Genomic DNA, 57,671 nt, shown 5'->3' on the forward strand with positions numbered 1-57,671 from the left:
GGCCATCGCTGGGCCATCGAGGACAGCTTCGAAACCGCCAAGAACGAGCTCGGCCTTGATCACAACGAAACCCGCTCCTGGCACGGCTGGCATCGCCATGTCTCACTCGTCATGCTTGCCTTTGCCATGATGGCCGTCATCCGTCATNGGGCCAATGCTGAGCCAGCACTCAAAAAAACGCGACGCCGGCGCACCAAACATCGTTCCTGATCCGCTGGTCGATCCAGGAAATNCGGCGCATCGCTATCAAGCTCGCTCAACGGCGCATCTCGATCGACCGTGTTCTCTCATGGTCGCTCTGGCGGCGAGCTCACCAGGCCGACGCTCGCCGCGCTCACCTCAGGCGAAAGCTAGTAGGGGCCCTCGCCGGATGAGTACGCACCTCGCCGCCCGAGCGCAGTAAACTCGCGAACATCGTCGTCAGGCGACGGAAATCCGCCAGCTTGCCCTGAAACTCGGTGAAATCCTGCAAACGCAGCAGCTAAACTACACTCGGCCAAACCACCGCTCTTGTGCGGACGAGCCGCGGAGAGGAGGGCAGCTTTAGAATAGCGGCCAGCTATCCGAGGAACCAGGCTGAATGGCGTTAGCTCGCGAAGAAGGGGCGCCACTCGGTCGGACCCAAGCTCGCCGTAGCACATCAAAAGAAGGGTAGTACGAAAAGAAGGGTAGTACGGGGAGGCTTCGGTATGGTCAAATGGAGTTAAAACTGCCACGACTATGTGTCCGACGTGCCAGAACGGCGTGCGCTAGAGAGGCGCGTCAATCGGGGTTCTATCGCTCCGATCAGACGCACCAATAGCGATTTTCCGTACGCACTAAGTGGAGGCCTACGAACTGTGACAGGTCAATCGTGAAGCAGTCAGTGCTCAACCGCCGAAACGTAAGTGTAGCTGTCTTGTTGGCTCCAATGGTCTTGCTTCTAACTTGTTTTCTGGTCGTTCCGGTGCTCGGCTTGCTGAGATCGAGTTTTCTTCCCGGTAGCGAGTTTCTCGCGGGTAATGGATTCAGCCTGACCCAATACGTGCGCTTTTTTTCTGATTCGTATTACTCATCGGTCTTGATGGAAACTTTTGTAGATGGACTTATTGTTAGCGTTGTCTGTCTTGTAATCGGATTTCCAACTGGATATTCGCTCGCCCGCCTCTCGCCTTCAGCGCGTCGGTGGCGAACGATGATTGTCATTTTGCCGCTGACGCTCAGCCTTGTCGTTGTGGTGTTTGGATGGCTGATCATTCTTGGCCGCAATGGACTCATTAATTCGCTGTTCGTAAGAATCGGTGTTTTCTCCTCGCCGAAAACCCTGCTCTTTAACCGTGTCGCAGTAACAGTTGTCCTTGTTCAGCAGTTCCTTCCATTCATGATCCTGTCTGTCATGAGCGTCGTCACGCAGATCCACCCAGTGCTCGAGCAGGCGGCTGCAAACCTGCGAGCCAACCGCTTCGCTACATTTAGACGGGTTATCGTTCCGCTAGCAATGCCCGGTGTCCTGGTTGGCTTTAATCTTGTGTTCGTTCTGTCTATCTCTGCTTTCATCACGCCCCGTCTCATCGGGGGGGCTCGGGTCGCGATGCTCGGAAGCCTTATCTATGAGCGTATCATGTCAGAACTAAACTGGCCCTCCGGCGCCGCCATGGCCTTTGTTCTATTCGTGAGCGGGCTTGGATTCACTGCTGCGCTCAACGCTTTGGCGGGGTCGCACTTGATCACGAAAGGACGAGGCAATGCGCTCTGATCTCGTTGATCATGTAATGACCGTATTTGGCGCGGTCGTTCGCGGGCTAGTTTACTCGATGCTCGCGCTCCCGGCAATTCTCGTCGTTGCGTCTTCGTTCACCAGCAGCGACACCATGAGTTTTCCTCCGACTGGATTGTCGCTCCGCTGGTACAAAAAGGCATTTGACAGCGAAGTATTCATGAGCGCGCTTTGGACCAGCACGTACGTCGCCGTACTGGTCTCCATTATCGCGCTCGCGATCGGCTTTGCGGCCGCATTCGCGATCAATCGATTTTCCTTCCGGGGAAAGATGTTTTTGCAGGGCCTTGCCTTTTCGCCGCTGATTGTCCCGGCTGTCGTACTCGGGATCGGACTGTTGCAGCTCTTCGCGTGGCTCGACCTGACACAGACGATTTACCCCTTGCTCCTGGGGCATCTCGTTCTTGCGATTCCGTACGTTGTGCGCACGGTGCTGGCGAGCCTTAGCCTGCATGATCAGATGCTCGAGCAGGCGGCCATGAACTTGCGCGCGACCCCCGTGCAAGTCATCAGACGTATTACTCTGCCGCTCATTCTGCCAGGCTTGCTGTCCGCCGCAATCTTCGCTTTTGTGACTTCGTTCGGAAACGTGACCGTTTCCGCATTCCTGACTTACGGTGGGAACGTGACGCTGCCGGTTCAGATCTTCACGTATGTCAATACCAGCTATGATCCAGTTGCTGCCGCTGTATCGACTCTCATGATCATAGTGACATTGGCAGTCATCCTGACAGTTGAGCGGCTCATCGGCGCAGAAAGATTGGCGTAGGAGAGGAGTGGGATGTTGGCATTGTTGCCGGAGTGCGAAAACGTACGAGAAGCTGGCGATTTCGTCGTCGAATTGAAGTCGGTATCAAAACGCTACGGCGAGGTACTCGCAGTCGCAAAAGTGTCTCTCGGTGTGCGCCGCGGCGAATTGCTGTGCCTGCTCGGGCCGTCTGGCTGCGGCAAGACAACAACCCTTCGTATGGTTGCCGGATTTGTAGAGCCAACCTCAGGTACGGTAAGCATCAACGGCGCCGACATGACGCATCAACCGCCCTATCGCCGGGATACGGGCATGGTGTTTCAAAGCTACGCTTTGTTTCCGCATATGACCGTCGCCGAAAACATTGCGTTTGGCCTGGAAAACCTGAAATGGCCACGTGATAAGCGCGAGGCGCGTGTTGAGGAAATGCTCAAGCTAGTCGAGTTGCCTCATTTGGCTCACCGTTTCCCAAGTCAATTATCTGGCGGACAACAACAGCGCATTGCGCTTGCTCGGGCGTTGGCAATGCGACCGGCGGTGCTCCTTCTCGATGAACCATTCTCAAATCTCGACGCGCTGTTACGAGTGCGCATGCGCGAGGAACTGAGAGAAGTCGTGCGTACCGTGAACGTTACGACTCTGTTTGTCACTCATGACCAGGAGGAGGCGCTCACGATGTCGGATCGCATTGTCGTAATGAACGCTGGTCATGTCGAACAGGTCGGCACGCCGGGCGATATTTACGAAGCTCCGTCGACGCCCTTTGTCGCAAGGTTTATCGGCTGGTGTTCTCTGCTCAAAGGAATGGTAGGCCCTGACGGCGCATTTACGTCATCTGCTGAGCTGCGACTCACAGGCAATTGGAGCGCCGGACCGAGCACCGCCGTGATCCGACCGGAGCACATCAAATTGTCTGCTGATAGCGCTGCTGGAAGCTCCCACCAAGCACGCGTTCTTCATGCCCACTACTACGGAGGGGCAACGCGGCTTTTGCTTGACCTCAATGGGGAACACCTGACGATGCAGGAGCGATTTTCGTTTGGCAGCCAGCCGAAGCCGGGCGACGTTGTTGACATTACGATCAATACGCACGAGATCCGGGTCATTCCGGCAGATGAACGCCCCTGATGGTCCAAGCTTGCCTAGAAACTTACCGGTTTAACTTCTACAGCTTCCAATTTGCTAGCCACCGTAACGGAGCAAACACAAGTGCGCTCGCCAGAAGCAGGCGGAGCACCGTCGAGCTCCCCTGACGCGCAGGGCCGAACTGTTATCGCCGGATCCAGGCTCATCTTTTGGACCTCCAAGTGGTATGAGTACCCAGTGAAATCCGCGAAGGGGTCAGTCTGAGTCTGATAGACGTTAAGCAGACGTCTCTTTACGGGTGCTCGCGTTTCCCATTCCAGAAGCGGGTCAATATGCTCAAGGGGCCGCTCCTGCAACCACTCGATGACGCTGGCAAACGCGTACTGAACGGGCTTTCGAATTATTGGTATATCGGAGCCGCGCAACAGCCGACCGCTTCGGAACTCGTGAACGTTCTGTTGTAGCGACCCACGACGATCGAGCAGATCTGCTTTTGGACGCATTATTGGAAACGTGGAGACGCTTTTCGTCGAGGAAGCGCGTCGACGCTGCCACGGGTGGAAGACCTCGTTCGCTGCCCACCCCAAGGGGTTGGACGGCATAAGAACATTTCATCTCTCGTTCGAACGAGCAGCTCATCAATAACATTTGACTGCCTGGATGGCGAGCAGGACCTTGGCGAGGGGCTCAAGACAAGAGTCGGGTTGCCACCAGGGCGCCCGGCTATCGTGGAGGCGATACGAGGTATCCCAAGCGGCCGAACGAAGCCATGCGCAGCCTCGGCAAGTTTATTCATGGACGCTAATGACTGCGCTCAAATTGCAAAACGTGAACTCGAGGTTGTGATCGCTCGTCATTCGTGGCTGACCCGAAGGAAAAGCCCTGCCGAACGGCCGCGCCTGAATCTCCGGGATGGCTTACCGGCTGCAGTATGAACATCGGCTGCCTATGCCCCAGTATCAAAGCGTCGGCGAGTAAAGATATCTTTCCATTGCGGAAGAGATCAACCGACTTCCGTACAGTGACCGCGGAAGTCCGCGCCAAGGTATCGGTGTGCTGCGCTCCGCCCCGAAATGCGACAGGGTCCTTCTGCAAAAGCGACGAGATGGGCTTGATTTCTGCAGGTTGAATACGGTTCAACGCGCCGCACGGAACTTCGCGGGAGCGTTCAACTTGATCAACGCCGCATCGACATACGTCTCAACCAGGTTCGCAGCGTCGCCGAGGTTGTACATTGATTGATGACTAGGCTCGCGAAGGCAAGCGAAATTGCGACCCAAGCCGCAGCTTCCAGATCCGAAGAGGTCGCTTCACCGCAACTTTAGAATCAGGGTTGACAACGTGGCCACATGTCAGGGCAAACACATGTCCATGATTGGCGTAGAAAAACCCGCAGAGTGGTCCCTGCACGCTTGGCGTTCGTGTAGCCGCTTGAATTTTCGCGCCAGACTTGAGGGGCCCGGTTGCTGGTCCGGATTTCCGATAGAGAACGGGCGTATCATTATATAAGCTGCGGTTCAGGTACTTTTCCGACGAGTGGCGAGGATCAATATCAACAATAATTTCAAGGCGCTCGTAACTCGACATAAAGCCGCGTTGGAGGTCGTTCACACAATCGGAAATGGTCCCTTGTGAGCCCATCGGCGACGCTCACGACGCCTCCTTTCTTTTAATTCCTCGAACGGCGTGTGGATCCCAGTGTAGATCTCTAACGATAGTCTGACCGCGCCAACCTGGGCGCTCTTCGATGTACTCGGGGGCAAAGCGCAAATGTTGCTCGGTGGTCGCCTCTCGATCAATATGGTCGAAGAGAGTTCGATCCAAGAAGTCGCGAAACCGGCCAGAAAAAGCAACATATCTGAGGTAATCAACGGTCATGGTATATTGGCCGCTGACAATTCATAACGCGGGCTTGGGATCTTCCCGCACTTCACTTCGTCGCCAACGGGGCCTTGGGCTTTATGAAAAGAAGCCTGCATGACGTCGTTCGGCTGCACGGGATTCGCTTATCCAGCGAAGAACGTAGCTGGGCGAGTCCGATAGATCTCTTCAAATACGTTTATGACCCGTTCGATCGAAGAGGCATCGACATGACGGTGTGTCACAAATCGCAATGCGTGTTTTGAGACGGGCGCCGTCAGCACACCATGATCAGAGAGCACCCTGGTCCATTGCTGGGCGTCAGTGCCACTCGTCTCGACGTGGACCATGACAATGTTGGTCACAACGTCAGCGGGACTAACCAGGTGCGGATCAATTCGGTGCAGGCCATCGGCCAATCTCCGAGCGTTAAGGTGATCGTCAGCCAGGCGGTCGATGGATTGCTCGAGCGCGACGAGACCGCAGGCTGCCAGCAAACCCGCTTGGCGCAAATTGCCGCCGAACATCTTGCGGAAGCCGCGAGCGCGTTCGATGAACGGGCGAGGTCCTGTCAATACCGCTCCAACGGGCGCGCTCAGCCCTTTGGACAGGCAGAACGTGACCGAATCCGCAAAGGCGGCAATGGCGGAAGCGGTGACGCCGAGTGCAATGGCGGCGTTGAAAATGCGCGCGCCGTCCAGGTGTACGGGAACGTCAAGCTGCAAGCTTTTTGAGGAGACAGCTCGCATATGATCGAGCGAAAGAACCGCTCCTCCCATACTGTGCGTCGTTTCCATGCATACGACCGTGGTCCCAAGCGCGTGCGTCGTCACACCTGGTGTCCGCAGGCAGCCGTCGAGCGCATCGAGATCCATTGCTCCCGCTTGTCCCGGCAGCGGCCTTGCGTAGAGCCCGGCGAGCAGCGACAGGCCGCCCATTTCCGAACGAAAGATGTGCGACGACGCTTCGCCGACCACCTCTCCCTTAAAAATGGCGTGCGACAGGATCGCTACGTGATTGCTCATCGTGCCGGATGGCAGAAACAAACCGGCTTCCTTGCCAAGCCGCGCCGCCGCGACTCGTTCGAGCTCCTCCACTGTGGGGTCGTCGCCACGACCATCGTCGCCAAGCTCGGCAGTAACCATGCGGTCAAGCATGGCCCGCGTCGGCTTAGTCACGGTGTCGCTGCGCAGGTCAATCGCCGACTGAGCGTTCGTCAGTGGTTGCATTGGCATTCCAGCGGCCCAGGCATCTCTATCCATGGTTGCGCGCGACCAGTTGTCTCGCATTTGACGGCGGCGCGCCCCGCCTAGAGCGTTGGCCATCTCCGAGAATGACCACGACGCGTTTTTTTGCTTCGTCTCAGCGTACGTTTTGCGGTGCGCTCGGCCTCTCAGGCGGCGGACGTAAACGCCATCCGGCAGAGCGTGTTAACGTCGTAGATCGGCAGCCCCGTGAGACTGCGCATCTCCGCGGCAACCGCTGGAAATCCCGTGCATTCGAACAGGATGGCAGTGATGTCCGGATGTGCAGCGCGAAGTCGCAAGATGCACGCCCTGACATCTTCCTCGATTTCGGCGCTCGTGGTCGGGACCGGCGGACGGCGCATCTCGTTTCGCCATAGAGCGCCGCCTTCAATACCGCCGATCACAATTCTCGCTCGGTCGTCCGGCTTCTCGATCTCGAGCAGATCTTCGCCCAGGTTGGTCGAATCGGCAGTGAGGATCGCGAGTTTGGAAGACCTCGGAAACTGGCGAAGCAATGTCGGCAGGAGCAGCAGGCTCGAAAGCACCACGGGAACAGTTACTGCCGCAGCGACTGCCGCTTGATGCCGAATAAAGAAGCCGCAGTTAGCGCTTATTGCGACAGCGCCTCGTTCAACCAATCGCTTGGCGGCAGCGACACAGGCCGGCTCGAGGGCTGCATCGCCGCGAACGACAGCATCCGCCCAGCCCCCTTCGACTGTTTCCTCGATCACCGGAAAATCGAAGGTCGCCGGGTTCAGCATGTTGCCGAGCCGCGGTTTCGGAGGAGTGGGCCCTCGTTCGAGGTTCATGATTCCGAGTGAGCGCGGCAATTGTGCTTTCATTTGAGGCTCCGACAATCGGTGGAATGTGGTGCTGTGTGGAACGCCGCACGCCGCACCAGGATTATTGGCTCAGGGCTTGCGTTGCTTCAAGCGATGCCCAGCGCCGGAATGCGTTCTATGGTCAGCGTCAAGATGCGCCGCATTCGTTCGATGATCTCGTGGACCTGATCTTCCGTCACGATCAAAGGCGGGCAGAGAGCGAGTGTATCGCCAATGGCGCGCAGTACGAGACCTTGATCATGGGCAATTTGCATCGCTAGAGCACCAACTCGTCCCGGTTCCGAGAACGGACGCTTCGACGACTTGTCAGCAACCAGCTCCAGCGCAGCAAGCAGACCCAACCCGCGCACGTCTCCCACGAACGGCAGTTCGAGGAGCTGCCTAAGTCCATTCTGAAATGGCGCTTCCAGTTTCGCAGCATTGCCGATCAGATCGCGCTCTTCGATAATCTTCAAATTCTCCAATGCAACGGCCGTAACGACAGGATGGGCCGATGCAGTGTATCCATGGCCGAACGTGCCAATCTTGTGGCTATTGTCTGCGACCGCAGTGTAGATCGCTTCGCTGAACAAGACTGCGCCAAGAGGCATATAACTCGACGTGATCTGCTTTGAGACAGTTACGATGTCCGGAGAGAAGCCGTATTTCTTAAACGCGAACGTCGTGCCGAGACGGCCGAAACCGGTGATTACTTCATCGGCGGCCAATAGGATATCGTACTTGCGACAAAGAGCTTCGATGCCGCGCCAATAGCCCTGCGGAGGCGGAAACACGCCGCCGCCACCCATCACAGGTTCGCCTATGAACGCCGCAATCGTTTCCGGCCCCTCCTGTAATATCGTATCTTCAGCTTCGACGAGCAGGCGATCAGTGAACTCGGATTCAGTTTCCCCGTCTTTTGCAAAGCGGTAGTAGTGCGGACAGGTCAGATGAATCACTGGGATGGCGGGCAGGTCGAAGTCCCTATGGTTGGCCGGCAGGCCGGTGAGGCTGCCGGCACCAATGGTTATGCCGTGATAAGCCTTCTGACGAGCCAAAAACTTCTTCTTTCGGGGGCGCCCCAAGGCATTGTTCATGTACCAGACGAGCTTGATCACCGTGTCATTCGCTTCTGATCCGGAATTCGTGTAGAATACTCTTGAAAGGCGGGGGTCGGCCGCCATCTCAATCAGCTTGTCGGATAGGCGGATCGACGGTTCGTGCGATTTGCTGAAGAAGATATGATAGAAAGGCAACTTCTCCATTTGTTTCATTGCCGCTTCAGCTAATCGCTTTTCGCTGAACCCGACTGCAACCGACCACAGTCCGGCCAAGCCCTCAATGTACTGCTTGCCATTAGTGTCGTAGACATAGATTCCCTCGCCCCGCTCCATGATAAGTGGTCCCGTCTTTTCCAGTGCACGAGCGTCCGTAGATGGGTGAAGCGAAGTTGCTAGATCGATTTCGACCAGCGAATTTGATTTCGTCATCTCAAACCTCTGAGGGGTCAATTGAACTGACGGGCGCGGCGATCTTTCGCATTGCAGCGGCTCATGTTGTCGGAACGGGAATCCGGCATGCATCGAAGCGCCCCGGTAGTCCTAGTGGTTAGCTGTTTTTCGAAGCCGGGATGTTAGACTGCGCGAGCGCTTTTATTGTGCTGTTTGAAGGTATTTCCCGCGGATTTCATGCATGATCTCGGGGAAGGGGGCGAAAAGCCCTGATGAGCTGCGGATTTATACAGTTTCTAGGACCCGCTTTCCTTAGAGCGTGAGTCGCAATTCAAGGTCGGGATGATATCCGACGCAAGAGAAGTCCACCTTTCGAGGAACGATCGCAAGGTACTTGAGGCGTGCTGTCGCTCGCCGGTGACGTTGCCGCGCGCTTTGAAGCGGGCGTGGATAGTTCTTTTGGCGGCGGCGGGGCGCCGCACGCGGTCGAAGGAAGTGGGGGTCCAGCCACGGATCGTGAGCCTTTGGCGGCATCGTTATGCCGACCATGGCCTCGAAGGTCTGAAGGACAAGTCGCGGCCTGGCAAGCAGCCGATCTATACGAAGGCGACCGACAAGCGAATTCTGAAGCTGCTGGACAAGCCGCCCCCGGAAGGGTTTGCGCGCTGGACCGGCCCTCTGCTGGCACCGCCGTATCACTCAGCTCTGATTCCGGGTACAAGATCAAAGCAGTGTGAGTCACCATAACCCTAGCCTATTCGGGCTTTAGGCCAAAGATTCTTCATATTCCAGTGTTTCGGTCAACGATTGCTCAAATATTTGAAGCCCTTTATTTAGCGCCTCGACATCGATCGTCAGGGCAGGCAAAAATTTTACGACCTCATCGCCGGATCCGCACTGTTCGATAATAAGTCCCTTATCAAAGGCCTTGAGTCTCGTAGCTTCCGCGATTCCGGCAACTTGGCAGTCAAACCCCAACGCCATGCCCCGTCCTCGAACTGAGAATCCGTTTCCATGCTCGGATGCAATAGTCTCAAGTCGGCTCCGCATAAGTTTTGCCATGCGCTGAACTCTCTGCGAGAACGTCCGGCTCCGCCAATGAATGTTTACAGCTGCGGTTGCAGATACAAGGGCAAGGTTATTTCCTCCAAACGTACTGATGTGTTCTCCCGGCCGCCATGCATCGAGCTCCTCTTTGATCAGCAACATTGATAGCGGCAGACCGTACCCACTTAAGGATTTCGACATTATGACAATATCTGGCGACAACGCTGCGAACTCGAAGCTAAAGAATTCGCCCGTGCGACCGCAGCCCATCTGGACGTCGTCTACTATAAGAAGGGCGCCCGCATCTCTTGCTATAGCCTGAATTGATTGCAACCACTCTTTCCGAGCTACGTTTATACCCCCTTCTACCTGCACAGTTTCAACGAGAACAGCAGCTGGAGGATCAATACCACTGCCCTTGTCCAGGATTGCCTTCCGCAAATAGTTAGCCGTATCAACAGCCGGCCCAAGATAACCATCATAGGGCACGACAGTTGCGCCCGATAAAGAGACGCCGCTGGCTGCGCGATAAAAACTATTACCCCTCGCAGCGGTCGCTCCTAAACTCATGCCGTGATGTCCTTGCGTGAATGAAATGATGTTCTGACGTCCTGTGACTTTGCGTGAGAGCTTTAAAGCTGCCTCAACTGCATCAGCACCGGTTGGCCCCGTGAATTGGAACCGGTATTGTAGCCCTCGCTCCTGAAGTATCACCGAGCTGAAAGTCTCCATAAATTCGATCTTTGCAGGAGTGGTCATGTCAAGACCGTGGACTACGGCATCCGAGGCTAGATACTGAGTAATCGCTGCTTTAATCCGGTGATTGTTGTGGCCGTAGTTTAGAGCTCCAGCGCCGGAGAGGAAGTCAATGAACTCTCTCCCACCTTCCGTTACCATGATGGAGCCCCTCGCTCGACTGAAAATAGCCGGGAGGGAACGTGAGTACGAGCAGACGTTTGATTCTAGATCTTTGACAGCATGCATGTTACCTAGCTCGCTCCTCCTCCCCCTTATAGGCGTCTCTTCCGCGGGTAAGTGGCGCAACAAAGAACCGCGCTTCTCTCCTTCCGTAAGCTGTAAACAACAGGCCGCAATGCGCGCGCATTGTTTGTCGTGCCTTCCAGAATGGCACCACTCGCTTACCTGACAATCCGGAACAATTTAACCTACTACCATTGGCAGGCTGTTGAAAAAGGCGCTCGCTGTCGACCAGCGATCGTGCTTCATTGGCTCGTACGGGATTCGGAGATGGTGCGTGCGCGCCAGCGACAATCGAACGGGCGAGCTGTACACCGTCGCTGACCGGTAGCTTCGGGCCGATTGAGATCGCGGTCCCGCGTGCCCCGGGATTGCCGCACCCGCGGGTTCAGCCCGAAATAGCTCTCACCACGGATAAGATGGACAAGCGATTTCTTAAGTCCGTATCGTCGATGATCCAAGCTTCAATCGGCCCGTGGCCCTCGATGTCCGGCAGTACCATCTCCCGGACCTGGGCCAAAACTTGTTGGTCCGAGCAGTCGCCTTGGCCGACAAAATGCAACAACGATTGATGTTGTGCTGCCGTGCGATCAGGAGCCGTCATCGCCGCCATCGGCTCAACGCTCTTGCGGTCGCAAAACATCATCAGACCGGTGCAGTAATCGCGAAGCGGTTTGGTTCGAGCCGCGTGTCCGGTCACGCTCATTCAAACTATCAATAAACGTCGAAAACCGCGACCCACGGTTCCCCGATTTTGGCAGACCCATCTCAGCCCCTCCGCATGCTGAAAAGTGAGCCTTCCGCGATACTCCGACTCCGTAAAATTGGCGGCCTGTTGAAAAACTCAGCCGCGTTCGCAAACGAAGCCTGAATCGTCGCCGTTGTGTATGTAGAAGTGGCCGATGAGCCTGCCCGCAGATGAGGCCAGCCGTGCCACTCGAGAACAGCGGCAGTGACATGGTACTGATAGCGACTTGGCCGCATTGGAGGTTTCACCTGGCCGATCCCCGACGGTCTGATGCATTTTAGTGCGACCGAGCTTGCGATGTTGGTCGATCGGCTTATCGGCGCGTTTTTCAGCCATGCCATCGGAGCAGCCGACTGCTGTGATGGCAGAAGTGAGTCTTTCGGTGGGTCCTGAGGCGCCCCATCTATCTTTGATCATAGCGACTGGACCGAGGCTCCCGGCCGCAGTCGCTTGCACGACTTAAGGGATAAACGCGAGATCTAAGATCTCGCGTAGCCCCTTGAAGTCACTCGTGAGTCTCATTCGTCCTGTCCACGCCCCCGTCACGATCTTCAGCATCTCGAACACTTGCCCTATTGGACAACCTGCGGGACCATGGCAGCCTTAGTGGCCGCCCTTTGTGCTCTTGGCTGTTGATGAAGGGCATGCTCATAACGGTTACCATCTCATCCAACTAAACACACCCATCATCTGATGCAAACCTGCTACCTAACATCGAATCTGATGTAGCTCAAGAAATCGCCCCAGCAAGTCATAACACGAGCCACGACCGCCTTAAAATATATTTCTCACCAAAGTAGGTAGTGTCTCGCTCCATTTTTGGTGATGTACAGTCAGCTCTCAAGCCGATGTGGTTCTGACGCATGAAAAGGTACCGCAATGACAAGTATAGTGAATCCGTTGCAGGTCTCGCGATTTCTTCGAGCATACGATGATGCAGCTGCTCAGAAAAAAATCAAGATCTCGATAGGATTCGACTTTCATGAGTATGTCTCGGTCACACGGATAACACCAACAAAGGGGCGCACATATCCGAATTTCCGACCGGATCGCTCGGCAATCAAATCAGGCGAAGGATTTTGGGTGCAAGGTGTCGACAAAAATAATGAGGTTGTGCTCTTGTTGGCCGCTCGACTCTATGACCTTTCGCAGAGCAACTTTGCAGAACATCTTGAATCCCTCAGGGCGTTTTACGCTGATCCGACCGTATATGCACATCCTCAGGATTGCTGTACCTGCCTAGCACCAAGCGCGGAGAAGATAACTGGGAAAGTAGCGTACCTCGGGGATCGTTGGCTGCGCAGAGACTTTAGAGGACAGGGCGTGTCCAGGATCCTGGCAGGGATAGCGCGTGGCGTCACCTTTGCCATGTGGGCTCCTGACTTTGTATGTGGACTTGCAGCGCGTCAGCTAATTGAAAAGGGAGGTGTTCATGGATATCCGCATTATGATCAAGCCGGGTGGAAATTGCGGCTGGTGGAAGAAAATATTGTCGACGATGATTGGCTTGTTTGGCAAACTGGCGATGAGTTGAGGAGCCTTTTTGATAGTCACGACAGAAGCGCGCTGAGCTGAGTCTCGTCGTTTTACAGTAACCGGTATGAGCTCCCACGTCTGCAGTGATCAGCGCGCGCGAGCGTAGCGAGTCGGCATCCAGTACTGGCGCATGGCCTCGACGACGTCCGGAATGTCGGCATGAGCGTTGCGCAGGAACTTCTCAGTCTCGCCGCCTGTTCTTGGTGGTCCAAGCAGTGGACGCCCTTGACCGTCGACACAATGCAGCAGGATGGGCAGGAGCAAGCCGTGCTGTATGCTGCTGATGTCGAGCAGCGGGGCCCAGGCCGATAGTCGCAACCGCATGGCGGCATGGAATCCCTGGCACCATGGCCGCGCATCAACGTCGCCATTCGGCTTGCGGCCATGGGCCGGCGCGAACTGATGTGGTGCGGTGGAAAGAACGTTACTGATGTCGTTGTGGCGCAGCGCGACGGCCGAAATCGCGGCGAACTCAGACGTACCGCCATGGTTGAACGCATCGACGTCGACGGCGAGTAGTGGACAGATCCAGTCAGGCGGACTTATCGACACCGGCCCGGCCACGATCGCGGCGACATACCCGTCGAGCACAGGAAGACTGGTGGCGACGGGATGCTGCTTGGCGCGAGCCTTCAGCCAGGCCTCAAGTTCGTCGAGCGGCATCGCGGCTGCCGCCATTGATGACGAAGATGATGATGAACGGCGGCGGCGGCTCATGCGGCCACCCGTGCGCCGAACCTGCGGGCCGCCTTCCAGTTCCAGGCGAGAAGTTCGTGGAGCTGGTGGCTCTTGGTCTGACCGGAGACGATGCGCTCCAGCACATCGGCCAGATACGCCTGCGGATCGAGTTCGTGGAGCTTTGCCGTATTGACCAACGATGCAAGGATTGCCCAGCTCTCGGCGCCACCCTCGCTGCCGCTAAACAATGAGTTGCGCCTCCCATCGCCATCGCGAGGTTATTCTACCCGTGTCGACCAGGAGGTGACCGTCCACTATCGGTGGCACGCTCTCTATGGTCGTCCCGTCAGGCTATTCTATTCGGAGAGGCGCCGTGGGGCTGATGTCGTCCTCGTTGAGGGCGAGCATGGCGCCGGCATAGTCGTCGCGGTGTGGATGCTGGATCCCGCCGCGTGCGCGGCGCTGAGTGTCGGTGAGCCCCGGGTCTCTGTCGCCGCTCTCTGTGATCTCGGCCGGCTTTTGTTGGAACATGGACTGAGGCGACGCTCCACCGATGACCAAGACGTCATCGCGGAGGCAAGCAATGAAGAACGCATTACTGCCGGTCAGCGAGGTAAGATTGCCACGCCATGGCGCTGGACGCTGTGCAGATCAACGGGCTCAGCGTTCCGGAGCGCAACGCCGTGCTCTTGCGGTTGGCTCGCCTGCTGATGGAAGCGGCCGGCGTCGAGGTCGAGGAGGGAGCCGATGATGGACGGTGAGATCCTTCCCCCGGCGCTTCTGAAGAGGAAGGCCGTCGTCTACATCCGCCAGTCCACCCAGGTCCAAGTGCAGGTCAACCTCGAGAGCCAGCGGCGCCAGTACGAGCTTGTCGATGAGGCCCGACGACGTGGATTTCGGGATGTCGAGGTCATCGATGACGACCTTGGCCGCTCGGCGAGCGGCGCAGTGGCCAGACCAGGGTTTGAGAAGCTTGTCGCATGGCTGCGCGCCGGCGACGTGGGAGCCGTCTTCTGTTTCGACGCCTCCCGCCTGGCCAGGAACGGTCGGGATTGGCATCACCTGCTCGAGCTCTGCGGGCTCGTAGAGGCCCGGGTCATCGATCTCGACGGCGTCTATAATCCCTGTCGGCCCAATGATAGACTTCTTCTCGGCATGAAGGGCAGCATCAGCGAGTTCGAGCTCGGCGTCCTGCGCGCGCGCATGCTCGATGCCGCCCGTTCGAAGGCCCGGCGGGGCGAACTGCGGATTTCAGTGCCCATCGGCTACATCTGGCATCGGGAGATCGGCTTGGGTCTCGATCCAGACGCCAGGGTCCAGATAGCGACACGGCTGATCTTCAGCCGATTTCGCCAGCTCGGAAGCGCTCGGCAGGTGCATCTCTCACTCAAGGCCGAGGGCGTCCATTTTCCGCGTCCGTCGGACGGCAAGAAGATGACGTCCTTTGAGTGGGTGCCGATCCGCTATCGCAACGTCATCTCGATCTTGAAGAACCCGTTCTACGCAGGCGCGTACGCCTACGGTAAGAGCGAGCATCGCACTGAGATCGTCGATGGCCGCGCCCGCAAGACCTATGGCCACTATCGCCGGCTGGAGGACTGCGAGATTCTCCTGAGAGGACACCACGAGGGGTACATTGACTGGGCGGAGTTCGAGCGCAACCAGAAGCAACTCGCCGCCAACGCCTATCGCTGCCGAGACGGCGCCAAGTCCGGTCGTGGCGGCCGAGCCCTGCTCGTCGGGCTTCTCGTCTGTGGCCGATGCGGTCGTCGGCTTACGGTGAACTACACGTCGCACGCATCCCGCCACACCTCCCAGCCTGTCTATCGCTGCGACCGCGGCAGCGATATGCTGGGTCAGCGCCGGTGTATGATGTTCGGAGGACTTCGCGTCGATAAAGCCGTCGTTCGAGAGCTCATTCGCGCTGTTGAACCGATGGCGGTCGAGGCGTCCATGGCGGCGGAACGGAAGCTGATGGAACGTCAAGCCGAACAGCGGCGGATTATCGAGCTCGAGCTGCAACAGGCCCGGTACGACGCTTCGTTCGCCGAACGCCGCTACGCCGCCTGCGACCCTGATAATCGCCTCATCGCAGCGACCCTGGAGAAGAATTGGGAGGCGACCCTACGCCGCGTTCGGGACTGCGAGGCGAGGTTGGCCGCAACGGCGGAGGCCATCGCCGCGACGCAAACCCCGGATTTTGCGGGCTTGGCTGAGGACCTCGATGCCGCGTGGAAGGCGCCCGACGTCACGATGCGCGCTCGCCAGCAGCTGCTGCGAACGCTGGTCAACGAGATCACCGCTGACATCGATGATGAGGCGCGCGAGATTATTCTCGTCATCCACTGGAAGGGCGGCCAACATTCCGAACTCCGGCTCCGCAAGCCTCAGTCTGGCGGTCACGACTGTAAAACCCCTGATGACGCCTTGGCCGTCATCCGCAGCATGGCGGCCCGTTGGTCCGATGAGACATCGCCGCCACCCTCAACCGCATGAGATTGCCCAACGGCCAGGGCAAGACCTGGATCGCGCACCGTGTCGGATCGATCCGGCGCGTGAGAGGTATCCACGCGTATCTTTCGGCCCAGAAGGATGGTGTCTAGCTGACCCTGCGAGAGGCCGCGCAGCAGTGCCGCGTCACGAGCCATCGAATCCGCAAGCTGATCGAGGCCGGTGTTCTGCCAGCAGAGCAAGTCGTCCGGGGCGCGCCCTACCAGATCCGAGCCGTCGACCTTCAAAGCGAGCGCGTTGTTCGGGCGATGGGGCGGAAAGGTGGTCCGTGTCACCTTGAATTGGAACATCAAATTCCAATGTTTACAGATACTTGAAGAAAGGGCGCATAATGACTCTTTCGTCTGTCGTGTCCGGCTTGAGCACCTGCTCGCAGCGCAGCAAATGCTTGGGCAGCGCACCGAGGTTGCGTCTCGCTTTCTTGCGCGGCTTCCCAGCCGGCTTCGTCGCAGGCTCATCGTCGTTGGCCGGGGCAGGTGGTGTGACGCCGGTTGCGAGATCGTCCAGTTCGAGCGCGAGCTGCTCGGCCACGATCGCCGCGAGCCGCTCCGAGCGCTTGCCGAAGATCATCTCCTTCAGCGTCTGCATCGCCACACGTAGCTTCTCGTTCTCGGCGTCAAGCGCGAGCACCATCTCGGTCAGAGCTGCTGCATCGGTCGGAAGAGCTTCGGGACGAATCGCCATGATCGAACGATATATCCGCGCATCACATGCTCCAGCAAAATCTTCGCCACTCAGCCGACAACGGCCGGCTGCTTCACAGGCTTAGGCGAAACACGCGTCCACTCAAGCCCGTCGACCAGCATCGCGAGTTGTGTCGCACTTAGATGCACCACGCCATCGCGGATCGGCGGCCAGGTGAAATGTCCCTGGTGCAGCCACTTCGTCACCAGCACCATGCCGCTGCCATCCCACGCCAAAAGCTTCACTCTGTCCGCTCGCTTGCTGCGGAACACGAAGACGTCGCCGCAGTACGGGTTCGCACGCAGCGCTTCGTTCACCAGCGCCGACAGCGTGTGTACTGACTTGCGAAAGTCGACCGGCTGTGCCGCCACCACCACCTTGAGGTCAGACCGTAATGCAATCAACGGATGCCCCGAAGCGCCGATCGCACGGTCGAAAGCGTCGCCAGCTCCACTCCTGGCTCCACCCGGATGCGTGCACCTCCCACCTCGATCTCGATCATCCCGCCAACCTTGCCTGGGGGCGATGCCATCTGCGGCCGCTCCTTCGGACCGGCTCGTCTGTCGTCGCCGGACCGCTCTGGGAAGCGATCCGGACCGGCACGAAGCCTGGCGCCTGAAAGCCGGCTGCCGTCGCGAACTTGTGCCGCCACACCGTGAGCAGCCCACGGACAACACCATGGCGCCGGGCGACCTCGGAAATATTGGCCCCTTCCTCGAAACTCTCCGCTACGATCCGGGCCTTCTCTTCCGCCGTCCACTGCCGTCGCCGACGCTGTCAAGCATGGCTTCATGCATGGGCATCTGCCATAGCCAACCTCCAAAAACAGTTCATGCCAGGCTGTATCGCAGCTCATCCGCGCGATGCCCAGGTGGGGGGCTCATGCCGGTTACAATGCGATTGCTCCTCGTTGCTCGGTGACTGACACGCGTTTCAGATCAGCTGGATGATTCGTCCATGCAACCAGAAGAGGCATGACGACGTCCCAATGCGTATGAGCTTATTCCACCGATTTAGTCGAGATTGAGTTTGGTTTTGACCCAAGACAAGGACCAGAGCATAAGGCACAGCCGGCCTTCGGAAAAGTCACGTCATCCCAAATTGAAGCAGGGAGCAGGCTGGCATATCCGTGAGGCGTGACCTTGCTCCCAAAGTTCTATCCAATTCCAGTCTTCGCCCTGATGGCTGGACTTAGCGGGCGGGCGGTGGTAGCGACGGGAGCGGGCGAGGAGCCTCATAGCGGAGTGCCATGGTGCGGTCGACAAGGATGGTTTTGTCCTTCCGCTGCACGCTGCAAGAGTCGCAAGCAGATCGAGGGCTTGAAGTGCCGGCCTGGATGTTGGACCGGACGGCATGCCCCGACCCTCGGGGCTTTTGGCAGCTCAACGGCATGTCAGCATCGAGGCACTTGCGGCGCTCTGCGCGCTGCTCGATCTGGCTTTGAAGGATCAAACGCCATCAGTCGTCGTGCTTTCTGCCGCATCCGGAGCCTCTCACGACCAGAATCGGGGAGAGAATCCATGTCACGCGATCCTTAGCACATCAAGTATTGCACAATCGTGAGAGCAGCGCACTACAATACGCCATGCGGGACCCGCTGATGGCGCTCGCCAAACCCAATTCCCGCGCGGGGCATGTGAGCTGCGAGAGGTTCGAGGCGATCCGCGCAATGGTCATGCAGCAACGTTCCCACTGGTCGACATCACGGCGCGCCCAAGCATGGAGACACGCTGCTGGCCGGTCTGATTCAGTGCAAGCGCTTGGCCGCAAGCTCACAGTACGGTACGCAGGCATGAAGCACAATATCCCGCGCTATAGCTGCAGCGGCGGCTGGATGGACAATGGCGGCCCTCTCTGCATCGCCTTCGGAGGATTACGCGTCGACGATGAAATCGAGGAAGCATCTTGCTTGGCGTTGTCGGCCTAGGCGCTATCGCCACCGCAACCGCTGCTCCAAAGGAAGCCGAAGAACGACAGCATCAGGTGCGCGAAGCTCTCAGTCGCGATCTGGAAGCAGCGCGCTATGCCGCACACCGAGCTTCCCGGCCAAGACTGGTATGGTCATTGGGAAGTGCGAAGCACTAACATGGCCCCGGATGATCGCGAACCGATACAGCATTACCGCGAAGCGGTTTAATCAAACGCTCGTTTCGTCGACGACAAGAGCCAAGAGATTGCCGTGTGCCTTGTACAAGATTGGCACGCCACGCATGATTATTGGCTTTGAACGTGCCTCGGTTGCAGGCGAGAGCCCAGCTCCAACTGCCAGCTCCAACAAGGATATAACATCGCCTGGAACGTCGGCATTCGTATCACTCATACGTATTGGCGACGTCAAGAATTTTAGTTCCACGTGTTCAGTGTTGCAACCAGACGCCGCAAAGCTTTCTCGAGTAATTCGAGATCTATGCCGTATGACAGCCGGACGCCAGCAGGATCGCCAAAGAGTGTGCCAGAAACTGTTGCGACACCAGCGTCCATCAGCAGCACGTTAACGACGTCATCAGCGGCGAATTCGCGGCAAAGAGCGTTAGCGCGCTGCTGCCATCCGCTGAAATCGAGATAAAAGTGAAATCCGCCCTGGGCCGAAGGTTGAGGTATCGACGTCAGCGTCGAAAGAATCGAAAGTCCCAGTACTCGCGCATTGGCAACGTGGCGCTGCAATTGCAATTCGAAAGTAGCATCGCCACACTCTAGATGATGAAGCAACGCATGCTGAACCATGATGTTGGGGTGAGAACTTGTGCTGCTTTGTAGAGCATCAATTGCGCCGATTACCTCCTTCGGGCCCGCGACATAGCCAATCCGCCAGCCGGCTAGGGCCAATGCCTTGGAAAGCGAATTGACGATCAAAGTACGATCGCGTGCGCGAGGCGCGACCGAGACGATCGGATGATGGGTATGTGGGGCATGAGCGAAAGCCGAAAAGCATTCGTCAAAAATGATCCAGAGATCTCGGTCAATCGCGAGTTGGGCAATTCCAGAAAGGGTGCTGCGATCGTAGATCGCACCGGTTGGATTGTTGGGCGTGCTAACTACGATCGCCTTAGTCTTCGATGTAAGAGCAGCCGCGAGGTCGATAAGCTTCGGTACATAGTTGTTATGTCGGGTTTCGATAAAGACCGGCTCGCCGCCAGCAAGGGTGATATGGACTGGGAAAGCAGTCCAGTACGGGGCGGGGACCAGTACTTCATCTCCGGGATTCAGAAGAGCCATCGCCGCATTGAAGAGTGCCTGTTCCACGCCGCTCGTCACCGCGATTTCATCTGCTGACCACGGTTGGGCTGTCTCGGCGGAAATCTTACGAGCAAGCGCATGGCGTAGCGCCATCGGAACAATCGTATCTGAATAACGGTTCAGGTCGCGATTAATCGCGATGATCGCGCCCTCGCGCACTGATGGTGCTGGCTCGCTCCAGATGTCTCCGGACGTCAAATCTATTATTTGGGTGCCGCTCGCGGCAACTGCTTCGGCGGTGGCCCACAGCACAGCGTTGCATGATGATTTCAATAATCCTATCCGTTGTGCCAACATGGAAGTTATCTCCGCCGATCCAAAATGTCGCTCTATGTTGCTGCCCTGGCGCGAGATCTACCAGAGTTCATGAAATCAGACCCCGTTGCTCCAAAAAAGGACGACTCGCGTCCGCCCTCGCCCGTTATCCGAGAGAGAGAGAGAGAGAGAGAGAGAAAATGAGGTTCAACTCTTCTTCGGTGACTGGATGGGCATTGAGAGAAGTGAAGAGATCGCGCCGAGATATGGCAGGCAGCACAGGTCGGCTGTCAGAGCTGTCCCGTCCGCCATTTGATGGGTCCAAAGTCAGGTGAACGGACGGGCGCGTAGTAAAAGCTGCGGTGAACCGTCAAGATAGAGCAGGCGGTTGCATGGACAATACTTCGAGTTGGTTTTGCGCATGAGGGGCTATTAGCGAACCTTAGAGCGCTGCGCTTGGCTGAATCGGGGAGGTTCGCGGCAACCGCGACATTGATGCTCACCGCCTTGACGCTGGCACGCACAAACCTCGTCCTGGCGTTGACCCTGATCAATCGAGTAACGTTCATCGGCAGCGCCCGGCCGTAACCACGCCGTCTTGGCGGGTGCTCCCTTTTCGATCTCAGAAGACGGCGCCCACTCGTGAAATCTGGGAACGGATCTGGGAAGCGTGGATCGCTGATCGAATGTCTCATGTGCAGCCCATGTTTCCGTTACGTGCAAGCCCCTGGAAAGCCCTCACGACCTCTAGTCCTCTCGGATCATTGTTTTCGTCGCAGCCACTTGCAAATTGCGGCGCTTTAGTTGGGGACCGATCGTATCTCGATGGTGAAGGGATACAGAAATACCGAAGAGAGTCCTACTACCATTTATAGTTAGAGGGAGGCGTAATGGCGGGTCCGCGTCTATCCGTCATGTGCGGCTGGGACATGAGTCTTTTGGCTACGGGCCGCGATCGCAATCGTCCCGCCGCACCGTGGCGCAATGACGGAGTGTTTCGCTCCTGCTTTACGGCGATTTGCGATCACAGCTAATTGTCCTGCCGTGCGGAGTGGCCAGCGTGGCGGCTGCCCAGGGTCTACCTAAGCCGCATTGGCAGAGACATCGAGAAGCACCTGCGACTGCTTGATGGCTAACCACCGAGGCAGATGTGGAGAATTGGCACGCGAGTGAAAAGTTCCCGGACGACGCGCGATATATTCGGGTCTCTGGTGGTCGCGGAAGATCTTCGCGGCGCGGCTTGAAGCGACCAAGATCGCTAGGGCTCATATCACGTCGTTCCGGATTCGCTTCCATTGAATTTGCCTGGCTTGCGGAATACGCGACAATGTTGAGGACGAAGTCGGCGTAGTTCTTTGAGTACGGGAAAGGAGCACGCCTGACCCCGCGCGTTACTCAATGCCCTTGAGCCGGCCCATTGAAGCCGGGACCCGAGGGCTATGCGTGAACGACGGGCGTTGCGCTCCAACGGAGAGGGCCTGGACCTCTGATTGCGTATCGACCTGCACTTGTGGTGTACCCGACAATACAACATGACACCTTAATGCGCGCGGCCGCGCTGTCGTTGGCAGGATGAGCTATTTCATCGGGTAAATGAACGGCTCGAGGCTCGGTTTTCGGGATTGGCACGGCCCTTGCTGGAGATCACCAGGCTCGCTTGGAACGAACGAGGCTGCACCCGGATCGCGAGAAGCTCACCGAGGCGGGAAATGGCACCGGTCAACTCTGGGCGATTGGTCGATCTCGCGTGACGGCATAACGGTCCAATGGGCCAATTACTGCTGGTTCTGGATACCAGTCCAATCCAGCGCTTACCTGTTCGTGTCGCGGCTGAATCGCTTTGTCTGGTGAAGAAACCGCAATGAGGAGAATATGCCATGAATGAAACGGCTTTGATTGATAATGTCATTCCGCGTACCGATGTCGTTAAACGCGCGACGCGCATCGGCGCTGAAATCAGGAATGTCAAGCTCTCGGGCGATTTGCCCGGCCAGACCATCGCTGCGATCAACGGCCTGCTGCTTGAGCACAAGGTCATCTTCTTCCGCGATCAGGGTCATCTTGATGACGCCGAGCAGGAGCGCTTTGCGCTCCGTTTGGGGAGGCTTGTGCCGCTTGCGACGCTAGGTGCTACCAAAGGAACGATGTCGATGCTCGAGATTGATTCTGCACGCGGAGGTATCCGGGCTGACAATTGGCACATCGATGTGGCCTACGTGGATGCGTATCCCAAGATTTTGGTGCTGCGAGGCGTTGTGATCCCGCCAGTCGGCGGCGACACGGTGTGGTCAAACACCGCGGCCGCATATCTCGACCTGCCGCCGCCGCTGCAACGGCTTGCCGACGACCTCTGGGCAGTTCACAGCAACGCGTTCGATTTCGCCGTAATCGCCCGTCCCAGCGAAGCCGATAAGAAGCTTTATGAGGAGGCCCTTACCAGAATGAGGTTTGAGACCGAGCATCCCGTAGTACGTGTGCACCCTGAGACCGGCGAGCGCACGCTGGTACTGGGCTGTTATGTGAAACATTTTGTCGACATCCCGAAATATGACGGCCAGAGGCTATTCGATCTATTCGAGTCCCATATCACCGCGCCGGAAAACACCGTGCGCTGGAACTGGAAGCAGGGCGATGTCGCTATCTGGGATAACCGCGCCACGACGCATTATGCGGTCAAGGATTACGGCGACCAGCGTCGCGTCGTTCATCGCGCGGCCATCGATGGCGAGGTGCCTGTTAGCGTGGACGGCCGGTGCAGTGTAGCGCGTGTCAAGGCCATCAAGCAGGCGCCCGCCAATGTCGTGTAGCGCGTTCGTTGCGGCCACTCTCGTCCACCAAGCCATAGCGTAGCGCCACTTGGAAAAAGTTGAAATCGGTTCGCGGGACTGGGCAAGTCGTCCTCACGCTCAGAAAGCCTGTGCGAGTGGCAAGAAGTTCACAAGCAGCATCTGCCCTTCTTGGGCGAGTATCGGTTCTGGATAGTAATGTCCGAGGGACATGATTTCGCCTTTGTCGGAGCTCGCTGTCACAGTGGGTGCCGGTGCGCATGACGCATCGAGCTGAACAACTAGAGCGGCAGCGCCCGAGTCAATGCGGGGAGGCGAGTTTCGTTGAACAGCCCTCGGCCATCGTGCGTGATGTACGAGGACCCACGGTGCATGGGGAGCGTGCACGAGCTACGCGTCCTCCGAAAACGCTCCCCATACACCGGTGTCCGAGGCAGATCCCGAGAATTGGGACGGTCCAGAGCGTTCGTTGATGACAGCCATGAAGATACTGGCCTCCCTTGGAGTGCAGGGACCCGGGGAAATAACCAGAGCGCGCGGCTTAAGGCTAACGACATCGCGTACGCACATCGCGTCGTGATCACTTCCGTCGCTCACCAAGCTTTTGGAAATAGCGGACGATGTTGAAGACGAAGGGGATCGTAATTGACGATGACAAAAGGCGCCAGACGTTTCGACACGAAATGCGTCAACGCCTCCTCGTCTCAAGGAACGCTTGGCAAAGTTCGCGCTCAGTCTGCGCCCGGAAAGGACCTGCCTCCTCGAGTTCGCAAGATATACTGCAGGACGCCGGGCAGAGCGGGGCCAGGGCAGGCCGGAGACGTTCGATTTCCTGGGGCTTACGCACTACTGCAGCACCAGGAAGGACGGCGTCGGCTTGCAACTCGGGCGCAAGACACAGAGAAAGCGATTGAAAGCCAAGCTCTCGGGAGATCAAGGAAACACTACGTCGGCACAGGCATACGTCGATTCACGAGCAGCGACGATGGCTCGGGGCCATGATGAAAGGCCATTTCGCCTACTTCGCGGTGCCGACCAACACATACCTGCTGTCGGCCCTCCGCTATCATACGAGCATCATCCGGTTCACGGCGGGTTCCTCGGCCGCACTGCCTTGCGAGAGAAGGTCTTTTCCACGGGCGACACTCGTCAAAACGCTGACCTCGCCGCGAGCCGCAATGATTGGCTGGAGGGGCGCCGTAGTGCGAGCGCCATCGAACCGCACACCCGTACGATCTCGCTCTTCGCTCGCTATCTGGCGGCGGTCACGAGGGCCGCATCATCTGCCGTCAATAAGGTTCCGGCATGAATGTCGGCGCGCCAACAGCGGCAAGCCCTGTGCATTCTGGGCTTACAAGTTTCGCTGGAAGCGGCGTGACGGTAGCCATCGTGCTGGTCGTGACCACACTGACGGTGAGACGTTAGATGATGCGTGCGCCATGTCAGAAGGACGTTTTCTGAGCAATCGGCAGACGATTGATGAATGTTGTCGATCATCTATTTGAGTTGGCCATCCTCTTCCGAGCAACTACCGCACGTACACGAACTCGGTTGATACGCGGTTGATTCAGGTTCTTCGACAGAATCGAGGACGCCGCTTTCTCGAGGCGTAGGACAGACATTCAGGCAGGAGCGGTTCAGGACGAGGAGCTCGGCATCCGCCACGTGGCTTTAGACCTCGAGCATAACGGCGGCCGCACGGCCGGTGAAGTCTTGAGGGGCGCGGCAAAACTGCGCCTCAACGTGGAGGGGCCGAACGACAAAGTTCTGTATGTAGGAAGAGTCGGCGATCATACGGCTGCAGGATCGAGTTTCAGCGGCAGCTCTCTCACGACTTAGTCAGGACGACAACAGCGATCCGTTTCGTTCAAAACAGGTAGTGCAGCGATATGACCACCTTCGAAGTCGCGGTTGTAAGGGCCTTTAGCAACTGCGGTAGGGAAAGAGGTTCGTTCGTCAAGCTTCCATCAATATTGTTATCAAAGGCAAACCTTGCAAATCACGCGGCCGCAGTTGCCTTAGAACGATCAGCATGGATTGCAACAATATCAGACAGAAGCGCATATGCTGTCTCCGTCCGTCCGGCTCCTGGACCTGCTATCGTCACTGATCCAAGCAGCTCGGTATCAAGAGAAACCGCGTTTGTAACACCTCCAACCGCTGCCAGCGGGTGCTGGAGTGATAGTCGCCTTGGAGCGACGGTCCCAACAACGACACCATCTTTGCCACGAATGGCCGAGCCGACTAGCTTCCATCGGCTGCTCTCGTTGATGGCTGTGTTGATATCCTGGCTGGACAATCTAGAGATGCCTTCGCAAGCGACATCCTTTGGCTTGAGGCTCGCGCCCAGCAGTTCGTTCGCAAGGATCGCGACTTTTAGTCGAACATCATGGCCTTCAATATCGGCAGTTGGATCGGCCTCCGCGTACCCGAGCGCTTGCGCTTCCTTGATGGCGGAGGAAAGGTCCATTCCATGCTCCATGCGCCCCAAAACGAAATTCGAAGTACCGTTGAGAATGCCCTCGAAGCCCATGACTCGAGTACCGATCAGCGTTTTCTCTGCCATACGCATCACCGGAGTTCCGCTCATCACCGCGCCCTCATATTCGAAGCTAAGGCCCCCAGCCTTCGCCAATGTATTAAGTTCGTGAGCAGCAAAAGCGACTACCCCTTTGTTGGCGGTTACGACATGCTTCCTCGCCTTCAGTGCCCAACGGCAATGCGTAACGGCAGGCTCACCGTCTTTTGGGTTGGTAAAAGTGGCCTCCACTATGATATCTGGCGGTGCCGACTTGATGATCATTTCATTGTCCGCTTGCGACCGACCGCCGGAAAGCCTCCCAAAGCCGCCGGGAGCGAAATTGGCTTGAAGAAGCATTCTCGGGTCCAGCCCATCGGGCGACACGACGGAACCGAGGCGGAGATCACTGACGGCGACGATATTCAAGCAGAAACCAAGCTCGCGCTCCCACAGCGTATTCCTTTTCGCGACAAGCTCCGCCAAAGCCCGGTTGACGCCGCCAAAGCCGATTAGTGCAATGTTGTAAACGGTCACGCCATTCCTCCAAGAGCGCTTGTGCGCCATCATATTGAAACGCAAAGCGCCAAAGACAAGGCGTGAGCCTCCAAACGAACGACGAAATCACGTGGCCCATAACCAAGGCCGGTGTTCTGGCGGTTGGCTTTGCGATAGAGCCGTGGATTAGATACCGACGTGCTTTCATGCCTGACCTACCGGTCTGGTCCGGCGCCGGTTGCCGATCCAAGCCGCGTAACAACAGTGCACCTGGTCCGAGTTTGTGAGATGTTCAGCATAGAACGAGAGATATTTGCTTTTGTACTCGCGCTCTGATTATTGCGCCAAAAGGCTCTCGCTGCTCGGATACCATCGGAAAATTGCGAGTGTTCAACGATGCCGATGCCTTGTCGTCTTCCGGATGCTCGATAGGTGCCGTGGCGGCATAGAGGGCTCGGTCACGAGGGGGCCCAATAAGCGGGGCAAGATTGACAATCTTATCGGGCTCAGCTCTTTTGGGGTAATTGGCGTAGCCGAGCACGAGCTGCACGCAGCTTAAGCGATGGCGCATCTGGCGAAGCAACTGCAGCATCTCCTTATAGGAGATCTCGTAGATCGACTTTGCCGTGCTTCTGTCTGAAACCAAACGCGCTTGATGTCTAGAATCCGCTAAGCTGTTTGAAGCGTGACATCGCGTCCTCAACAATCGTGGACCCTGCGCCGCGACGTACGCGCATAAATCCTGCTCCGCCTCGCTGGTAGAAAGTCAATAGGATGCTATGTCAGTCGACAGTCCGCTTCCCATTGTCTTCAACCACGCGAGAATATGTGTATCGTTCTATTGCAATCTTCATTGCGAGCACTGTTATGTTCCCGAAGAGTATCGTGATCAATACAAGCGGCGTTTGGAGCCATCACAACTATCCATCGAGGAGATGACAAAATTCGTCGACCTTCTCGTCGGCAAATATTCTCTCAGAAAAGTCTCATTAACGGGTGGCGAGCCGCTTCTGAAATTGGTGTTTCCGCGCACGGCAGCCGTGATGGCCCATGCGAACAATCGAGGCCTTCAGGTGCAACTGAACACATGAGGGCTCGGCCAGGTGCCAATTCCTGACGTCGTCTCAATTTTCGACGATCCCAAGAAGCTAGCGTTCCAGTTCAGCTTTGACGGTGCAAAGCGGGACACAGTGGACCGCTTCCGGGGCAAGGCGGGTGTTTACGACTCCGCACTCCGGCAGATGGCTGAGGCGGCCAATCGCGGGGTCCTGGCGCAAGCCAGGATGATGGCCAACCGGCACAACATTGGTGAGGCGCTCACGCGTATCGGCTATTGTCGTGGATCGACATCAACTCCTTTAGGGTCCAACCGATGTTCGCCTCGGGCGTTGCTCTCGGCAATGAGGATGCGCTCTTGGGCTCGGCTGACGAAATTCGAGAGCTGCAGGAAGCCCTGATGGGGATTGCTGCACAGACTAGCTCAACAGGCCTCGAACTGCCGCCGCCGATTTTCGTCGATACGTCGCAGCCGCGGCCAAACGTCAGATATACCGAATGCGACGGTGGTACCACCGCGGTCTACCTCTCTACAAACGGCGATTTGTATCCCTGTTCCTTCATCGTCGGGGATCCCGACAGCCGCGGGTTCCTCCTCGGCAATATCCGATCGCCGGAATTCGACCTGGAGAAGGTTTGGCGTAGCTCGCCGGCTCTCAAGAAATTCCGAGCGAACAGTAGCTGCGCCCTTGCCCGAGCCAGGTCGTCCTCCTGAAGAATGTCGAGAACCGTGCGCTTGCCTGCGCCTGATCAAGCTATCGATGAACGAAAAGCGGTCTCCATACCGGCGCTTCTCGGTGCGCGAGGAGGCAGTATCCCGCCGTGTCAGAACCCGGCCCGGTCGCCCCGGTGTCTGTCCTCATGATGTCCGAAGTTCTGATTTGAGGCAAGAGCGAGAGAGTATCAGAAGGCATGCGGGGAGATATCATCCTTGTCAGACTCGGTCCTTATGCCCGGGCAAAGTATATTCCGCTGATCGAGGACGCCGTTGCCAGCGGTCGGGCATCCGCCTTCCATGTCGTCGAGCTCGACAGCGCGCGAGACGATGTGGAGGCCTTTTTCCGGACCCGCACATGCAAGCCGGCGAGCGTCTCATGGGTGCCCGATCTCCGGCGACGCGCGATCTGGTATTCCGGCCATGGGGGAGGACGTCGTGACGTCTCTGGCACGTCCAGGCACAAAAGTCATCGTCTCGACCGAGCCTAAAGCCCATTTGGGCTACCTTCGCGCGGCTCTCGGACTTGGCCTTGATTGTCTAGTCGACAAGCCCATCGTGCTTCCCATGGGGTCGAATGGACGCCCTGCAGCGGACCCGTCTGGTTGGTGCGGTAGCCGAGCTCAAGGAGATCTGCGATCGGACTGGCGGCCGTTGTGTGGTCGTGACGCCCCGCCGCTACAACGCAGTCTACGAATTGATAGGCCGGTATGCACGGCGCGCCTCCCGAAACCTTGGCACGCCGGTCACCTATATTGGTGTCGAGCACCACGCGGGAGTGTGGCACAGGAGGACGAGATCCTCTCCCGGGAGGACCATCCTTACCGCTACGGCTACGGAATGCTTTGCCATTCCGGTTATCACTACATCGATATTCTCTCCGGTCTCCTGGGTTACAATGAGAACCACTTCGGGAGGCGGGCGGTCGAGCTGGACGTCCACCGGGCGAGCGCCGCCGACCAGGTCAGACAGATTGGCCCGGATCCGGTGCGCAGGCTTCGCGGCGACGCGCCAAGCGCTGCACTGTTTCCCGCGCCACCGGTGAGACGGATATTGTCTCGTCCGGAGCCGCAAGGCATCTCGGAAGCCGCGAAATCGTCCGCCTGTTTCGGCTGGACCTTCTGCAGACCAGCGTGTCGCTTCGTAATTGGCGGCAACTGCCAACCGATGTTTACAACAAGAACGGACGGTACGGGTCCGAGACCATCCGCTTGAATATCGGTCCCTTCGCAGCGATCGAGGCCAGGATGTTCAAGCGCCCACACGTGAGCACGGAAGGTCATCCGCAACTGACCAGGGAGGCGCACATCACGCTTTGGCGGAATCCCGGTTTCCTCGGCGGCGCAGCCTTACGCGAACGGCTTTATCCCGCGCGGGACACGCTTGTCCGAAACGCCGACCTTCGCGCAGGCCGCAAAAGGTTGTTTGACGATTGGCTGGCAGGGCGGAACGGCAAGAGTTCCCTCGAGTCGCACACCCGGACGATTTCGCTCTTTGCTCCCTATTTGGCAGCGGCCACAACGGATGGAGCGAATCGAGATGATGCGACCGCATCACTCGCCATCGATAAAGTTCCGGCATGAGCGTCGTTGCTTCGGCTTCGGCGCAGCCTGGGCATTCTGCACTTGCAGTGTTCGATGGTAGCGGCCTGACATTGGCCATCGTTGGTCGTGACGGCGGCGAAGGTGAGGCGCTCGATCGTGCGTACGACATGCCAGGAGTGCATTTCCTGATCATTCGCGAGACGATAGATGAATGGTGACCGTCACGACGTGCTGTTTGCCGGTAGCCATCCTCTGCCGAGTGACTACCGTGCGTATCGGCACTGGGTTCATGCACGCCTGGTCCAGATCCTTCGACAGAATCCGGGATGCCGCTTTCTCGAGATCGGCGTCGGACCGACCTTCAGGCAGGAGCGGTTCAGGGTTATCGACGAGCTCGGCATCCACTATGTAGGCTTGGACTTCGAACATATTTGCGCCGAACGCCGGGCCGACCTGGTGAGGGCAGGCATCTCCGATCGAAACATTAGGTTTCTTGGAAATGAGTCGGAAACATACCTGTTCAACCTGATCAAGTCGGCTAGGAATTGGAAGACGTTCGATATCATCTATCTCGATGGTAGCCATTCGATCTACGTAGATCTGGCGGCTGCCATCGCAGCAGTGCGGCTGTTGAAGCCTGGGGCCCTATTTCTTTTCGATGATGTGAGGTTCTGCTTCGGAAGGACATCTGATCCAGACCACCGCTGAATATGCGGATGGCGAGGAGACCAAGCAGTTGACCGAGGATGAGGCCAACGAACCTCACGTCACGATGATCATCCGCGACTATCTGATCCCTTTGTTCAGCTTTGAGGTAGAGCGGTCATAGTCGGATCCTGATTGGATCGCCCTCCGAGCGCCCAGGTCCGCTCCGTGGTTGCGGCTATGATAATTCTCGCGCTATCTGGCTCCTCGCGATCGAAGTCTACACCCGGATCTCGAACGATTTTAGTATGGTTTGCCATTTTGGCATGCATGGAGTTGCGGTCGCCGTTGTTCGCAGTGTTGAACTGGCTGCTATCGATCACAGCGCTTGGAGTCTCAAGAGGTGCATTTTGGCCCATAGCATAACTTACTCCGCGCAAGTGGCTCGCCTTTCGCTCGCTGGAGGAAGAAATGATACGCTTGCGGCTGCTGAATGATACTTGTCGCTTTTCGCCGCCCATCGCCGTGGTTCTTTCGGCTCTTCTCAGTTCGTCAAGCGACATATTTGCAGAGGAACTGACGCCGGTGCGGATCAAGGCGGCACATCGGCAGTCGACACTCCTATGATCAAGGCGAACACCGAGAGGTCGCAGGAGTAGGCAACCATATCTCGATTATGCCGAAAACGCGTTTCTCGAAACTGAATCAGATCACTTAGGACAACGTCAAGCATCTCGGGCTCGTATGGAGCTACAGCCTCGACTCCGAGCGGGGCATCGAGGCCACGCGCGTGGTCGACGGCATCATGGGTCGCTGGAGCATCGTGCATGCGATCGACGCGCGCATGGGTAAGAAGATCTGGAGCTTTTGATCCCGGGCTCAACCGTGACGAAAGCTATAAGGGCTGCTGTGCGACGCGACGTCGTCAATCGTGGTGTTGCCGCCTACAAAGGCAAGGTGTTCGTCGCCGCCTTTGACGGCCGGCTGATCGCGCTCGATGCTGCGATCGGAAAGAAAGTGTAGGAGAAGGACACGCTGATCGATCACGATCACTCCTACATCATCATCGGCGCGCCGCGCGCCTCCGACGGCAAGGTCATGATCGGCCAGGGCGGCGCCGAATTCGGTGGGCGCGGCTATATCACCGCTACGCCAGCGAGACCGGCAACCAGGTATGGCGCCGGTTCACCGGGCCTGGCGATCCTTCGAAGCCGTTTGAGGATTTTTCGATGGAAGCCGTCGCGAAGACCTGGGATCTGTCGGGCAAATACTGGTCAATGGCGGCGGAGGCACGCCATGGGATACCATTACCTACGAGTGCGTCCTGAACATGGTCCATATCGGCACCGGCAACGGCGCGCCGATTCGCAGCCCATCTGGTGCCGATACTTCTCCAAGGCGTTCCCTACGAGCCCAAGGACTATGAAGCCTGCGCCGCGCTATATGTCGCGGCCTACGCCCCTGCCATGGTGTGCCCGGCGTTGACAATGGCAGTGTTCGAAACCTCGGGTACCCCCCAAAGAACGAGATCATCAACAAGGACATCGTGTTCAACGGGTCCTTCAAGGATCGGGCATACCTGACTTAACGGGCAAGCTAAAGGACGAGGATGTCGTGAAGATCACGGCTTACATACAGGGCGCCGCTGACGCCGTGCGGCCAAAGAAAGTTGTGCCGGCGGCTGGGAGCGGACCCGACTCCTCAGCGAGCCATTGCGAGGAGCCCCGACGAAGCAGGGGAGCTGCAGCTGTCGACAAGCAGCTGAGCAATTGCCGGACCAATCGCCTGAGGCTTCCGCACGTGAGAGCCGCTGTGTAGCCCAGCTGGTCAGTACGAACGCGCCGGTACGTGCTTTCTTTTTGAAAGCAAATCCTGCGCTTGTTTGGCATCCGCTACCATGCTGCAAACACGACGTTGTACACGACCGCACGCAACAATCCGCTGCATCGGGCTGGCTTAAATCCTGCCGCGCCAAACGCCGAGTGGAAAGCGTTGGCATACGATCGCCTGCCAAGCCCTCATGCGCTTGCCCCCTCCCGGCGCTAAGCCTCATTCAGCCACGATCGATCAAATAAGAGGCTCTCCACACGGATGGAGGCAGTTTCATCGGCGTTCGCAAAAATGCAGGTATGATGCAGCGTCAGTTTGCTTGGCCCTCGGCAGCGTCGAACAACTGCAGTTTGGCCGGTTCAAGCGAAAGACGCGAGCAAAAACCCCACCTCGGCTTCAGCGCGGCCACCCAGATTGCCGAGTCCCAGTGTCCTGGGCGCCCGAAGAGCACAGCCATCAGCGGATGGACAGTGCGGGCTTCGCGAGATTTGATCAGTTGCCGGGTGACCTGTCGATCTGTCCCACTAAGGTCGCCGAATGTCGCGTCAGGGTGCGTATGCCAATCGCCAATGTAGACGTGTGATCGCCCCGATTGTTTATAGTGAAGGGCGATTTGAGAAGCTTCCCACAGATGGTCGTGCTGATACGAATAAGGTTGATGATCCGAAGCCGGACCGGGCCCGACCACCTGGGTTACGACTGCGGTAACGGCATCACCCCAGTAACCGATGAGAGCTCCGCCCGTTTCAAGCGGATACCGCCGATCGGCCTCCTCGATCAGCAACGCCAAAGTATGGAATGACATCCATACTGTTACTTCTGGCATGAGCACAGCGGATGAGGGGCCAATCTGTTCTCGCGCCAATTTGGCACGCGGATTCCATTCTCGCCTTGGAAGGCCAACGTGTACACGAAGGATGATGAAAGGCGGTGCCTTTTTGCAAAAAATCCAGCAACAACACGCATCGCCTGCAGCGATAGCTCCTGGAGATCAAAGAACGTGCCGGAAAACGTGCGCTCAGCACATCCAGGTGGCTGGATCAACTCGGCTTCGTCGAACATCCCAGGCGGAGCTGAGATGAGATTAGGTTCATCTTGCCATGCCCACTCCAGACACACTGGGCATCCGCTGCCAGGCATGAAAAGAGAGACCACTCCGCCCGCTACCGAGGGAGAAGCGTACAGAACGACGAGGGGTAGTGAACGTGACCGCGCCTGATCGTGGATCAGAGATGTTGCTCCAAACGAAGCTGTTCCATCGATAATGAGATCAACGCCGGCGAGGATCTCCTCCAGCACAGAAAGATCTCCCATGTCAGTGTTTGACGTGAAAGCACCCAAACAATGAGTTATGAAGCTCACCTTCGTTGCCGGGTATTCGCGCGCGATGAAGTCTGCCAAAGCCTGATTTTTCAAGCGCCCCCAAGCCGAAGATCCCAGAGGCCAGCGAATAGTGTTTCCCGGTTCGACGACGTCGAAGTCCATTAATCGGAGTTCTCCGATGCCATTACGCGCCGATTCGATTGCAAGTGGAGCACCGATCGCACCGGTGCCAATAAGTGCAACTGACCGCTCCGCCAGACCCGAAATCGCAGGGGCTCGAGAAATCAGATCATCCCTTCCGGCTCGCAAAGTCCTTACTACGGTAGGCGTAAGTTGAGAGGCAGACTTCTTTCCAGGATAGAATGCATCGCGCTTACCCCAAGCCAGGACGAATAGCCACGACTCGCCATCTCTTCGAAATTGAGTCTCCGTGGGATAGAGAAAAGCAACGAGTTGGCCGCGTTTTGACGAGGATTCGAAATTGAAACCAAGGGCGGGATTAGCGCGCCTCTTCAGCAGCTCACCCGATCCGATACTTTGATCGTTGATCAGCGGTGTCGGAAGAAGTTCTTTGTCCCGGCGTTCCCAGGGGATATCCATCTCCCGGACGCCTTCGCCTTGCAAAGCGCTCGGCATGGGACCATTCCAGGACGCCACTTCATTTCCGTCAACGTCCAGCACGGTTTTTACTGCGGCTAAAAAAACAGGACCGCTGCAATCGCCAGATTTGTCGTCGAACCGAGCGACATAGGCGAGCTTCAACCTTCCTGGAGCCTTCGCCTGCAACAGCGACCAACTGGAATCGATCAGGCAATACGAATCTGGCCCGCTGGCGAGATTCCACCATACCTCTGCCGGCTCGCCCTGTGGATCTTCGTCCGGGCCGCCCTCAAGCGCCGACTGCAGTTGCTTTCGCAAAAGCTCGGGCACAGTCCAGCTCGACAACCATTGGCGGGTGTCCCGTCCAAGCAGGCAGAGATTGCCGTCAAGGGGCGAGCGATGCCGCTTCGGAAAGAAGCTTGAATCCGTCAAGTAGATGAGCGGACGAAGGTGAGGGTAGCTGTCCGGATAGATGGCCCGGAGAGGGACACGTTTGTCACTCAGCGGCCATTCGAAGCTCAACTCGAGCCGACCGTCCGCCAAGGCTCTTTGATCGACCTTCGGAGTAACCTCTGCTTGAGCAAAGGCGTCCATCTCCCACCGAAACCGACCCGGAAAACGCCGGTCCCAGAGGGGCTTCGGACTGTCCTGCTGCTCTGCAGGTATCTCCATCACTTAGCCCACACGGCGCGGCGGAGGTTTCGGAGGTTCTGGCGGCCCCGAGGGCTTCGGCGGAGGCTCGGGAGGGTGCCGATGGTCGTGATGTTTATCCTGATCATGCCGCTCGTGCACGTGGTGTGGTTCGTCATGACTGTGGTGCTCACGCCCACCACTTTTCTTCCCGTCGCCCGACATTTCTCCTCCAGTGGTCCTGAACTCAGTCAAATCCCAAAGACCGATTCACCAAAAACGATTTTATCGAGTGCTTCCTGATGCGCTGCGAGGTTCGCGAGATTCTTGTAACTGGTTTTTTCCGTCACTGGCATCTGTACGACCGGGCATCGTTTGCAAAGGGGGACGCCGCAGGAAGTCTCCTAGCTGCTTTGATTGAGACGTCACGAATGAGGAGTCGGGGTGCATCAATTTGGGGACCACGTTCACTTGACACCGTTTTCTCTGTCCATTTTCACCGAGGCCATCAAAATCATTCGCTGGCCCAGTGATGCCGAGTGCATTGCCCCAGAGTCCTTCAGGCACACATTGATAGAGCGGCTCTCCCGCATGAAGCGCCGCACCACCTGCTCACGTTCAGCCGAAGCTACTGCTGACCGCTCTTGCTAGGTTAGACGGATCCAGCCGCATCGTATGTCCAGCTTCATCCTTCTTGTTTCGCCTTAGCGCAAATAAAAAATCGAGACAATGCCGCCGGAAAGAAGCGGATCAAATCGTTGATGCGTTTCGGACAAAAGTGATGCGCCACGAATTCAGCGACGGAATTAGTGACGCGCTCTGTACGTTACGTACCAACATATTTCCTTGCCTGCAGACCCGTCATGATTCGGTGGCGCTGATCCTGCTAGACGATACGTCGACGTAGAGCCCGTTGCTGAGACCAACAACATTCCTCTCACGTTTGTTAGCTGGCGACCAACCGATGGTTCAAGTGGGGAGATTGCTAGGGAAGGTCAGCGTTCATAAGGAACTCAAGGAACACGAATATCGTGCAGACCTTGCGCCTGGAGCCATCCGCGAATACGTGGCGGCCGCCACAGAATGATAGTCGAAACCAATGAAGACGCCGGCATTGGCGCAACGGACGACAATTGTCGGAAGGCCGCGCAATGAGTCTGGAATCCGCTCACGAGATGTTTGCATCGCGCGAGAGTGATCGGAATGGTCTAGGGAGCCAGCTCGCTTGCGAATGGACGCGGCTGCGAAAGGAGCAGATCCTCTTCACTGATCTGCATCTGGCGCGCTTTTTGCGTAACTAAGATTTACATAGCTGAGGAATTATCAAATGAGCATCTGCCGCGAGCGCGTATTGACCATCGCGTGCGAATATACGATCTTGGGGCTCGGCCCTGTCGGCAAAATCATCGCGGCCGGGCACCACGCCCCCAACAGGCACCGAGACGTCGTCCGCTCCCGGCTTGACCAGAAGCCGGAGAGTTCGCCCGCCCGCTGGGCCGCTGTTGAGAGCCTGCTTTTGCGCGTCAACTGCGAGCTTGCGGCCGCTCTGCCGGTTGCGCTCTGCGGCGAGGCCGCTTCATGAGGATCGACTGTGAGGTCCACGTCTTCCGCCGAGAGAGCCGGGGGGCCACGCCGGTCATCGACGGCTCCTTGGAACGGCTGGAAGGCGCTGCGCGCGACTGCTCGGTCACCGGGCTGGTCCTGGTCCAGCCCGCTTTCCTGAACGACGACCCCACGGAGCTCTTCGCTCAGGCGAGCGAGGCCCGAATGCCAGTGAGGCTCATTCCGCCCCTTGTGCGACCGCTGGCACCTGAGGTCCTGGAGGAGTGGGGCCGATCAGGCGCCGTAGGTTTGGCGGTAAGCCTCGACAATCCCGATCCACTGGCCGAGTCCTTCGAGACTGCTCTTCAGCTGGGCTTGCACTTGGAGGTGTCCGGCGGCATCGAAGGACATGAGCGCGTCGCTGAGCTGCTCTTGGCAGACGGCCATCGCCTGGTGTTCCGAGGCTTCGGGATTGTAGATAACGCCCGCGATCCTGCCTGGGATCCGCGTTTGGAGCGATTCCTGGCGCTTGCAAAGGGCGCCGAGGTGTGGGTGAAGCTCTCGGGGATCGCACGCGTCCCTGATGGCTGGGCCCAGGCGGCGGCAAGCGGGATGCTCAAGGCGCTCGGGCCAGAACAGCTGGTCTTCGGGTCGGAGTGGCCGCACGTCGCGGCCGCCCACGCCTATGCGCCATCCTACGCGCAGACCCTGGAATGGTTCGAGGAGCTCGTCCCAGACAAGGACGCTCGCGGGCGGATGCTCGGCGAGACGGCAGCTGCCCTCTACGGCTTTCGGCAACTGAGACCTGTGGACCTGACAAAATAACCAAATGAGCATTCAGAGCGGGCCCGTCTACCGGACTTTGTGGCGTCGGAAAGCACTTCGCTTAAGTAGCGTCGGTAAATCGATGCGGTCAGAGTCTTTGCGGCCAAGCGCGCGGTGAGGCTATTGGAAAGTACAGTGATTATGTTCAGGACAGTAGAGCCAGGAATGAGCCCCGTCGAAAGCATATTTCAGGAATTCATCGATGCAATCCAAACTGCAGTCACCGCTGATGAATTCGAGCGGGTCGGAACGCGGCTGACGCAGAGACTTGGCTTCCAGCGATTTGCCTATCTGAGCCTGAGCGGCGACACGCCGATGTTGATCTCGTCCTATCCGAAATCTTGGACCGGACGGTACTTCCAGCTTAGATATCAGCAGCTCGATCCTGTGGTGCGTCGCGCACGTGCGGAAAATGCGTTGTTTAGCTGGGGAGGCGAGGGCTCAGCCCCGGCCGGCACCCGCGAACAGCGCCAGTTCTTTGATGAAGCCGCGACGTTCGGGATTAGGTCAGGCATTACCGTGCCGATCAGAAGCGGGTTTGGACGGATGGCGGCATTTACACTCGCGACGGCCGACCGCAATATCCATCCGGAGCGACTCGTCGCTGAGTGGAAGGATCTCCTACAACTCGTCGCGCTCTATTTTCATAGTCATGTCGCCGTGAAATCTGACGTACCCGCGAGCGGGGAACTCGCCGGCAGTGAACTCACTCAGCGCGAGCGTCAATGCCTGACGTGGGTCGCGCGCGGAAAAACTATCGCTGATATCGCGGTTCTGGTCCAGATTAGACCGCGCACTGTCGTTTTCCATCTTGAGAACGCCCGCCGCAAGCTGGGTGCAGCATCGATTGCCCACTGCGTTGCCGAGGCATTGCGACGCGGTCTGTTGTCCTAATCATCCCGATACAGACCGCGCATCGTGTTGCCGAGACACTGGCTCGAGCCAGCCAAGTTGATTGTGGCGATGATCAAGCACTTCATGCCGACCGACTGAGCTGTTGCGAAAGCACGGCGAAATGCTGCTCAGTCCTTTCCTGGGTCAGCCGAGAGATCCGGATAGCGCTCGCGAAGCAGGTCGAGGAACGGATGCAGCGATGGATTGCAAGTTGGCCTGTCGCCAATAAGCGCGAAGCTCAGCCGCGTCGCCCCTCGGCATCATGCACCTCGCGGAAGGTGACAACCGGATAGGCTGCGCCCGTCGCACTTTCCAATGCCAGCAGGATGCCCCCGCGGCGCCAACCAGGGCGAGAAGCCCCGGAGATTGCCGGCGTGAGGCGTGAATGCGTGGATGTCGATGGTCAATCAACCGCTCTCGCCTCGCCAGCGGGTCTTGAGGCGAGGGGCGATTGCTTCCGTTTGATCCATGATGCGTTGCGGGGAATCGAGCAATTCCTGACCTTCAATGGTTGATCGCGCCGGCATTGGTGCGCTCGAAAAGGTGCCGCCCAACCTGTATTCTAGATTTCGCAGGCAGCGGCTTAAGAGTCGACTGCTTGATTTTGAGCGTCTCTGCCGCTTGGCCTGGGCTTCGGTGCTGTGACGCCGCGATCGCCCAGCGTAGATCTCGAAATTCGAGTGGCACGGTCGAAGCCCTATAGCGAGTTGCCGGTGACCAGATTTTGTCTTGAATGCGTCACTCCGTTTGCTTGATGCGGCAAACGGCCGGCTGCTTAGCCTCCCTATACTTTCTCGATGCAGCTTCGTGCTGGCAATCACTGTCAAAACGCGACTTAGTGCCTCCTTCGCCTCATTGCTCGGGTTGTTGGCTTTCATTCCATTTTGCCCAACTGCTCGAACGTCTCACGGACGAGCCCACGCGCAGGCGCCGACATTGCATTCTTTTCACCGCTCACACGGCGGGGAATGAGCGTCGATGAAAACGTCCCGACGCTTCAACCGTCACCTCGCGTCCAGCTTGACGGCCTGACAATCATAAAGTCCGGAAAACAAAAACTCGGTGGTACGAGGAAGCTGTTTTCAGCCGAGGCTTTCTGTTTGTGACAAATTCCGTGAAGTATGCGCGGATTCGCGCCTGATCACCTTCACCGTCGCCGCTCGCCGCGCCGCTGTCGTGAGAGGGCCGCGAACCGGCCAAACTCGTGATCATGCGCTTGCTGTCGATGTCGGCGACCTTGAGCGAGATCACCTCGGTGGCAAGCAGGCCGGCGCCGTAGGCCACGCTCAGTGCCGCCTTGTACTTCAGCCCCGGTGCGGCATCGAGCAGCCGCGCGACTTCCTCTACGCTGAGGACGACCGGCAGCTTGCAGGTGATCATCCGTTCCGATGTCCACGGAAATCATCTATCCGATCGAGACGAGGTGCGAATTGCCGCGTGCCGCGATCGCCCGTTGGCTCGGATATCGATATTTGCGGGTACAGTTCTAAACGATGTCGTCGATATCGACGCGGAGTGCGGCCGCAATCTTCTTAAATGTCTCGACGGTACCATCCCGCTTTTCATTTTCGAGCTGCGAGATGTAGGGCGCAGCGAGACCGGTTGCCTCGGCCAAATCCTTTGCGGACATGCCGCGATACTCGCGCCAGACACGGAGCTTGTTTTCGCCGTCGAGGATTCGGTCCACGACCTCCGCCGGGATCAATTCCTCTTCGCCAGTCGCGAGGCGGCGCTTGATCTCGTCAAGATCGCGCGCGTCGGCCGCGTCCTCGGTGGCTTCAGTCAGGCGCTCATATTCCTCGAGAGGAATGAGCACCATGCGTTCTCCGCTCGGGGTCGTGATGACATTGGGCTTGCTCATGGTCCTAGTCCTCGTAAGCGCTGCTGCGCGGGGCCACCTTCAACACGCTCAGGATAACGCCGTCCTGGGTGAAGATGACGCGCCAATCGCCAACCCGCAGGCGGTATTCGTCCTCGCGGCCTTGAGCGAATTTCCATCGCTGAATATTAGCAAATAGCTAATATTAGTCAAGTATAAAATAGCAAATAGCTATTTTTGGCCTTGCAACTGTCTGTTGCAGGCGTGCGATTCAGTTCGACCCTTAAGCTGGAAGTGCCGCTCCGGCGCCTCGCACCTTGTCAAACTGGGCTTCCGTCGGCAGGGCATTCAAACTTTCCGCCGAGTTTTTTGCAGGAGCGTGGGAGCGCTGCTTTGCAGCAGGGGCTAGCTATTCGATCATCGAGCCGAGGACGGCAAGATCGATCGCTCTTCTGCCAATCAATCGAGACTCGAGCTTCTTCTGATAGGCGTTACCGTCGGACTCTCGGCGTGGCATTTGCGATCAATCGGGGAGCTTGTCCCGGCTGAGCTCGTAACCAGGGCCGAAGCCCCGCTAGTCGTGTCTCGAACACTGGAATCTAGCTGGCCCTTTCTTCGAGATCAATGGCTCGGTGCTTCGGACGGGTCATCTTGTTTATGAAAGGGTAGCGGCAGTGGCTGACTACAGGATTGATTGCGTTAATAAGCCAGACCGTAAGAGTCCCCACGAGCACATCACGCACGTAGGTGGGCCCAAGCCAGACGGAGCAGGGCGTTGGAAGGATACGGTTCCGAATATTGTCCGATTAATCGAGCGAGGAACTCACCACTTCTACACGGCCGAAAGTGGGGCAACAGCTTGGGTCGGCGTGCGGATCAGTGCTGCCGGCAATAAGCTTTTGCAAACCCACGCTGACGGCGTCTGGAAGTATAATTTGCTCGCGCTGAAAGAGTGCAGCTAACGGTAAAGGACGTTCTGGCCGGTGATCATCAACTGCTCATTGCCGATCAGATCGCCGCGGGCGCGGCCTCAAAGTGCGGCAAGTTCGCGAACCAAACGCCCGATGGTTCGATCTTCAAACGTCCAAGCTTCGACTGCTCGGGTAGCGCCCATGGTCTGCTTAGAGGGCGCTTAAGCAAGAGATTCACATCAATACCAATATGATGTTGATCTCACCGCAATCGGTGTTGGCCTCGTCGGTTCCGTTCGCATAATCGGGCCTTCGCCGCGCAGATCATCCATTGCAGCGACCGGCTCGGCCTCGATCCTGAAAGGATTAACGTCAATGGCAGCACGATTTCCGTCGGCGATCTCTGGACCCGCATGGCGTGGGCCATGATGGCCAGGGATGAGCGGTACAGGGAACCTATCGCGCTCGCGGCGTGAGAGATCGCGCCAGACATCCGGTGTGACGTATCGGTTGGGGGGCTAACAGCACGTAATGCTGGGCCGGTCGATCCGGTGATTAGGACGACCCGCATATCACCGAATGTGTGCTTTTGACCAGGATCTGATCCGCGAAAGGCCAGCGGTCACGTGAACTGCGTTAACAGGCCGAACACATGGCTGCTCCGACAGCCCAGACGCCGAAGAAAACGCTTGCTAGCTCGGACAGCTCTCGGCGCTTGTTGGAGGATCCCTCGAACAGCTAGCGCTGCGATAGCTAGCGCGATATTAAGCGGCTTCCAGCAGAGCGGCCTTTTTGCAAAGGCGGACTAGCCACCGGCAAAAAGCACGAGAGATTTCAGAATTGTCACTCCGGTCGACCGCATAGGCCCGATATTGCATGCCGCTGGCGGTACGTGACCCTGGTACCACGTGCAGAATGCCTCGGCGCACTAGATCGCTGACAACAATTTCGGGCGCCACCAGAAGGCATTTTCCTGTCATGACCGCCGGTAGAGCAAGGTAATTGTGATCGTATCGCGCGCCTGATTCTATGTCTGCAAAGGTCAGGTTCATCGCCCGCAGCCATGTGGGCAGTATGTCGGGCCGGGATGTGATGTTCAGAATCGGCATCGAGCGAACGACTGAGAGATTCTTGCCCTGCACGTGATTTGGCGAGCCCACGCAGACGAGTTGCTCGTTGTAGACCTCCCAATTATCGGCCGATTCGATCATGGAAAGATCGCGTGTAATCAAGACGTCGTAGTCGTCGGAAGATGTCGGCTGAGACAGTGAACTGATCACATCCACGATTACGCCGCCTGTTTCGGCCGAAAATGCCTGTAGATTCGGAATCAGAAGGGAGTGGGCGAAGGTCGAAAGCGACGTACGGACCACAATCCGATTGGCGTTGGGACGATTCCGCCGGCGCATTCTCTTAGCGGTGAAGCACACTGTGTCTAGCGGCTCGGCGACGGTGTTCGCAAAAATCCTGCCGAATTCCGTCAGTTCGCTCCGCTTGCCGCGTCGTTCGATGAGGTCAGTACCCAGATAATCTTGCAGCACGGCCAGATACCGACTGATGGAGCTCTGTGTCGCTCCCAACGCGCTAGCCGCGCGCGTTACGCTTCCTTCTCGCGCGATCGCCACGAACACGCGGATTGCGTTGAGGGGCACTTCATCGTCGTCGCTAGCCATCTTCTGTTCCGGCAAGTTCTGGGATGTCCGCCAATTTTCACGGTGGGCATTGCCAACTGAGGATATTCCATCACATTAGTTGATCTTTATAGCCGGATTGCTGCTTATCATCGATATCTCGGGCAGAAAACCGGCGGCTCCGCGTAAGTCGGTACGATCCGTACAGTCAGGCCCAACACGTCGATCGACCGTCGGCTCCAGAGCCGCATTTAAGCGCGCCGTGAGAGTGATCGGCGTGATCACCTCTTCTCGCGAACGACATCACTCGACCTTCTGGAGGAGAATGCAGTTTACTCAAATTTTCTCAACAGCGTCACGATCGCCCTGGTTCGGGAGCCGTCGACTGTGTTAATCTTGATTGTCGCGACGGGAAGGAGAGCTCGTTCAGCGAAGGAACCGAGCTTCACCGGCCTTAGCCTCGTCCATCTTCTGAAGTCTGAAAATCTCTTCGACCGGCAGAATGTCCTTGTGGACGTTCTGGACACCCCCATCGGCGATGATCCGGCGGAACGCCTCCTGCATACCAGTTGCGGCAGCGCGGATGCCATAATTCCCGTAGATCATCATGCGGATATTGCCGAGCGCCTTCACCCGCTCGGCACTGAGGTCAGGGTAGGCGTTCGGCACGATCACCAGCGGCACCTGTCGGGTCCAGGCGCGCGAAAAGCTTTCGATCTCGGAAGGATCCTTCTTCTTGGAATGGATCAGGATCATGTCGGCCCCAGCCTCCACATAGGCTTTCGCGCGATGCAGGGCTTCCGCTTCGCCGCGGCCCGCGATCAGCGCTTCGGTGCGCGCGATGACGAGAAAATTCGGCTCCCGTCTTGTCGCGACGGCAGCCTCGATTTTGCCTTGAAACTCCTCAATGCGCAGCAGTTCCTGGCGACCGTCGGCAATAAGGCTGGTCACCTTCGGAAAGGTCTTGTCCTCGATGACAACGGCGCTGGCGCCGGCCCGCTCGTATTCGCCAATGGCATGGATGACATTGATCGCATTGCCATAGCCCGTATCGATATCGGCGACGATGGGCAGGGCCGTGCGTCCGGCGATCGCCCGCACCATGTCGAGATGCTGTGTCATCGAGATCAGGCTCATGTCCGGCAGGCCAAATAGCGCGGATAGCTCGAAGCCGGAGGCCCACAGGCCGTCGAATCCGGCCTCTTCCGCGAGGATCGCTGAAAGCGGGCTATGGGCAGCCATGATGTGGACAAGGCTGGTCTTGGCCATGCGGGCGCGGAGGCGTTTGGCAGGGGACATCGGAAGACTTTCAGGACAGGGCGGCGCAGGCGGCAATGATGCGGTCGCAGGCGCGGGTGAGGTCCTCGAGCGACGAGGCATAGGAAATGCGGATATAAGGCGAGGCCATGAAGCCGCTACCGGGAACGACGGCAACCGCAAACGCGCCGAGCAGATACGTGGCGAAATCGGCGTCGGTTTCGATCACCTTGCCGTCTGGCTTGCGCTTGCCGATAACACCCGCGCAGGAGGGGAAAGCGTAGAACGCACCTGCCGGGACCCGGCACGAAAGCCCATCGGCCTGGTTCAGCTTGCCGATAACGACATCGCGGCGCTCGAGAAATGCACTCGCGAATTCTTCGATATGGTGCCGTCCGCCGGACAGCGCCTCGATGGCGGCATATTGCGAAATCGAGCTGGTATGCGACGAGGTCTGGCCTTGGACGAGGTTCATGGCCTTGATGAGCGCCAGAGGCCCCGCGCCATATCCGACACGCCAGCCTGTCATTGCGTCGGCCTTGGATACGCCATTGACCGTCAGCGTGCGCGCGTAGAGGTCCGGCGCGACCGCAGCCATGGTAGCGAAGGCAGCGCTATAGGTGAGCTTCTCATAGATGTCATCAGACAACACATGGACGTGGGGACGGCGGCGCAGTACCTCGGCGAGCGCCAGTAGCTCGCTTCGGCCGTAAACCGCCCCGGTCGGATTGCAGGGTGAGTTCAGGATCAGCCATTTGGTTCGCGGCGTGATCGCCACATCCAGCGCTTTAGGCCGCAGCTTGAAGCCGTGGAATTCATCGCAAGGGATGAGAACCGGCCGCCCGCCGGCGAGCGCCACCATGTCGGGATAGGAGACCGAGCACGGCGTCGGAATCACCACCTCGTCGCCCGGATCGAGACTGGCGAGGAGCGCGTTGAAGACAACTTGCTTGGCACCACAACCAACCGTGATCTGGTCGATACCATAATCGAGCCCGTGATCGCGACCGAGACTCTTGCGGATCGCCTCGCGCAGCGGCTTGACCTCGGCGACGGGCGTGTATTTCGTCCGCCCGTCGCGGATGCCGGCCTCGCTGATCGCGGAGGGCATGTCGAAATCCGGTTCGCCCGCACTGGGCGTGATCACATCTTCGCCCTGATCGCGCAGTTCGGCGGCGCGAGCCGCCATGGCCTTGGTTTCAGAAGGGCGGACGACGCTGAGCCGTTCTGCACCGAGAGACAAGATGGAATACCTGCCAACCGTGAAGCAATTTTCGCCGACGTCTACTCGCTCTGTGAGGCGCTAGCCACTCGGATTATCGCATTTTCAAATGAAATCATCGAGAATCGCGATGGACTACGTCTGTCGCGTCACGGCGTTCTTGCGCCATATCATGAAGCGGTAGAAGGAGCGGGGAAGATCAGTAAGGCCATGATGAGTACCTGAAGGAACGAGCGCGCCTAGGAAAGATCGTATGAAAGGCCCGCACGACCCTGCGGTTCGGTTCCGTCTCGCGGCGCGTGCATGTGTTTCCTAAAGCGGGATCTTCACTCCGCCAACGAGTGCATCAGCAGGTCGCCGGTCCAGGTCGGCCAATTTGACTGTTCGCTGGACCGCTCGATGAGCTTTTGAGAGAGATAAGTTTCCAATCGCGAGACGAAGGCGGATTGAACTCAGGTAGTGGAGCCCATTGCTAACCGCCCAGGTCCAATTCGCGAGCGATCTCCACCAAAGTAAGCGCGCAACAGCCGAAGGCGGAACAGATCATCGCAACTGCGCAAGGTCGCATCCAATTATTCGATGAGCGTCATCCGACTGTACAAATGAAGCGCCAAGAGCGTGAGCCAACGCCGGGGCGATAAGCAGCGAGGCGGTGCAAGCGAGAAGACAGAAGGGGCTTCAGATGCGACGTTCGAATACTGCAGACCGGCGACGGATCAGCCGCCGCTTTATCGACGCCGCGCTTTGGTTAGCTGCGAGCGTTCCGCCGGTAGTGGGAGCGACAGGTGCGCATGCCCAGATGACCGATCTCGGGACTGTCCAGACTTCAGACAGTGCTGGCGATGTCAATTCGGCCGTGTATCAAGCGCCCACGACAACGCCCTTAACGGTGACGCAACCGACCTCCGTCATCAGCAGGCACTATATCGAAAATAACATTCCGCAGACGGCCAACTTCGACCGCGTCATCAACGTTGCGCCGAGCGTGATGGTTCAGCCGAGCGGAAGCGGCGGGGACGACGCCAAGATTTCAATTCGCGGCTTCCAGAACGGCCAATTTAATACCACGCTCGATGGAATTCCGCTTCGGAACTTCGGGCTCACCCAGCGCAGCGGTACTTTCATCATGACCAATGATCTCGGGCAGGTCGCTATCGACCGAGGTCCTGGCACCGCGTCGACCGTCGGTGATGCGACTTTCGGCGGCACCGTGGCGCTCCAAACCAAATCGCCAATGTCGACCATGGCCACAACAGCGACCACGGGCCTTGGCAGCTTCAACACTCAGCTCTACGGCGTCGAATTTGATTCCGGTCCGATCAAGGGCGCGAATGGTGCTTCGCTTTTCTTTGACACGCAATATACGAAAGGCGACAGCTATTTTACCAATGTTGGAAAGGAGCGGAGAAACGCTATCCTGAAAGTGGAGCAACCGCTGAGCGACAATACAGTCGTCACTTTCCTAACGCTCTATAACGATATTACACGAAACTATTTTCAGGGTGCTTCGCTTGCTCAAATTGCCGCCTTCGGCCCGGACTATGGGCTGTCGTCCTCTCCAACCAAGCAGGGATACGCGGGCTACAACCGCTGGAATCTGAAGACGGACTTCGAGTACCTCGGTGTCAAGTCGGACTATGGCGAGGGCTGGCATCTCGACCAGAAGCTCTACACGTATGGCTATTACTACGCCCAACCGATACTTCTGGGTAAAGATGTCAGCGAAAATTCAATTGGCACGCCGTTTGGCGTGCAGGATGTGCCGGGCACACGAAATCCGGTGAACTACCGCGCCTACGGCGATGTGATCTCTCTCGAAAAAGATCTGACTTTCGGCGACATCAAGGTCGGTACCTGGGCGGAGCATCAGCCGGTTTATCGCGCGAACTATAATGTGGACATGACACTAGGGCAGAAAGTCATTTCCGCCAACTACGACCAGCATCTTTCATTGGATACGGTGCAGCCGTTTGTCGAAGCGGACTGGAAAGCGCTTCCCGATCTGACGATCACCACCGGTGCCAAATACGCCTATGTGCTGCGCAGCTATGAATCGGTCGTTGATCCGAACACGCACGGGGCGGCGCAGTATAGCCAGACTTGGGCGAAGGTGCTGCCATCGCTTGCCGCGAATTACAAGCTGTCGCCTAACTGGTCGGTCTATGCGCAGGCGGCGGAAGGCTTTTTGACTCCACCCGCTGCTCTGCCCGGCACAGCCAACGTCCAACCGCAAACCACCTGGAATTATCAGGTCGGCACGTCTTATCAGACCAAGACGTTCACGCTTGCCGGCGATTTCTACTACATCGACTTCAACAATATGATCGTATCGCAGACGATCGGCGGTATCGCGAACTACTTCAACGCTGGCGGTGCCATCTACAAGGGCGTGGAAGTTGAAGGAACAGTCCACGTGGGTAACGGCTTTAGCGTTTTCGCCAACGGCAGCCTTAACAGCGCGAAGAACAAGCAGACCGGGCAATGGATCGCCCAGGCGCCGAACGCGACGCTCGCAGGTGGCCTAATCTACGAAGAGGGCAATTGGCATGCCTCACTGACGGACAAATGGGTCGGCATGCGCTTCGGCGATGTCGGGGAAAAGCAGCCGCTCTCACCATTCAATCAGCTCGACATGGCCATCACGTACAAAATCAAGAACCCCCTGCCTAATTTGACCGTAGTTACCGCAAGGTTTGGAATCGACAACATCCTCAACAGTCACGCAATCGTAGATTTTGCCGGCTATTCCGGCACGACGGTCACCCCCCTGTTCTACACGCAGGTCGGCCGGAACATCTATAGCAGCCTGACTGTGCAGTTCTGACGCCAATCATCATCGAAGGAATTGAACATGACCCTGGATCGTCTCACCGAGCTCGCGGCGCAGTCCGACGGCATTCTGTATGTAATGGCCATCCTGCTTTTAATCGCGCTCACCGTAATTATCGAGCGTTTCTGGTACCTTGGCCGGACCATCCGCGGCGGAAAGCGCGTCACAGCTACCGTTGCTCAATTCGCGCACCTGGACCGGAAGACGCTTGCAGACCTCGTCGAGAAATCGCCGCGGCTGCCACACCGCACCTTGCTCGAAGTGCCACTCCACCATTCAGAGCTGAAGGACGCTCATCGAATGTCCGAACTGCTGGAGGAAGCGATCCTGTGGCAGGCCCCCAAGCTGGATAGCCGGTTGTGGCTGCTCGACACGATCGTGACGCTGGCGCCGTTGCTCGGCCTTCTCGGCACAATCGCTGGCATGGTCAAGGCGTTCGCTGTCCTTGGCGACGCCGGCAATGCGGCGACCCAGATTACCGGCGGCGTCGGCGAGGCTCTGATCGCGACCGCGTGCGGTTTGCTTATCGCCATCGTCGGTCTCGTTTGTTTCAACAGCCTCAACAACTGGACCCGGCTCATCGTTCATCAACTTGAGACTTTGAAAATTTCCATAGTCAACCGTCTCGATGCGCCTCGGGCAGCTGCAGGGGATAGGCGTGCTCACGGTCCCGCAATCCACCCCGTCGCGAATACGGGGACCTAATCGATGCGATATTTGGAGGTGCGGAAGGGCCGCATAGAAATCATCCCGATGATCGACATCATGCTCTTCTTGCTGGTGTTCTTCATCATGATCACGTTGCGAATGATCCCGGCGACCGGCATCGCCTCGCAGCTTCCGCAGAGCAGCACGACACAGGATCTGCCCCACCCAAAGATCGTCGTTACCCTGTCTGCCGACGGCGCTATCGAGACGGATGGCCAAAAACTGACTATCGACGATCTGACGGCAAAATTGGCCGCCGAGCCGGACCGAGAGCACGCTGCAGTTACCATTGCCGGAGCCGGCACCACAACGCTGCAGAATCTTCTCGCTGTGATGGATGCGTGCCGCAAAGCCGGCATTGTCCAGGTGGGCCTCGCCGCGAAGGACGCCAAGTAGGAGTGCAATCGTTGTGAGCATCGCGACAGCCGATCATTTCAGCCTACCGCAGGAGCGCTCCGCGCTACCCGCTTCGTTTGCCGCTGCGCTATTGCTGGAGGGACTGTGTTTTCTCGCCGTCGTGGGCTGGCTCACACAACGCCCAGTCAGGATCGACGCGTCGACGCCGACAATGCAGATCTCGCTAGTGGCCGCTCCACCTGCGCCGGCCGATGCTCCGGCGGATCCGCCTCCTATGGTCGCGCAAACTCCGCCGGTGGCGGAAGAGACTCCTCCGGTACCCGAAGAGCCTCAGGTTACTCCACCGCCCCCGGAGGTCCCTCCACCGCCGACGGAGGTTGCTCCACCAGAACCCACTCCGCCGCCTCCGAAGGCGGAGGCGCCGGTCGTGCGCCCGAAGCCAGCAAAACCGCCGCAGCAGGTCCAAAAGAAACCGGCCGCGCGCCCCGCGCAGCAACAAGCGGCAGCTAGCACAGCGCCAAGCGCTGGCGCGATGTCGAGCTTTCAAGGCCAAATGCGGCGAGCGGTAGAAAGTGCGCTGATCTATCCGGCATCGGCGCGTGCCTCAGGCCAGCATGGTCGTGCGCGCGTGACGTTCGACTTTCTCGATGGACGCGTATCGGCGGTCAGCTTGGCGCAATCGAGCGGGTCTCCAGTTCTCGATCAAGCGGCACTCGCTACGGTCAGGAGCGCGCATTATCCGCTTCCACCGCCGGAGCTGAGCCACCGAACGCTTCATCTCAGCATCTTCGTCGAGTTCAAAGCAGGGATGTGATGGCAGGGATGCCATGTTTGAGCGAACGCGCGAACGGGCGATATTGTGAGCGCAAAGAAAATCGCAAACGGACGCGTAGTTATCGAGAGGCCGAATAATGAAACGCATGCGAAATCTCGCCATCTCCATTCCATCCCTAATAGTGATGGTGTCCGGCGCGATGGCTGCCGACATCACGTCAGCCCGGACCGGCGCCAATTCGGAAATAGTGAGCATGAGGCGGCTGACGGAGGCAGAGTATCGCAACTCCATTGCCGATATCTTCGGCACTGAGATTGAAGTGCGCGGTCGCTTCGAGCCCATGATCCGCGTTGGCGGCTTGCAGGCAGCCAGCACTTCGGTGCTTTCGGTAACGCCCGTGGGCTTTGAATCCTTCACCAAACTGGCGGACAGCATCGCTACCCAGGCGACGGAGGAGAAATACCGCGCCAAGCTGCCTTGCGTGCCCAAGTCGGCCAAAGCGCCCGATGATGCCTGCACGCCGCAGGTGCTGAGCCATTTTGGACGGATGCTGTACCGCCGGCCATTAACCGAGGACGAGCTCCAAAGCGCCGTCAATCTGAGTCACGCACTCGCCGAGTCGCAGAACGACTTCTATGCCGGCCTACGCTATGGCCTGGCCAGCTTGCTCCAGGCGCCGGATTTCGTGTTCCGCATGGAAACTGCGGTGCCGGCCGGCAACAAGCAATGGGTGCTGGACTCTTACAGTAGGGCCACGCGCCTCAGCTACCTGATGTGGGATTCAACGCCCGACGCCGAACTGTTGCAGGCGGCCGAGAAGGGCGACCTGAACACCGCCGCCGGCCTCGAGAAGCAGGTCGACCGCTTGATATCTTCGCCGCGCCTGGACGTTGGAATGCGCGCCTTCTTCAACGACATGCTGGAGCTCGATAATTTCGATACGGTCTCCAAAGACAGCATCCTCTATCCCAAGTGGAGTCCAAGCATTGCCGCTTCAGCGAAAGAAGAGACGCTGCGCACCGTCATTGACTTGGCATTGCATAGTAACGGCGACATGCGCGACCTGATGACCACGCGCAAGACCTTCCTTAACCGCAATTTGGCGGCTGATTATCAGCTGCCGTTTCAATTCACGGGTGAATGGATGCCGTATGAGTTCGAGCCCGATTCCGGGCGCAGCGGCGTTCTTACCCAGGCCAGCATGCTGGCGATGTTCTCCCATCCCGGCCGCAGTTCACCCACCAAGCGCGGTGTGGCAGTGATGGATATTTTTCTGTGCGAGCCCACACCCGCGCCGCCCGCCAATGTGGATTTCTCGGTGGTCAATGATACCAGCGGCCCGTTGAAGACCGTGCGCGAGCGCTTGATGGCGCATGCCAACAATAGCACTTGCGCATCCTGCCATAACCACAGCGATCCCATCGGGCTATCCCTTGAGGGCTTTGACACGATCGGTCAGCGCCGCTCCATGGAGAATGGCCAGCTGATCGATCTTACGGCCACCATTCAGGGCAGAAAATTCGTGGGCGCCGCCGGACTTGGCCAATTTCTGCACGAAAACCCCAAATACCCGCTGTGTCTTGCGCGTAAGGTCTATGCGTACTCCCGTGGCGTGAACAGCGAGGATGTCCCCGCTTCGGCCTTTAAGGCCGCCTACCAGGCTTTCGCGAATTCCGGTTTTCGCATGCGTTCCTTGCTGAAGAGCATGGTCGAGGACAAGGACTATTTCAGCGCAACTCCGCCTTCTTCTGAATCAAACAGCTCGGCGCCCAACGTCGCGGACCAATAGATAGGACCCCCTCATGAAGATCGATCGCAGATCCCTGCTCCGGGGTACGTGCCAGGGCGCTCTAGCCGTCATGGGCCTGCCGTTCCTTGACTGTTTCTTGGACAGTAAGGGCGAAGCGCTGGCCGCGACGGGAAAGCCGCTTCCCACGCGCTTCAACACCTTCTTTTTCGGCCTGGGCCTGACCTCGCAATTGTGGATTCCCAAGACGGGCGGGAAGGACTGGGAGATGACGTCCCAGTTGAAACCGCTGGAGGCCTATCGCGCTAAGCTGAACGTCTTCAGTGGGTTGCGTGTCCCGCTTGATGATAACCCCAACCACCAGCATTGGTCGGGCGCAGCGGCCGCTGCCACCGGCATTTCGCCCGCCAAGGTGAACGAGTTCGATTCCAAGACCATCGACCAGCAGATCGCCGATGTTATCTCGCGCGGTACCCGGTTCAAATCGATTTCGGCGTCCTGCGCTGGCGACCCGAAGCAAAGTTTGTCGAGTCTAGGGGGGGCTAACACAATTCCGGCGGAAGCTTCGCCGCTAGCGCTCTACACCCGCCTGTTCGGGCCAGGCTTCCAGGACCCTACCAAAGGCGACTGGAAACCGGATCCCCAGACGTTGATCCAACAAAGCGTGCTGTCGGCGGTGGCCGACAACCGCAAGCGCGTCATGCAGAACCTCGGTCCCGCCGATCGCGCACGCATGGATCAATATTTCACCTCGGTGCGCGAAGCTGAACTGCGGCTGGCCGCGGAACTGCAGCGTCCCGAAATCCAGGCCAACGTCACCATTCCCCCGGCGCCCGCCGAGATGGTGTGCAACAATGCACTCCCTAATCTCCGCAAGGCAACACCGTTGATGGCGCAGTTGGGGGCGCTGGCTCTCGCCACCGACCAAACCCGGGTGTTCAATCTCAGCGTCTCGGAGCCCACGTCGCAGATCTTCATGCCGGGCGACTCGTTGGCCTACCACAACACCACACATGAAGAGCCTATCGATCCGGTCCTCGGTTATCAGCCGCGGGTCGCGCAGTACAATGTGGACTCGATGGAGCTGTTCGCCATGCTCTTGAAGGAGCTGGACGCCGTGCCCGAAGGCGACGGCACCGTCCTCGATCATAGCCTGGTCTTCGCCTTTACCGACCAGAGCTTTGCCAAGATCCATGCCGTGGATGGTCTTCCGATCTTTGTGGCCGGTAGCGCCAGTGGCCGCATGAAGACTGGCTGTCATGTGCCTGGCGACGGCAGTCCGGTGTCGCGCGTCGGCCTGACGATCCAGAATGCGATGGGCGTGTCACTCGACGTCTGGGGCAAGGGCTCAATGGAGGTGAGACAGCCATATACGGATTTGCTGGCGTAAGGGCGTCCGTTAAATCGATGGCGATCAAGATCGCTGTGTTAGTCGGGAGTTGGTTTCATATGTCTGCGTTGGGCTTTCGCTATGTTGCCGCAGCGGCGTGTATAGCATTCGGTCTTGTTGTCTTGGAGAGCGTCGCCGGTCCGGCAGAGGTCGCGCAAATCAAGTCCCGTCAGGACAAGTTGCGCGACATGGGAGGCGCCCTAAAGGCGATCAACGACGAGCTCAAGAAGCGAAGGATCGATTGGGACAATACGGTCGTGCCCAATGCTCAGACGATCAAGGATCGCAGCGGCTACCTGCTAAACTGGTTTCCCAGGGGCAGCGGCCCAGAGTCCGGAGTCAAGACCTATGCGCTGCCGGCGATCTGGCAGAACAATGATGATTTCGTAACGTTGGGCAAATTAGCGCAGGTCGAGGCTGCGAAGCTGAATCAGGTTGCGCTCAGCAAGGACGCGAATGCACTTAAGGCGCAGGTGGAAGCGATGGGCAAGGCCTGCAAGGCCTGCCATGACGGCTATCGTTCTCCCGATTCCGAAAAAGAAGACGAAAACTAGAGCGCTCCATGACTTCAACTGAGAGCCGCATGGACGCGGCCCTGGCCGGCACAGCGGAATTGAGAGTGTGGGACCTGCCAGTGCGTATCATGCACTGGTCGCTGGTGATCGGGATCGGGATTTGCTGGTGGACCGGCCTTCACAATGAACTCGAATATCATCTCTATAGCGGCTATGCGATCCTTTGGATCGTGCTGATGCGTCTTTATTGGGGGTTGGTCGGCTCTTCGACCGCGCGGTTTGTCAATTTTGTGCGCGGTCCGAAGGCCATCCTCGACTATGCCAGCACGCTGCATCGGCGCGATACGCCCCACACCCATGGCCACAACGCGCTGGGCGCGATTAGCATTGTCCTCATGATGGGGCTGGTCCTGGCCGTAGTGATTCTTGGCTTATTTGCGGTCGATGTTGACGGGCTCCACTCGGGACCCTTGTCTGGTTACGTGACGTTCAAGCAGGGCCGCCATCTCGCGCATCTCCACTATTATTGGTTCACCATTCTTCTGTGGGTGATCGCGCTGCATTTGGCGGCCGTGATCTTCTACTTCATCTACAAGCGCAAGAATCTCATCGGGCCCATGATCTCCGGGAAGCGCCGCGGCGATGTCGGCGATACCGAGATGAAGATAGCGCCGTTGTGGAGACTTGCGATCGGCGCCGTCGTCGCTACCGCCATTGTATGGGCGGTATCGATCGGCTTCTATTTCTGAGGAAATGAAAAAGAGCAGGCAGGCAAGAATGAAACGCCGTCTTGGTATTGGGTTTGCGCTCGCAGCGCTTTGCGCTTCGGCGGGAATCAGTTTTGCGGCGGAACAGCCGCCGGCCGCCGGCGCCCCGTCTCCCGCGCAATCCGCGGAAGCCTCCGACAACCTTCCCATGGTGCCGCCGGCCAAGCCGCGGGTTTTCACAAAACAGAACAAGAGCGCCGATCAGATTCACCTGGTGGTCGCCGGCCAAAAATTCACCAGCCGCAGCGACATCGAGAAGTATCTCGCTTATCGCGCTGCGGAGCTGACTATGGAGCAAAAGGCCAGCTGGTTCACACTTGTTGAATCCCGCACCAAAGGCGACACGGCACCGGTGCCAAAGCGCGATCCTGCCGGCCTGCGCTACAGCTTCCGTATGGAATACTTCCGGCCCGCCTGGCGCTACAAGACCAGCGGCTCCTCGGCTTGGAAGACTTGGAGTCCTTTCGCGGGCACAGCATTCATTTCCGATGACCCCAAGAGCATCACCGATTTCGAGGTGAGCGCCGACATCGTGCTTCACAAGGGGCAGATGGACGACGCCGACCCCCTGGCTTTTGAAGCCAGAGCGGTATCTGACCTCTTGATCAACCAAGTATCTCCGCCGGAATAGGCGGCAAGGAATTTCTCATGAAAATTCACCGCCGCGCCTTTATGGAGATGGCCGCAAGCGTCGGTGTCAGCGTCGCCTCGCCCGCGCTGGCCCAAGGTAAGACCGTCGAGGTCTCCATGAAAAACAGTCCCAGGGGAGTGTTCGTGCCCACGACCGTAAATATCAGCGTGGGAGACACCGTGAAGTGGACCAACCCCGGCGTCATCACACATTCGGTCACCTTCGATCCCGCCCAGGCGGACACGGCTTCCAATGTCGTATTGCCGGTGGGCGTGGCGCCGTTCGATTCCGGCAACATGGAGGAGAGCGCTACCTTCAGCCACACCTTCACGGTGAAGGGCACGTACAAATATGTCTGCAAATTTCACGAAGCGATGGGGATGGTTGGAACAGTCGTCGTTTCCTAAAGTGAACCGTTGGAAGGAGTACGTCATGGTACTGAAAAAACGTCTCATCATTTGTCCGGCGGTCGTGGCGCTGATCGGCAGCACCGCCTCATCCGCCAAGGCGGATCCCTGGACCCGCGGCTTTGTGGTGAGCGCTTATGGATATGCCTTCCGCTATGGCGGTCGCCCCGGTTTCACACGCGGCGCGGAAATCGCACCGGGCGTGGACTGTCCGCATGGCAGCACCATTCATTTCGCCAATCCTGACCAGACCAGGATCACGCTAGCACGCCAGAAATGGCGCTCGCCGCAGGAGATCGAATGGGTCATCGCGCCCCCTGGGCTGGACCAGGTTCGGGAGCCGGGGCAGGTGAGGCAAGACATTTTGGGCCGCGCCATTTCTTATCGGGGCTACAAGCGCGGCATCGAAACTTACGTTAATCCATGGGCCGCCGACGACCCGGGGCAGCCGGAGGTAACCAGCCGCATCGCCGATGGCTTTAATCTGGACGGCCAGATTGGGCCTAATGATTTTGTCAGTCCGGATGGCGAGAAGGGTATCGACAACGCTCTCTACCGCGCCTGGGGCTGCGATGCGCCGTGGCGCGGCAACGGCGACGCGACGTTCGATCTGCGGGTCAGCGATAAGATGCAGTTCGGCCTCTTTACCATGGTTTTGCGCATCTCCGGCAACCAGGGCCCCATGAATGACACGGACGCCACGGTCGAGATCGGCTATTCGCCCGACAAGATTGTGAAAGACGCTCGTGGGGGCATCGCGGCGGATTATTCCTATCGTATTCTGAAATCAGATCAGTACACCAAGCTGAAAGCCAAGATCAAAAACGGGGTGGTGGAGACGGAACAGGTGGAGCATCTGCACACCCCACGCATTGCATGGAACTATAATCAGACCGGCGACGCCAATTTCACGAAAGGTAGGATCCGCCTGAATATCGACGCCGATGGCCTAAGGGGCACAGGTCTGATCGGCGGCTACCGCAGTTGGCGTGATCTTTATGCCGAGGCCACTTTCTGGGGAAATGCCGGCGGGCAAGACACCGTGTACCATGAGGATCATGTGGCGCTCTACTTTGCCCTGCGCCGCAATGCCGATGGCATGTATAACGAGAAGACCGGCCAATATGACGGCATCTCCACTGCTTACCGTATCAAGATGTCTTCGGCTTTTGTGGTCGACGCCGACAAGCCGGCGGACATTCCGATAAAGGCTTATGACCTGTGGCAAAGGAACGCCTTTGAGGCCATCAAAGCCAACACCATCAGGGGCGTCGAGTCTCGCACTCCTCAGGATGTCCCGCCGAGCGGCAATGAAGCCTCCTATCCTCGTCTCGAAAGACGCATCAAAGATCTTCCCAGCAGGGACTTCTTCCTTAGGGCGCTGGATCGTCCTCACTATCCGGACGGCGTGGGCATGGACGAGAGCGGCAACCCGATCGACGACCAAGGCAACCCTATCGATAAACGCGGCAACAAGCTTGACGAGCAGGATATCCAGTAAGGCCGCGGCGGGAAACCATCGCGACGAATTCGAGGGCAAATCTTGACAAGTGTAACGTGGCAACTCGACTTGCGGCGCAACCGCGGACTCGAGGTGGTGCTCCTTTCTGTCATCACGCTCCTTCGGAATGCCTATTGGGTACGTATTCTGGGGGCCAATGACTGTGGACGTCGGCACGATCGGATCCCGCTGTCGTACTGGAATCCAGCCCCTCGGTACCGAGCTTGGAGGCGGCGCAGCGTACACCGGCCGCGGTCGAATTGGGAGAAACGGGCGTGCTTCGCGTGCTAACCTATCCTGGATCCCGCTGCCACCGCAAATCCACTTCTGCCTGGCCCGATGAGGATCTTAAAGCGTTCCGGGCCGTATACCGACTACTACCTTTACGCCGAGAGCGTAAGCGTCTTCGAGCGGTTCATCTCGGGGCACAAGTCTCGCAAGCCCAACCGGTGGGGCAAATCCTCACTCCCGAGTTACCTTGGCGCGTGCCGATCACGGTTCTTCACACGAAAGTCGCGTGCACGTTCATCTGTCGGCGCTCCCGAGGTCTTGCGCGCAGGGGAGACGGGCTGATGATCTTTGCTGAAGACCTTTAGTGTTGAACCGAGAACCGGCGTACGACGCGCCCTCCACGCCGCCAAAAAACGAAATGAGATAATGAACACTAGTTCAAAACAGCACGAGCCAGACGCCCTGCTGCCATCGGAGTTTCTAACAGAAGCTTGCGGCGTTCCTGCCATCGCATATTTCCGCGCGGGCTTGCCAGGTTCTCCCATTATCGTGGGTCTTCCTGGGGGCGGGCATCTGGCAAGGGTATTTTATGGTCACCCGGGCAGCAGCGCGGAAGACTTTCTCGACCGTTGGCTAGAAGGGCACGGCCTGGGCCTCATCGCCCTTTCCTATCCGTCCGATCATCGCGCCTTTCGGCGCCGCCTACCCAATCTGACAGTGACGGACTGGGGAAACGCTGCCGCGGCCACAATTGCAGAAATTATCCGCACGCGAGGTTTGCACGGACCAATTGTGCCTGTCGGATGGAGCATGGCTGGCCGCCACTGTCGAGCATTCAATATTGCTGCGCGCCGCTTGGGCCTTGAGATTCCCGGGTTTATCGCAGTCTCAGCAACTCCGCCATTGCCCTGTATGGTTCGCGC

General features: G+C 58.0%; 47 protein-coding genes and 8 pseudogenes (1 of these 55 running past the window's edge). 31 read left to right on the forward strand and 24 right to left on the reverse strand.

Translation table 11 applies throughout. The annotated features are described in order from the left end of the window. The 4 genes and pseudogenes from F758_RS44325 to F758_RS0122210 all read left to right on the forward strand — a co-directional run. Positions 1-210 (forward strand): annotated as a pseudogene (locus F758_RS44325) (IS701 family transposase); the annotation flags it as partial. Between the two features lie 643 nt (positions 211-853). Then, positions 854-1,735 (forward strand): ABC transporter permease, encoded by an 882-nt coding sequence (locus F758_RS46585; protein ID WP_157450101.1) that lies wholly within the window; start codon positions 854-856, stop codon positions 1,733-1,735. Beyond that, positions 1,725-2,525, forward strand: coding sequence for an ABC transporter permease (locus tag F758_RS0122205; protein ID WP_084305567.1), 801 nt, complete (start codon positions 1,725-1,727; stop codon positions 2,523-2,525). The genes F758_RS46585 and F758_RS0122205 overlap by 11 nt, the downstream gene beginning before the upstream one ends. Positions 2,526-2,537: 12 nt before the next feature. Beyond that, entirely contained in the window at positions 2,538-3,632 is a 1,095-nt protein-coding gene (locus F758_RS0122210; protein WP_024509948.1) for an ABC transporter ATP-binding protein, read from the forward strand. Positions 3,633-5,596: 1,964 nt separating this feature from the next. On the opposite strand, the gene F758_RS0122225 is transcribed toward F758_RS0122210, so the two are convergent. The 3 genes from F758_RS0122225 to F758_RS0122235 all read right to left on the reverse strand — a co-directional run bounded on the left by F758_RS0122225 (position 5,597) and on the right by F758_RS0122235 (position 9,008). After that, positions 5,597-6,679, reverse strand: coding sequence for a threonine aldolase family protein (locus F758_RS0122225; RefSeq protein ID WP_035722781.1), 1,083 nt, complete (start codon positions 6,677-6,679; stop codon positions 5,597-5,599). Positions 6,680-6,843: 164 nt separating this feature from the next. Beyond that, a complete protein-coding gene (locus F758_RS0122230; RefSeq protein ID WP_024509950.1) occupies positions 6,844-7,539 on the reverse strand; it encodes an aspartate/glutamate racemase family protein in 696 nt (231 codons plus the stop codon). 86 nt (positions 7,540-7,625) lie between these two features. Then, a complete protein-coding gene (locus tag F758_RS0122235) occupies positions 7,626-9,008 on the reverse strand; it encodes an aminotransferase (RefSeq protein ID WP_024509951.1) in 1,383 nt (460 codons plus the stop codon). A gap of 303 nt (positions 9,009-9,311) precedes the next feature. Here F758_RS0122235 and F758_RS0122240 point away from each other — a divergent pair. Beyond that, positions 9,312-9,656 (forward strand): annotated as a pseudogene (locus tag F758_RS0122240) (helix-turn-helix domain-containing protein); the annotation flags it as partial. A gap of 78 nt (positions 9,657-9,734) precedes the next feature. Here the strand turns inward: F758_RS0122240 and ectB are convergent. Together ectB and F758_RS0122250 are read right to left on the reverse strand one after the other, a co-directional pair. Beyond that, positions 9,735-11,000 carry a diaminobutyrate--2-oxoglutarate transaminase gene (gene ectB / locus F758_RS0122245; protein WP_024509953.1) on the reverse strand — a complete coding sequence of 422 codons (1,266 nt, stop codon included), beginning with the start codon at positions 10,998-11,000 and terminating at the stop codon, positions 9,735-9,737. Positions 11,001-11,436: 436 nt separating this feature from the next. Then, positions 11,437-11,761 (reverse strand): annotated as a pseudogene (locus F758_RS0122250) (transposase); the annotation flags it as partial. Between the two features lie 872 nt (positions 11,762-12,633). On the opposite strand from F758_RS0122250, the gene F758_RS49720 reads away from it, so the two are divergent. Then, on the forward strand, positions 12,634-13,317 hold the full coding sequence (locus tag F758_RS49720) for a hypothetical protein (RefSeq protein WP_157450103.1): 684 nt from the start codon (positions 12,634-12,636) through the stop codon (positions 13,315-13,317). 48 nt (positions 13,318-13,365) lie between these two features. Here F758_RS49720 and F758_RS47125 read toward each other — a convergent pair whose 3' ends face one another. The 3 genes and pseudogenes from F758_RS47125 to F758_RS0122280 form a co-directional block, all read right to left on the reverse strand. Beyond that, on the reverse strand, positions 13,366-13,941 hold the full coding sequence (locus tag F758_RS47125; protein ID WP_245286553.1) for a UPF0149 family protein: 576 nt from the start codon (positions 13,939-13,941) through the stop codon (positions 13,366-13,368). Between the two features lie 50 nt (positions 13,942-13,991). Next, a pseudogene (locus F758_RS0122275) lies at positions 13,992-14,219 on the reverse strand (transposase domain-containing protein); the annotation flags it as partial. An 88-nt stretch (positions 14,220-14,307) separates the two neighbouring features. Then, positions 14,308-14,487, reverse strand: coding sequence for a hypothetical protein (locus F758_RS0122280; RefSeq protein ID WP_035722760.1), 180 nt, complete (start codon positions 14,485-14,487; stop codon positions 14,308-14,310). Between the two features lie 98 nt (positions 14,488-14,585). On the opposite strand from F758_RS0122280, the gene F758_RS52810 reads away from it, so the two are divergent. Both F758_RS52810 and F758_RS44330 read left to right on the forward strand, forming a co-directional pair. Next, complete coding sequence (locus F758_RS52810; RefSeq protein ID WP_283805872.1) at positions 14,586-14,717, forward strand: hypothetical protein; 132 nt, start codon at positions 14,586-14,588, stop codon at positions 14,715-14,717. Continuing rightward, positions 14,704-16,784, forward strand: a pseudogene (locus F758_RS44330) (recombinase family protein). The gene F758_RS52810 and the pseudogene F758_RS44330 overlap by 14 nt, the downstream one beginning before the upstream one ends. On the opposite strand, the gene F758_RS0122295 reads toward F758_RS44330, so the two are convergent. The 5 genes and pseudogenes from F758_RS0122295 to F758_RS0122315 form a co-directional block, all read right to left on the reverse strand. Beyond that, the gene (locus tag F758_RS0122295) at positions 16,771-17,151 is read right to left on the reverse strand and encodes an IS66 family transposase (RefSeq protein WP_024509958.1); all 381 of its coding nucleotides are present in this window, start codon (positions 17,149-17,151) and stop codon (positions 16,771-16,773) included. The pseudogene F758_RS44330 and the gene F758_RS0122295 overlap by 14 nt on opposite strands. Before the next feature lie 50 nt (positions 17,152-17,201). Beyond that, positions 17,202-17,555, reverse strand: a complete 354-nt coding sequence (tnpB, locus tag F758_RS0122300) for an IS66 family insertion sequence element accessory protein TnpB (protein WP_024509959.1) — start codon at positions 17,553-17,555, stop codon at positions 17,202-17,204. Next, positions 17,552-17,683 carry a hypothetical protein gene (locus F758_RS52815; RefSeq protein ID WP_283805873.1) on the reverse strand — a complete coding sequence of 44 codons (132 nt, stop codon included), beginning with the start codon at positions 17,681-17,683 and terminating at the stop codon, positions 17,552-17,554. The genes tnpB and F758_RS52815 overlap by 4 nt, the downstream gene beginning before the upstream one ends. Next, a pseudogene (locus F758_RS52820) lies at positions 17,650-17,913 on the reverse strand (transposase); the annotation flags it as partial. The pseudogene F758_RS52820 and the gene F758_RS52815, both read right to left, overlap by 34 nt. A gap of 1,581 nt (positions 17,914-19,494) precedes the next feature. Further along, positions 19,495-20,685 carry a pyridoxal phosphate-dependent aminotransferase gene (locus tag F758_RS0122315; RefSeq protein WP_024509961.1) on the reverse strand — a complete coding sequence of 397 codons (1,191 nt, stop codon included), beginning with the start codon at positions 20,683-20,685 and terminating at the stop codon, positions 19,495-19,497. A gap of 1,835 nt (positions 20,686-22,520) precedes the next feature. Here F758_RS0122315 and F758_RS0122325 point away from each other — a divergent pair. Beyond that, complete coding sequence (locus tag F758_RS0122325) at positions 22,521-23,450, forward strand: TauD/TfdA dioxygenase family protein (protein ID WP_024509962.1); 930 nt, start codon at positions 22,521-22,523, stop codon at positions 23,448-23,450. 280 nt (positions 23,451-23,730) lie between these two features. Here F758_RS0122325 and F758_RS53310 read toward each other — a convergent pair whose 3' ends face one another. Together F758_RS53310 and F758_RS0122340 are read right to left on the reverse strand one after the other, a co-directional pair. Next, positions 23,731-23,940 (reverse strand): glutamine amidotransferase-related protein, encoded by a 210-nt coding sequence (locus F758_RS53310; protein WP_502689170.1) that lies wholly within the window; start codon positions 23,938-23,940, stop codon positions 23,731-23,733. 1,488 nt (positions 23,941-25,428) lie between these two features. Next, the gene (locus tag F758_RS0122340) at positions 25,429-26,484 is read right to left on the reverse strand and encodes a homoserine dehydrogenase (RefSeq protein ID WP_024509964.1); all 1,056 of its coding nucleotides are present in this window, start codon (positions 26,482-26,484) and stop codon (positions 25,429-25,431) included. Between the two features lie 740 nt (positions 26,485-27,224). Here F758_RS0122340 and F758_RS53315 point away from each other — a divergent pair. From F758_RS53315 to F758_RS0122375, 4 genes are all read left to right on the forward strand, one after another. Continuing rightward, positions 27,225-27,536, forward strand: coding sequence for a radical SAM protein (locus tag F758_RS53315; RefSeq protein ID WP_084305569.1), 312 nt, complete (start codon positions 27,225-27,227; stop codon positions 27,534-27,536). Between the two features lie 242 nt (positions 27,537-27,778). Continuing rightward, positions 27,779-28,216 (forward strand): SPASM domain-containing protein, encoded by a 438-nt coding sequence (locus tag F758_RS0122355; RefSeq protein WP_157450104.1) that lies wholly within the window; start codon positions 27,779-27,781, stop codon positions 28,214-28,216. 1,579 nt (positions 28,217-29,795) lie between these two features. Then, positions 29,796-29,978: a hypothetical protein gene (locus tag F758_RS0122370; RefSeq protein ID WP_024509969.1), complete on the forward strand. Its 183-nt coding sequence runs from the start codon at positions 29,796-29,798 to the stop codon at positions 29,976-29,978. Further along, positions 29,968-30,468 carry a class I SAM-dependent methyltransferase gene (locus tag F758_RS0122375; RefSeq protein ID WP_024509970.1) on the forward strand — a complete coding sequence of 167 codons (501 nt, stop codon included), beginning with the start codon at positions 29,968-29,970 and terminating at the stop codon, positions 30,466-30,468. The genes F758_RS0122370 and F758_RS0122375 overlap by 11 nt, the downstream gene beginning before the upstream one ends. 95 nt (positions 30,469-30,563) lie before the next feature. Here the strand turns inward: F758_RS0122375 and F758_RS49725 are convergent, their stop codons facing one another. The 3 genes from F758_RS49725 to F758_RS0122400 all read right to left on the reverse strand — a co-directional run bounded on the left by F758_RS49725 (position 30,564) and on the right by F758_RS0122400 (position 34,752). Continuing rightward, positions 30,564-31,001 carry a hypothetical protein gene (locus F758_RS49725; RefSeq protein WP_157450105.1) on the reverse strand — a complete coding sequence of 146 codons (438 nt, stop codon included), beginning with the start codon at positions 30,999-31,001 and terminating at the stop codon, positions 30,564-30,566. 1,544 nt (positions 31,002-32,545) lie between these two features. Next, positions 32,546-33,040: a Mov34/MPN/PAD-1 family protein gene (locus F758_RS44340; RefSeq protein WP_198026539.1), complete on the reverse strand. Its 495-nt coding sequence runs from the start codon at positions 33,038-33,040 to the stop codon at positions 32,546-32,548. Between the two features lie 8 nt (positions 33,041-33,048). Then, positions 33,049-34,752, reverse strand: coding sequence for a ThiF family adenylyltransferase (locus F758_RS0122400; RefSeq protein ID WP_024509973.1), 1,704 nt, complete (start codon positions 34,750-34,752; stop codon positions 33,049-33,051). 159 nt (positions 34,753-34,911) lie between these two features. On the opposite strand from F758_RS0122400, the gene F758_RS49735 reads away from it, so the two are divergent. From F758_RS49735 to F758_RS0122425, 4 genes are all read left to right on the forward strand, one after another. After that, positions 34,912-35,091, forward strand: a complete 180-nt coding sequence (locus F758_RS49735) for a hypothetical protein (RefSeq protein ID WP_157450106.1) — start codon at positions 34,912-34,914, stop codon at positions 35,089-35,091. A 1,024-nt stretch (positions 35,092-36,115) separates the two neighbouring features. Then, a complete protein-coding gene (locus F758_RS0122415) occupies positions 36,116-36,370 on the forward strand; it encodes a hypothetical protein (RefSeq protein ID WP_024509974.1) in 255 nt (84 codons plus the stop codon). Continuing rightward, positions 36,367-37,155 (forward strand): amidohydrolase family protein, encoded by a 789-nt coding sequence (locus tag F758_RS0122420; protein WP_024509975.1) that lies wholly within the window; start codon positions 36,367-36,369, stop codon positions 37,153-37,155. Before F758_RS0122415 ends, F758_RS0122420 begins: the two co-directional genes overlap by 4 nt. A gap of 165 nt (positions 37,156-37,320) precedes the next feature. Next, the gene (locus F758_RS0122425; protein ID WP_024509976.1) at positions 37,321-38,049 is read left to right on the forward strand and encodes an autoinducer binding domain-containing protein; all 729 of its coding nucleotides are present in this window, start codon (positions 37,321-37,323) and stop codon (positions 38,047-38,049) included. A 1,206-nt stretch (positions 38,050-39,255) separates the two neighbouring features. Here F758_RS0122425 and F758_RS47990 read toward each other — a convergent pair. The 3 genes and pseudogenes from F758_RS47990 to F758_RS53005 form a co-directional block, all read right to left on the reverse strand. Next, positions 39,256-39,417, reverse strand: a pseudogene (locus F758_RS47990) (integrase); the annotation flags it as partial. Positions 39,418-39,535: 118 nt separating this feature from the next. Continuing rightward, the gene (locus tag F758_RS0122445) at positions 39,536-39,910 is read right to left on the reverse strand and encodes a helix-turn-helix domain-containing protein (RefSeq protein ID WP_024509978.1); all 375 of its coding nucleotides are present in this window, start codon (positions 39,908-39,910) and stop codon (positions 39,536-39,538) included. A gap of 4 nt (positions 39,911-39,914) precedes the next feature. After that, positions 39,915-40,055, reverse strand: a complete 141-nt coding sequence (locus F758_RS53005; RefSeq protein WP_349543147.1) for a type II toxin-antitoxin system RelE family toxin — start codon at positions 40,053-40,055, stop codon at positions 39,915-39,917. 487 nt (positions 40,056-40,542) lie between these two features. On the opposite strand from F758_RS53005, the gene F758_RS47995 reads away from it, so the two are divergent. Together F758_RS47995 and F758_RS53320 are read left to right on the forward strand one after the other, a co-directional pair. Continuing rightward, positions 40,543-40,830 carry a DUF3892 domain-containing protein gene (locus F758_RS47995; protein ID WP_084305573.1) on the forward strand — a complete coding sequence of 96 codons (288 nt, stop codon included), beginning with the start codon at positions 40,543-40,545 and terminating at the stop codon, positions 40,828-40,830. Between the two features lie 263 nt (positions 40,831-41,093). Continuing rightward, positions 41,094-41,255, forward strand: a pseudogene (locus tag F758_RS53320) (hypothetical protein); the annotation flags it as partial. Positions 41,256-41,543: 288 nt separating this feature from the next. On the opposite strand, the gene F758_RS0122460 reads toward F758_RS53320, so the two are convergent. The 3 genes from F758_RS0122460 to F758_RS0122470 form a co-directional block, all read right to left on the reverse strand. Next, positions 41,544-42,452: a LysR family transcriptional regulator gene (locus tag F758_RS0122460; protein WP_024509979.1), complete on the reverse strand. Its 909-nt coding sequence runs from the start codon at positions 42,450-42,452 to the stop codon at positions 41,544-41,546. A 384-nt stretch (positions 42,453-42,836) separates the two neighbouring features. Further along, complete coding sequence (locus tag F758_RS0122465; RefSeq protein WP_024509980.1) at positions 42,837-43,709, reverse strand: isocitrate lyase/phosphoenolpyruvate mutase family protein; 873 nt, start codon at positions 43,707-43,709, stop codon at positions 42,837-42,839. A 10-nt stretch (positions 43,710-43,719) separates the two neighbouring features. Further along, positions 43,720-44,856: a pyridoxal phosphate-dependent aminotransferase gene (locus F758_RS0122470; protein WP_157450108.1), complete on the reverse strand. Its 1,137-nt coding sequence runs from the start codon at positions 44,854-44,856 to the stop codon at positions 43,720-43,722. A 715-nt stretch (positions 44,857-45,571) separates the two neighbouring features. Between F758_RS0122470 and F758_RS0122475 the strand changes: the two genes are divergently transcribed. The 12 genes from F758_RS0122475 to F758_RS49745 all read left to right on the forward strand — a co-directional run. Beyond that, positions 45,572-47,713 carry a TonB-dependent receptor gene (locus F758_RS0122475; protein WP_084305575.1) on the forward strand — a complete coding sequence of 714 codons (2,142 nt, stop codon included), beginning with the start codon at positions 45,572-45,574 and terminating at the stop codon, positions 47,711-47,713. A 27-nt stretch (positions 47,714-47,740) separates the two neighbouring features. Next, complete coding sequence (locus F758_RS0122480; RefSeq protein ID WP_024509983.1) at positions 47,741-48,424, forward strand: MotA/TolQ/ExbB proton channel family protein; 684 nt, start codon at positions 47,741-47,743, stop codon at positions 48,422-48,424. Between the two features lie 3 nt (positions 48,425-48,427). Further along, positions 48,428-48,823 carry an ExbD/TolR family protein gene (locus tag F758_RS0122485; RefSeq protein WP_024509984.1) on the forward strand — a complete coding sequence of 132 codons (396 nt, stop codon included), beginning with the start codon at positions 48,428-48,430 and terminating at the stop codon, positions 48,821-48,823. A 493-nt stretch (positions 48,824-49,316) separates the two neighbouring features. Continuing rightward, complete coding sequence (locus F758_RS53325; RefSeq protein ID WP_157450109.1) at positions 49,317-49,598, forward strand: energy transducer TonB; 282 nt, start codon at positions 49,317-49,319, stop codon at positions 49,596-49,598. Positions 49,599-49,695: 97 nt separating this feature from the next. Beyond that, complete coding sequence (locus F758_RS0122495) at positions 49,696-51,348, forward strand: DUF1592 domain-containing protein (protein ID WP_084305579.1); 1,653 nt, start codon at positions 49,696-49,698, stop codon at positions 51,346-51,348. A gap of 13 nt (positions 51,349-51,361) precedes the next feature. Then, positions 51,362-52,696: a DUF1552 domain-containing protein gene (locus F758_RS0122500; RefSeq protein WP_024509987.1), complete on the forward strand. Its 1,335-nt coding sequence runs from the start codon at positions 51,362-51,364 to the stop codon at positions 52,694-52,696. 17 nt (positions 52,697-52,713) lie between these two features. Further along, positions 52,714-53,250: a c-type cytochrome gene (locus F758_RS44345; RefSeq protein ID WP_024509988.1), complete on the forward strand. Its 537-nt coding sequence runs from the start codon at positions 52,714-52,716 to the stop codon at positions 53,248-53,250. A gap of 8 nt (positions 53,251-53,258) precedes the next feature. Continuing rightward, the gene (locus F758_RS0122510) at positions 53,259-53,960 is read left to right on the forward strand and encodes a cytochrome b/b6 domain-containing protein (protein ID WP_084305581.1); all 702 of its coding nucleotides are present in this window, start codon (positions 53,259-53,261) and stop codon (positions 53,958-53,960) included. After that, entirely contained in the window at positions 53,926-54,609 is a 684-nt protein-coding gene (locus F758_RS0122515; protein WP_157450110.1) for a CC0125/CC1285 family lipoprotein, read from the forward strand. The genes F758_RS0122510 and F758_RS0122515 overlap by 35 nt, the downstream gene beginning before the upstream one ends. 17 nt (positions 54,610-54,626) lie before the next feature. Beyond that, a complete protein-coding gene (locus tag F758_RS44350) occupies positions 54,627-55,016 on the forward strand; it encodes a cupredoxin domain-containing protein (RefSeq protein WP_024509991.1) in 390 nt (129 codons plus the stop codon). A 25-nt stretch (positions 55,017-55,041) separates the two neighbouring features. Next, positions 55,042-56,517, forward strand: coding sequence for a hypothetical protein (locus F758_RS0122525; RefSeq protein ID WP_024509992.1), 1,476 nt, complete (start codon positions 55,042-55,044; stop codon positions 56,515-56,517). Positions 56,518-57,096: 579 nt separating this feature from the next. Next, positions 57,097-57,671 carry the 5' end (the start) of a hypothetical protein gene (locus F758_RS49745; RefSeq protein ID WP_157450111.1) on the forward strand. 586 nt of this gene lie beyond the right edge of the window, so only the first 575 of its 1,161 coding nucleotides appear in the window; its start codon is at positions 57,097-57,099; its stop codon lies beyond the right edge, outside the window.

The organism is Bradyrhizobium sp. ARR65, assembly GCF_000472385.1.
GTDB lineage: Bacteria > Pseudomonadota > Alphaproteobacteria > Rhizobiales > Xanthobacteraceae > Bradyrhizobium.

Bases quoted from the DNA above. Each gene is read 5' to 3' on its own strand.
- F758_RS44350 (WP_024509991.1), top strand. From the start codon at position 54,627: ATGAAAATTCACCGCCGCGCCTTTATGGAGATGGCCGCAAGCGTCGGT.
- ectB (WP_024509953.1), bottom strand. From the start codon at position 11,000: ATGCATGCTGTCAAAGATCTAGAATCAAACGTCTGCTCGTACTCACGT.
- F758_RS0122295 (WP_024509958.1), bottom strand. From the start codon at position 17,151: ATGGCGATTCGTCCCGAAGCTCTTCCGACCGATGCAGCAGCTCTGACC.
- F758_RS0122225 (WP_035722781.1), bottom strand. From the start codon at position 6,679: ATGCAACCACTGACGAACGCTCAGTCGGCGATTGACCTGCGCAGCGAC.
- F758_RS0122460 (WP_024509979.1), bottom strand. From the start codon at position 42,452: ATGGCTAGCGACGACGATGAAGTGCCCCTCAACGCAATCCGCGTGTTC.
- F758_RS0122485 (WP_024509984.1), top strand. From the start codon at position 48,428: ATGCGATATTTGGAGGTGCGGAAGGGCCGCATAGAAATCATCCCGATG.
- F758_RS0122445 (WP_024509978.1), bottom strand. From the start codon at position 39,910: ATGAGCAAGCCCAATGTCATCACGACCCCGAGCGGAGAACGCATGGTG.
- F758_RS0122400 (WP_024509973.1), bottom strand. From the start codon at position 34,752: ATGGACGCCTTTGCTCAAGCAGAGGTTACTCCGAAGGTCGATCAAAGA.
- F758_RS0122465 (WP_024509980.1), bottom strand. From the start codon at position 43,709: ATGTCCCCTGCCAAACGCCTCCGCGCCCGCATGGCCAAGACCAGCCTT.
- F758_RS0122235 (WP_024509951.1), bottom strand. From the start codon at position 9,008: ATGACGAAATCAAATTCGCTGGTCGAAATCGATCTAGCAACTTCGCTT.
- F758_RS53325 (WP_157450109.1), top strand. From the start codon at position 49,317: ATGTCGAGCTTTCAAGGCCAAATGCGGCGAGCGGTAGAAAGTGCGCTG.
- F758_RS0122480 (WP_024509983.1), top strand. From the start codon at position 47,741: ATGACCCTGGATCGTCTCACCGAGCTCGCGGCGCAGTCCGACGGCATT.
- F758_RS0122420 (WP_024509975.1), top strand. From the start codon at position 36,367: ATGAGGATCGACTGTGAGGTCCACGTCTTCCGCCGAGAGAGCCGGGGG.
- F758_RS49735 (WP_157450106.1), top strand. From the start codon at position 34,912: ATGGTCGTGATGTTTATCCTGATCATGCCGCTCGTGCACGTGGTGTGG.
- F758_RS47125 (WP_245286553.1), bottom strand. From the start codon at position 13,941: ATGCCGCTCGACGAACTTGAGGCCTGGCTGAAGGCTCGCGCCAAGCAG.
- F758_RS0122510 (WP_084305581.1), top strand. From the start codon at position 53,259: ATGACTTCAACTGAGAGCCGCATGGACGCGGCCCTGGCCGGCACAGCG.
- F758_RS52815 (WP_283805873.1), bottom strand. From the start codon at position 17,683: ATGGCATCGCCCCCAGGCAAGGTTGGCGGGATGATCGAGATCGAGGTG.
- F758_RS52810 (WP_283805872.1), top strand. From the start codon at position 14,586: ATGGCGCTGGACGCTGTGCAGATCAACGGGCTCAGCGTTCCGGAGCGC.
- F758_RS0122315 (WP_024509961.1), bottom strand. From the start codon at position 20,685: ATGTTGGCACAACGGATAGGATTATTGAAATCATCATGCAACGCTGTG.
- F758_RS0122525 (WP_024509992.1), top strand. From the start codon at position 55,042: ATGGTACTGAAAAAACGTCTCATCATTTGTCCGGCGGTCGTGGCGCTG.
- F758_RS0122495 (WP_084305579.1), top strand. From the start codon at position 49,696: ATGAAACGCATGCGAAATCTCGCCATCTCCATTCCATCCCTAATAGTG.
- F758_RS0122280 (WP_035722760.1), bottom strand. From the start codon at position 14,487: ATGTTCCAACAAAAGCCGGCCGAGATCACAGAGAGCGGCGACAGAGAC.
- F758_RS44345 (WP_024509988.1), top strand. From the start codon at position 52,714: ATGGCGATCAAGATCGCTGTGTTAGTCGGGAGTTGGTTTCATATGTCT.
- F758_RS0122325 (WP_024509962.1), top strand. From the start codon at position 22,521: ATGAATGAAACGGCTTTGATTGATAATGTCATTCCGCGTACCGATGTC.
- F758_RS0122425 (WP_024509976.1), top strand. From the start codon at position 37,321: ATGAGCCCCGTCGAAAGCATATTTCAGGAATTCATCGATGCAATCCAA.
- F758_RS0122370 (WP_024509969.1), top strand. From the start codon at position 29,796: ATGAGCGTCGTTGCTTCGGCTTCGGCGCAGCCTGGGCATTCTGCACTT.
- F758_RS0122230 (WP_024509950.1), bottom strand. From the start codon at position 7,539: ATGAAAGCACAATTGCCGCGCTCACTCGGAATCATGAACCTCGAACGA.
- F758_RS0122470 (WP_157450108.1), bottom strand. From the start codon at position 44,856: ATGGCGGCTCGCGCCGCCGAACTGCGCGATCAGGGCGAAGATGTGATC.
- F758_RS53315 (WP_084305569.1), top strand. From the start codon at position 27,225: ATGTCAGTCGACAGTCCGCTTCCCATTGTCTTCAACCACGCGAGAATA.
- F758_RS0122205 (WP_084305567.1), top strand. From the start codon at position 1,725: ATGCGCTCTGATCTCGTTGATCATGTAATGACCGTATTTGGCGCGGTC.
- F758_RS0122375 (WP_024509970.1), top strand. From the start codon at position 29,968: ATGAATGGTGACCGTCACGACGTGCTGTTTGCCGGTAGCCATCCTCTG.
- F758_RS44340 (WP_198026539.1), bottom strand. From the start codon at position 33,040: ATGTCATTCCATACTTTGGCGTTGCTGATCGAGGAGGCCGATCGGCGG.
- F758_RS0122415 (WP_024509974.1), top strand. From the start codon at position 36,116: ATGAGCATCTGCCGCGAGCGCGTATTGACCATCGCGTGCGAATATACG.
- F758_RS0122210 (WP_024509948.1), top strand. From the start codon at position 2,538: ATGTTGGCATTGTTGCCGGAGTGCGAAAACGTACGAGAAGCTGGCGAT.
- F758_RS0122475 (WP_084305575.1), top strand. From the start codon at position 45,572: ATGCGACGTTCGAATACTGCAGACCGGCGACGGATCAGCCGCCGCTTT.
- F758_RS0122500 (WP_024509987.1), top strand. From the start codon at position 51,362: ATGAAGATCGATCGCAGATCCCTGCTCCGGGGTACGTGCCAGGGCGCT.